41 protein-coding genes (2 of these 41 cut by a window edge) are annotated in these 57,671 nt (G+C 38.9%); 16 read left to right on the top strand and 25 right to left on the bottom strand.

Going from position 1 to position 57,671, the window contains the following annotated elements:
* The 7 genes from MTBBW1_RS21980 to MTBBW1_RS21950 form a co-directional block, all read left to right on the top strand.
* Positions 1-1,338, top strand: partial view of a carbamoyltransferase family protein gene (locus MTBBW1_RS21980; protein WP_080807251.1) — the 3' portion only. 729 nt of this gene lie to the left of the window's left edge; only the last 1,338 of its 2,067 coding nucleotides appear in the window; its start codon lies off the left edge, out of view; it ends in the stop codon at positions 1,336-1,338.
* A 68-nt stretch (positions 1,339-1,406) separates the two neighbouring features.
* A complete protein-coding gene (locus MTBBW1_RS21975) occupies positions 1,407-2,468 on the top strand; it encodes a radical SAM protein (RefSeq protein ID WP_186441637.1) in 1,062 nt (353 codons plus the stop codon).
* Positions 2,455-3,588 (top strand): SGNH/GDSL hydrolase family protein, encoded by a 1,134-nt coding sequence (locus MTBBW1_RS21970; RefSeq protein ID WP_080807247.1) that lies wholly within the window; start codon positions 2,455-2,457, stop codon positions 3,586-3,588. The genes MTBBW1_RS21975 and MTBBW1_RS21970 overlap by 14 nt, the downstream gene beginning before the upstream one ends.
* 16 nt (positions 3,589-3,604) lie before the next feature.
* Entirely contained in the window at positions 3,605-4,318 is a 714-nt protein-coding gene (locus tag MTBBW1_RS21965) for a methyltransferase domain-containing protein (protein ID WP_186441636.1), read from the top strand.
* Positions 4,319-4,505: 187 nt separating this feature from the next.
* Positions 4,506-5,003 carry an IPTL-CTERM sorting domain-containing protein gene (locus tag MTBBW1_RS21960; protein ID WP_080807241.1) on the top strand — a complete coding sequence of 166 codons (498 nt, stop codon included), beginning with the start codon at positions 4,506-4,508 and terminating at the stop codon, positions 5,001-5,003.
* A 123-nt stretch (positions 5,004-5,126) separates the two neighbouring features.
* Complete coding sequence (locus tag MTBBW1_RS21955; RefSeq protein WP_080807236.1) at positions 5,127-5,666, top strand: archaeosortase/exosortase family protein; 540 nt, start codon at positions 5,127-5,129, stop codon at positions 5,664-5,666.
* Positions 5,638-6,246 (top strand): exosortase H-associated membrane protein, encoded by a 609-nt coding sequence (locus MTBBW1_RS21950; protein ID WP_080807234.1) that lies wholly within the window; start codon positions 5,638-5,640, stop codon positions 6,244-6,246. The genes MTBBW1_RS21955 and MTBBW1_RS21950 overlap by 29 nt, the downstream gene beginning before the upstream one ends.
* Positions 6,247-6,268: 22 nt before the next feature.
* Here MTBBW1_RS21950 and MTBBW1_RS21945 read toward each other — a convergent pair whose 3' ends face one another.
* The 7 genes from MTBBW1_RS21945 to MTBBW1_RS21915 form a co-directional block, all read right to left on the bottom strand.
* Positions 6,269-7,531, bottom strand: a complete 1,263-nt coding sequence (locus MTBBW1_RS21945; RefSeq protein WP_080807231.1) for a hypothetical protein — start codon at positions 7,529-7,531, stop codon at positions 6,269-6,271.
* 251 nt (positions 7,532-7,782) lie between these two features.
* Entirely contained in the window at positions 7,783-9,876 is a 2,094-nt protein-coding gene (locus MTBBW1_RS21940; RefSeq protein WP_080807227.1) for a PKD domain-containing protein, read from the bottom strand.
* Positions 9,877-10,436: 560 nt separating this feature from the next.
* Complete coding sequence (locus MTBBW1_RS21935; protein ID WP_139786863.1) at positions 10,437-11,945, bottom strand: hypothetical protein; 1,509 nt, start codon at positions 11,943-11,945, stop codon at positions 10,437-10,439.
* A 325-nt stretch (positions 11,946-12,270) separates the two neighbouring features.
* On the bottom strand, positions 12,271-12,750 hold the full coding sequence (locus MTBBW1_RS21930) for a hypothetical protein (RefSeq protein ID WP_080807222.1): 480 nt from the start codon (positions 12,748-12,750) through the stop codon (positions 12,271-12,273).
* A 158-nt stretch (positions 12,751-12,908) separates the two neighbouring features.
* A complete protein-coding gene (locus MTBBW1_RS21925; RefSeq protein WP_186441635.1) occupies positions 12,909-13,691 on the bottom strand; it encodes a peptidylprolyl isomerase in 783 nt (260 codons plus the stop codon).
* Positions 13,692-13,774: 83 nt separating this feature from the next.
* A complete protein-coding gene (locus MTBBW1_RS21920) occupies positions 13,775-15,538 on the bottom strand; it encodes a glycosyltransferase family 2 protein (protein ID WP_080807216.1) in 1,764 nt (587 codons plus the stop codon).
* The gene (locus MTBBW1_RS21915; RefSeq protein WP_080807213.1) at positions 15,535-16,959 is read right to left on the bottom strand and encodes a glycosyltransferase family 2 protein; all 1,425 of its coding nucleotides are present in this window, start codon (positions 16,957-16,959) and stop codon (positions 15,535-15,537) included. The genes MTBBW1_RS21920 and MTBBW1_RS21915 overlap by 4 nt, the downstream gene beginning before the upstream one ends.
* Positions 16,960-17,295: 336 nt before the next feature.
* Here MTBBW1_RS21915 and MTBBW1_RS21910 point away from each other — a divergent pair, with 336 nt between their 5' ends.
* The 3 genes from MTBBW1_RS21910 to MTBBW1_RS21900 all read left to right on the top strand — a co-directional run bounded on the left by MTBBW1_RS21910 (position 17,296) and on the right by MTBBW1_RS21900 (position 19,522).
* Positions 17,296-18,747, top strand: a complete 1,452-nt coding sequence (locus tag MTBBW1_RS21910; RefSeq protein ID WP_080807211.1) for a protoporphyrinogen/coproporphyrinogen oxidase — start codon at positions 17,296-17,298, stop codon at positions 18,745-18,747.
* A gap of 141 nt (positions 18,748-18,888) precedes the next feature.
* Positions 18,889-19,125 (top strand): type II toxin-antitoxin system Phd/YefM family antitoxin, encoded by a 237-nt coding sequence (locus tag MTBBW1_RS21905; protein WP_080807206.1) that lies wholly within the window; start codon positions 18,889-18,891, stop codon positions 19,123-19,125.
* The gene (locus MTBBW1_RS21900; protein ID WP_080807204.1) at positions 19,109-19,522 is read left to right on the top strand and encodes a type II toxin-antitoxin system VapC family toxin; all 414 of its coding nucleotides are present in this window, start codon (positions 19,109-19,111) and stop codon (positions 19,520-19,522) included. Before MTBBW1_RS21905 ends, MTBBW1_RS21900 begins: the two co-directional genes overlap by 17 nt.
* 247 nt (positions 19,523-19,769) lie before the next feature.
* Here MTBBW1_RS21900 and MTBBW1_RS21895 read toward each other — a convergent pair whose 3' ends face one another.
* The 18 genes from MTBBW1_RS21895 to MTBBW1_RS21810 all read right to left on the bottom strand — a co-directional run bounded on the left by MTBBW1_RS21895 (position 19,770) and on the right by MTBBW1_RS21810 (position 49,495).
* The gene (locus MTBBW1_RS21895; protein WP_080807201.1) at positions 19,770-21,344 is read right to left on the bottom strand and encodes a GMC oxidoreductase; all 1,575 of its coding nucleotides are present in this window, start codon (positions 21,342-21,344) and stop codon (positions 19,770-19,772) included.
* Positions 21,341-22,138 carry a cytochrome c3 family protein gene (locus MTBBW1_RS21890; protein WP_186441634.1) on the bottom strand — a complete coding sequence of 266 codons (798 nt, stop codon included), beginning with the start codon at positions 22,136-22,138 and terminating at the stop codon, positions 21,341-21,343. Before MTBBW1_RS21890 ends, MTBBW1_RS21895 begins: the two co-directional genes overlap by 4 nt.
* 264 nt (positions 22,139-22,402) lie before the next feature.
* Entirely contained in the window at positions 22,403-22,873 is a 471-nt protein-coding gene (locus MTBBW1_RS21885; protein WP_080807196.1) for a hypothetical protein, read from the bottom strand.
* Positions 22,851-23,699, bottom strand: coding sequence for a hypothetical protein (locus MTBBW1_RS21880; RefSeq protein WP_139786862.1), 849 nt, complete (start codon positions 23,697-23,699; stop codon positions 22,851-22,853). The genes MTBBW1_RS21885 and MTBBW1_RS21880 overlap by 23 nt, the downstream gene beginning before the upstream one ends.
* A gap of 58 nt (positions 23,700-23,757) precedes the next feature.
* Positions 23,758-25,212, bottom strand: coding sequence for an MBOAT family O-acyltransferase (locus MTBBW1_RS21875; RefSeq protein WP_080807191.1), 1,455 nt, complete (start codon positions 25,210-25,212; stop codon positions 23,758-23,760).
* 33 nt (positions 25,213-25,245) lie between these two features.
* Positions 25,246-26,268: a glycosyltransferase family 2 protein gene (locus MTBBW1_RS21870; RefSeq protein WP_080807188.1), complete on the bottom strand. Its 1,023-nt coding sequence runs from the start codon at positions 26,266-26,268 to the stop codon at positions 25,246-25,248.
* A 90-nt stretch (positions 26,269-26,358) separates the two neighbouring features.
* Positions 26,359-27,528 carry a glycosyltransferase family 2 protein gene (locus MTBBW1_RS21865; RefSeq protein WP_080807186.1) on the bottom strand — a complete coding sequence of 390 codons (1,170 nt, stop codon included), beginning with the start codon at positions 27,526-27,528 and terminating at the stop codon, positions 26,359-26,361.
* 15 nt (positions 27,529-27,543) lie between these two features.
* On the bottom strand, positions 27,544-30,996 hold the full coding sequence (locus MTBBW1_RS21860) for a glycosyltransferase (protein WP_080807182.1): 3,453 nt from the start codon (positions 30,994-30,996) through the stop codon (positions 27,544-27,546).
* A gap of 29 nt (positions 30,997-31,025) precedes the next feature.
* Complete coding sequence (locus MTBBW1_RS21855; RefSeq protein ID WP_186441633.1) at positions 31,026-32,762, bottom strand: sulfotransferase; 1,737 nt, start codon at positions 32,760-32,762, stop codon at positions 31,026-31,028.
* A gap of 221 nt (positions 32,763-32,983) precedes the next feature.
* Complete coding sequence (locus MTBBW1_RS21850; protein ID WP_080807176.1) at positions 32,984-33,235, bottom strand: hypothetical protein; 252 nt, start codon at positions 33,233-33,235, stop codon at positions 32,984-32,986.
* A complete protein-coding gene (locus MTBBW1_RS21845; RefSeq protein WP_139786861.1) occupies positions 33,220-34,605 on the bottom strand; it encodes an arylsulfotransferase family protein in 1,386 nt (461 codons plus the stop codon). Before MTBBW1_RS21845 ends, MTBBW1_RS21850 begins: the two co-directional genes overlap by 16 nt.
* A gap of 412 nt (positions 34,606-35,017) precedes the next feature.
* Positions 35,018-39,808, bottom strand: coding sequence for a methyltransferase domain-containing protein (locus MTBBW1_RS21840; protein WP_080807165.1), 4,791 nt, complete (start codon positions 39,806-39,808; stop codon positions 35,018-35,020).
* Positions 39,809-40,218: 410 nt separating this feature from the next.
* A complete protein-coding gene (locus MTBBW1_RS21835; protein ID WP_186441632.1) occupies positions 40,219-43,572 on the bottom strand; it encodes a glycosyltransferase in 3,354 nt (1,117 codons plus the stop codon).
* Positions 43,472-44,992 (bottom strand): glycosyltransferase, encoded by a 1,521-nt coding sequence (locus MTBBW1_RS21830; RefSeq protein WP_080807158.1) that lies wholly within the window; start codon positions 44,990-44,992, stop codon positions 43,472-43,474. The genes MTBBW1_RS21835 and MTBBW1_RS21830 overlap by 101 nt, the downstream gene beginning before the upstream one ends.
* 156 nt (positions 44,993-45,148) lie before the next feature.
* Positions 45,149-46,198, bottom strand: coding sequence for a GNAT family N-acetyltransferase (locus MTBBW1_RS21825; protein WP_080807155.1), 1,050 nt, complete (start codon positions 46,196-46,198; stop codon positions 45,149-45,151).
* A 145-nt stretch (positions 46,199-46,343) separates the two neighbouring features.
* The gene (locus MTBBW1_RS21820) at positions 46,344-47,369 is read right to left on the bottom strand and encodes a glycosyltransferase (RefSeq protein WP_080807151.1); all 1,026 of its coding nucleotides are present in this window, start codon (positions 47,367-47,369) and stop codon (positions 46,344-46,346) included.
* A 32-nt stretch (positions 47,370-47,401) separates the two neighbouring features.
* Positions 47,402-48,664, bottom strand: a complete 1,263-nt coding sequence (locus tag MTBBW1_RS21815) for an ABC transporter ATP-binding protein (RefSeq protein WP_080807148.1) — start codon at positions 48,662-48,664, stop codon at positions 47,402-47,404.
* A complete protein-coding gene (locus MTBBW1_RS21810) occupies positions 48,665-49,495 on the bottom strand; it encodes an ABC transporter permease (protein ID WP_080807146.1) in 831 nt (276 codons plus the stop codon). It lies immediately after the preceding gene.
* 618 nt (positions 49,496-50,113) lie between these two features.
* Between MTBBW1_RS21810 and MTBBW1_RS21805 the strand changes: the two genes are divergently transcribed.
* The 6 genes from MTBBW1_RS21805 to MTBBW1_RS21780 all read left to right on the top strand — a co-directional run.
* Complete coding sequence (locus MTBBW1_RS21805; protein WP_222424142.1) at positions 50,114-51,352, top strand: glycosyltransferase family 2 protein; 1,239 nt, start codon at positions 50,114-50,116, stop codon at positions 51,350-51,352.
* A 3-nt stretch (positions 51,353-51,355) separates the two neighbouring features.
* Complete coding sequence (locus MTBBW1_RS21800; RefSeq protein ID WP_080807142.1) at positions 51,356-52,132, top strand: class I SAM-dependent methyltransferase; 777 nt, start codon at positions 51,356-51,358, stop codon at positions 52,130-52,132.
* Positions 52,101-53,348, top strand: coding sequence for an acyltransferase family protein (locus MTBBW1_RS21795; RefSeq protein ID WP_080807140.1), 1,248 nt, complete (start codon positions 52,101-52,103; stop codon positions 53,346-53,348). The genes MTBBW1_RS21800 and MTBBW1_RS21795 overlap by 32 nt, the downstream gene beginning before the upstream one ends.
* Positions 53,349-53,881: 533 nt before the next feature.
* The gene (locus MTBBW1_RS21790) at positions 53,882-54,598 is read left to right on the top strand and encodes a hypothetical protein (protein ID WP_080807138.1); all 717 of its coding nucleotides are present in this window, start codon (positions 53,882-53,884) and stop codon (positions 54,596-54,598) included.
* 18 nt (positions 54,599-54,616) lie between these two features.
* Entirely contained in the window at positions 54,617-55,201 is a 585-nt protein-coding gene (locus MTBBW1_RS21785; protein ID WP_080807136.1) for a GNAT family N-acetyltransferase, read from the top strand.
* 5 nt (positions 55,202-55,206) lie between these two features.
* Positions 55,207-57,671 carry the 5' portion of a glycosyltransferase gene (locus MTBBW1_RS21780; RefSeq protein ID WP_139786860.1) on the top strand. It continues 820 nt past the right edge of the window, so 2,465 of the gene's 3,285 nt are visible here — the first part of the coding sequence; its start codon is at positions 55,207-55,209; the stop codon falls past the right edge of the window.

The raw sequence follows: 57,671 nt of genomic DNA, 5'->3' as shown, positions 1-57,671 counted from the left end.
ATAAGGCCTGACGGCTCAATTTTTATGAATATGGATTATTTCAAATATGCTGCTGGCCTTAAAATGTACAACGCAGCAAAATGGCAAATACTTCTTGGTATCCCTGAACGTCCCCCTGAAACGAAAATTTCCCAAAGCTACATGAATCTTGCACTTGCCCTACAGGAGATTACTGAAGAGATTGTTCTTAAAATGGCAAAAACAGCAAAAGATATTACAGAGTCATCTAATCTTGTTATGGCAGGAGGCGTAGCTCTTAATTGTGTAGCCAATGGAAAACTTTTAAAATCCAGAATTTTTGACTCAATATGGATACAACCTGCTGCCGGAGATGCAGGAGGTGCAATAGGTGCCGCCCTTGCAGCACATCACATATATTACAGTGACACAACAAATATTAATGAATCATCTTCCACAGCAAAAAACCCTGAAAAAAACAGATTATATTCTGGGTGTTCACTTGATGTACTAAACCGTCATGGCCGGGGTCCGGCCACCCCCGATCATGAAAATAATGTATCTATTTCCACGGAAAACACTAACAGTTCGTGTGATAACTCTGAAAAACATACCATCCATAAAGCAGATGACATGCAAGGAGCCTACCTTGGGCCTTCATATACAACCCGTGATGCGGAAAAGCTGAAATACAGATATCAGGCAAAATATGAAGTCTTTCCTGATACAAAAACCCTCTGCCGCACAACAGCAAAGCTTATTTCTGAAAACTTTGTTGTAGGATGGTTCCAGGGAAAAATGGAGTGGGGGCCGCGCGCCCTTGGCAACAGAAGTATAGTTGCAGATCCAAGAGACCCTGAAACACAGAAAAAACTCAACCTTAAAATAAAGTACAGGGAAGGATTCAGACCATTTGCACCTTCTGTTATGGCTGAACATGCTAAAGAATATTTTGATATTGACGCACCATCTCCTTATATGCTTATGGTTGCTCCGGTCAAATACTCAATACGCACTCCTGAACCAGAAGGTTATTCAGGATATGAATTATATAAAAGGCTCTATCATGTCAGATCAACTATTCCTGCTGTTACCCATGTTGACTACTCTGCACGCATACAGACTGTTCACAAAGAAACAAACCCCAGATACTGGCAGTTGATATCTGAATTCAAAAAAATTACAGGAATAGGACTTCTTGTCAACACAAGTTTCAATGTACGGGGAGAACCTATTGTCTGTACTCCTGAGGATGCATACCGATGCTTCATGCGAACTGAAATGGATGTTCTTGTCATTGAAAATCTTATCTTTTTTAAAAAAGATCAACCGAAATTCAGGGATGTGGAAAACTGGCAGGAGAAATTTGAACTGGACTAAAAAACACACTTTTTATGGGGGCAAAAAATCAAATAAAAATATGCCTACAGGGCAAACTGAAAGCTTTTATGATTAAAACAAACCTTGAATATATCACAGATACAAACTCCAATTTCGAGTATCTAAAAATACGTCCAGCCGGAGCAAGCTATGCGTCCGACATTGCACGCCCACTGAAACACCCTCTCTGTTTAAATCAGTTTAATTTTTCAGAAATAAATTCATTTCTACTTGATTTAACAACGACTTGCAATGCAAAATGTAAATTTTGCTACAGCTCTCCCTATGGAAGAGTTTCAAAATTCAATAACACTGATCTGCTTGCCATAGATGAAATTCTCCATGAACTTGCAAAACACTCTCTCCTTAAAAGAATTCAGATTGGTTGTGATTTTGAACCTCTTATAAGCAAAGACTTTCATATTATTGGAAAAATGTTTCAGCAAAAATTTGTAGATGCTCCGCTCATCATTGTAACCAATGGAGTCAATCTTGATAAAATAAACATCAAAGATTATGCAAAGGCAGGTGGCTCCAAATTTATTTTGTATGTTTCCATGCATGCTAAAAATTCTGATATATATAAAAGCCTTGTTAAGGGAGCAGATTTTGATCTGATAATAAATAGTGTAAAAAAAATTAGAACCGACTTTCCTGAAATCACCATTCAGTTTGATTGTGTTCTAACCCATCAAAACAGTTCAGATTTAACAGCATACATTCAATGGGCATTTTGTGATTTAGGTGTGGATTTAATTGAGTTCAGAAAAGTAGTTATTCCCGACAGCAATCCAGCTTTGCAAAAAGAAATCGGCTTGCCTTACCATGTTTTCTTAAATCTTTATGAGTCTTTGAAACAAAATAATTTGTATGAAGTTGGTGAGCTTAACAATTCTATTGTACCTGAAAGTTTCTGGGTAAAAAACAGAATCAATATCAGAACAAAGCTTCTTAGGGAAAAAATCTGGCAATTAAAAAAAAACGAGGAGAAATTTTCAAATAAGTTTCTGGAAGCAGAGAAAAAAAATTCTGAACTGCAAAACTCCACATGCTGGCGTATAACAAAGCCAATACGCTTTGTGGGAGAGAAGATAAAAAAACTCAGGAACATATCAAATGTCCATAAATAGAAAGAAACACACACTCTATACCTTTTCAATAATAGTAACGATATTTATAATCATACTTGCAGGTGAAATCCTGGCCAGAATATTTGTGCAGGAATATACCATACCTTACCCGCCTGAAATTAAAACAATCGACCCCTATTCTTCAAATCCTTTCATTTTCTGGTCACGCCAGTTTCTACACAGCCACATTCCACACGCACAATATTATCAGGCAAGATCATACTATAAGGTAAAATATAATATTAACTCTTCAGGATTCAGAGGATATGATATTTCTACTAAGAAAAAAGGATGGAAACGAATTGCCATTATAGGAGATTCCATAGTTGAAGGCCATGGATGCGAAATTGAAGATACTTTTACATATTCTCTCAATGAAAAAGCATATAAATACAGCTGGGAAGTAATAAATTTTGGAGTTCAAGGTGCCTCTCCTCTATATTATGCTTTAAATCTTCAAAGATATCTTTCTGCAAATCCGGATGCTGTCATGATTGTATTGTTTGAAAATGATATCCACGATGACAGAATTCAGGAAAAAAACTATTTCAAGCAGCCATTTCTGGATAACCCTGACGCTTTGTTTCCAGGAGACAAAAATCCAGAATTACAAATAGTTAACAGATCAAAAATGTATATCTTGATGCGCAGAGGATTTCACAATATATTCAAAAATCATATAGAACAAATTATATTGGAGAATAATACCTTCAATATATTGAACAATGAACAGGAAGAGTTAAACAGGCTCTCTCCATGGTTAGTTGCACCTTCCATGTTCGATCAACAATGGCAAATGAGCTCTCTTTATCTTGACATTATTGTTGAAGCTCTGAAAAAAAAAGAAATACCTCTATATGTGGTATTTCTGGCATTGGGAGCACTCTCTCCAGAAAAGGACAGTGCATACAAAAAACATGTCATGGATTTCAACCAGAAAGTGGAAAGCTGGTCTCACAACAATCAAACAACTTTTATTTCACTTGTCCCATTGGCAAAAAAACTATTTGTACACTATTCCCCAACAGATATAATGATTGTAAATGATGGACATCCAACGCCCAAAACCCACCAGATTATATCTGAATATCTATGGTCATCATTTCTGGCCGATAAATAAATGCACAGGAAAGCTTATGAAGGATTTCATCAATAAAATAGTTGAGAAAATACAACCAAAAGCGCTGGAAAACGCTATCAAAAACAGAATTCACAAACAAGAAGATTATCAGGTTATTTCAAAATCTGATAATCTTCTGCTTGAGAATTTTATCAAAAAATGCAGATTGATTAATACTCCCATGGTTTTGGAGCTTGGAACAAAACGTTCTGTTGCAGGCAGATCAACAAGGCACGATGAATGGATTCCCCACGCCGCCGAGTATATTGGCACAGATATCGAACCAGGAGCGGATGTTGATATTGTTGCAGATGTACATCGCTTAAGCGATTTCACAGGAACTGAAAAATTTGACGTGATCATTTCCTGCTCAACATTTGAGCACTTTAAATATCCTCATCTTGCAGCCCATGAAGTTATGAAAGCTCTGCGTATAAATGGATTGCTTTTTATACAAACACATCAGACTTATCCCGTTCATGCTTACCCTAACGATTACTTTCGTTTTTCAAAGGAAGCTCTTGAAGGGTTGTTTGGTTCCAGAATGGGTTTTAACGTCATAGCTACAGACTATGAATTTCCGGCACAAATATACTCAGATAGGGTTACTTCCCTTTCTCATGACCCTGCATTCCTTAACTCCAGATTATATGGAGAGAAGGTGAGTACAACACCAGAAAATTATATTTATGAGCTCGACTCTTATTATAATGTCAAAAATATTGATTGACACAAGAATTACCAATATGTTAGAGATCAAAAATATTGTTTATTATGGATAGCTGTATAATAACATAAGTTACCATATTAATAACCTAATGACCATATATCAAGTTTTAAGTAGTCAATAGGTTATTGTTTAAATTAATTGAAAAAAGAATAAACCTAATTACACAAGAAATATGGAGGATTTTTTTATGAAGATGAAGGCAAACTCAATTATGTGTGCATTTTTTGCCGTGTTATTTTGTGCTGTAACAGCTAACGCTGATCCTGTTATCACAAGCTTTTCTGTTTCAGATAGCAGCATTACAAGTGGAGATTCAGTAACCCTTTCATGGGTCGTCACTGGTGCTGACGAGATTACAATTGACAATGGTATTGGAACCGTCGATTCTATTGGTTCCGTAACTATCACACCTTCTCAAACAACAACATATCAAATGACAGCCACATGTACTACCTGCACGGGAATAACCATTTACTCCGGAGGAACACCAACCACTGGAGTTTCTAAGACAGACACTGTGGCAGTAACTGTCCAGGCAGCAGCAGCAGATGTGGTTACTCCTACTCCTGTAACTGTGGTTACAACTGTTTCTGCGCCAACAATGAACGAATGGGGAATGATAATTCTTGTATCTTTCATTGGCCTTGTATCTATTTACAGAATTAGGCGTATGAACCAATCATAGTTTTTTTATACTTCTGCTGTTACCTGATAATATTAAAACTTCCAACATTTTTTATCAGGGAACAGCAGATTTCATAATCAATGCAGAATAAAATAGATCTTCAAAATACAACTTAAGCCTATTATGTCAACCAACAACAAGCCCCCCATTCTCAAAACAAAAGAAATCTCTCTTTTAAAATTTATCATATCATACATTACACTTATGGCTATCTTTTTACTTTTGATTGGGCTTGATTCTATCAAAAGCATGATAGATATAAATGGTATATATACAGAAATGGTAGTAAAGTTAAGTGTTGTGTTAATAAATTGTGTAGGTGAAGTTAAGGCCGTTTCAGGCTCAATAATCCAGCTTGAAAACATTGCTCTGGATATTCAATTCGGCTGCAATGGCCTTGAAGCATTCATGATATACATTGCTGCAGTGCTCTCTTTTCCATCAACCATGATAAATAAATCAATTGGCATTATTGCGGGGTTTATAATTCTTCAGGTCATAAACATTGTGAGGATTGCAGGGCTTGGCCTTGTGGCAATATATGGCAGGGAATACTTTCATTACTTTCATGTCTATGTTGCGCAGGGAATGATGATTGTTGTTTCATTCATTATTTTTCTCATATGGTTACAATATGTTTCAAACAAAAAAAATTTTGTTTAGCCTCCTTATCTTCGCTACTGCATATATTATATCTCTTATTATCTGGATTCAAATTAAACCTTATTACGGCAATGTAATGACCCGTTCTGGGTCAGAGTGTGCTGCTCTGTTTTCAAGCTTCAGACTGGACAATTTTGTACATGACAATGAAATCGCAAAAATAAACTTTTCTCGTCTCATATATTCACATAAGGGTCTTGGCGATCTGGTAATTGACCTTCAAATAAACGTATCTAACTACTCATTTAACATTCCCCTTACCATTGCCCTTATCTTATCACTTTTACCTATTGTTAAATGGTGGAATCCACGAACCATAATTGAAGTTGTAATCATTCTTCTGGTTATTCATTTCTGCTATGTTTTTTTCTATACCAGCTTGCAGCTTTTTTATTACAGCCATCCTGGTGTCAGACAAGATTCATTTTTAACCACATTGAATCAATATTTTCTGGAATTCATGTGGATGTTCATCGACAACATGGTTGTCAGATTTGAGCCATTTTTGGTGGCACTCTATATTTTCTTTAGAAATCAAGCCACAAAAAAGATCACAAGTAAAAAGATACCTCAACGATAATTCTGTTTTGCTTTTTTTGGTATCACTCATTATTGTGTATGAATTCACAGATCTTTTCCACTATCAACTTATAACCTTGTTCATTTAAATGACAGCAGGTATCACTGTACAGCAGTTCTTCATTTTCATTAAAAATATAGGTCAAATCCTTAAAATTAACGCCATTCTCTATTAACTGTTTTCCTCTTTCACGCAATTTAGGGTAACCATTCAAGACCCCATTCCTGTAGGGATGCCCTGGATCAAAGGCAATCTTCCTTTCTTTTGAAGTAAATTTTTTGGAGTCAGGATCATACTGGTTGGGTTGGATAAAGTGGAAGTATTTGATGCGGTAAGAATCGCATAAATATTTCATGGATATGGAAGAACGCATCCAGACATCTGCCAGATCATCGTACATCCCCTCCTTTGAATCAAACCGATATTCAGGTCCCTTCACAGCGAACCCCAAATTTTTGGAACCAATTGCTTCCTTTAAATGATCCTGCGTCATGGCAAGCCTTAAATTTATAGAATTATCTATAATTCGCCAGATTAATGTTAATGTTGGACTTCTGTAGAGTTTATATTCTTTTACGCTACGGGAAACCACACGCCTTACTGATGTCAAAAAATAGATTTTACTTGTTATTTTGGTTATAACAGGATCGTTGATATCCCTTGCCCTGTACAACCAGTTTCTGGGATAAAATGGAGATACCTTGTTTTTTATATTTTCAACAAAAGGAAGTGCAACTTCATTGAACCCATCAATATTTATAACTATATCAAAATGAGCTCCCATTAAAATTAAATAGTTTAAAACCATTAATTGTTGAGGTTGCTTATACCCCCCAATAGCAAAGTTTACAATATTGACTTTTTTATTAGCAAATTTAAAACATTTCTTCAAATCCTCTATACCTAAAAAATAGGTGCCTTTGGCAAACGATCCTCCAAAAACCGCAATGTTTATCTGATCATTTTTTTTATTTAAATCTTGTTTTTTTTGATATGACGGGAACCCCTGGTTTGTAATACCTTGATTTCTTTCAGGATCCCTGAAATAACCAAAATATGGATGGATAACCTCAACCTGATTACCAACCCAAACATCTCCTGCTGAATCAGATTTGTTGGTGAATTCAACGTTTTCTACTTCCAATATCTGAGTTATTAATTTTTTGACTTGTTTTTTAGAATATAATTCTTGAAAAACAACATAATATGAAACCATACCCAAAATTTCAATTACAAGGTAGGCAAAAAAAACTAAAATAAGAATAAAGGATATTTTTTTCGTCATGGAATATGATAGAAATGAAGAATTAATGTCACCATCCAGATAAACTCAAAACGAGTTTACATTTTTTGATATTTTTGAACCATGATTAAAGGATTATCAAGATGAAACATCAGGCAAATCCCTTAATCATGAAAATCATGGTTCAAAAAAAGTGTCAACAAATAAATGAAAGATACCGAATTAATTTAAAATAATCATATTTGACCCATAACCTATAACTCCAAGGGTCATTAAACCTTTAGGCAGATTTTTTATTCTGATAATATCTCAGATTCATCCAGATTTAATTTCCATACCAGATCTCCTTCATTGAGATCTTGAAACTTTGAGCTTGAAATATACTCAAAATAGGTCGTCAATTTATAAAGGAAGTTATCGTAAGAAAAATAAATCATAGGAATAAGAAAATCATAGTTAGGCCTCATTGATATTGAAATCTGCGACTCAGTGCTGTTAAGAAATTCCTCGCCTGCAGTTTCATAGCCATTGGTAAAGCCATCTGTAAAACCGTCTTCATAACATGTTGAAAAAACAGAAATCCCACAAGAGAGGGGATCGTTTTTACATGATTCTTTTGCCTGTTCTATTGCCAGATTCAAATCTGCTTGAGTAACACCAATAGAAACTTTTTTTGAAAATGTTGGCTGAGTCTCTTCCTGCCCTGTTACTGACAGATTTAAAATCACTGTATATTCACCAGCAGAAGTATAGATGTGGGAAGTGGAATTCGTATCTCCTGAAAAAATTTCACCATCCCCGAAATCCCACTCATACAAATCTATGGTCACATTATCTGGGTTATTTATTGAGGCGGAAAAGACCACAGGCTCTCCAGAAAAACCATTAGCCGGAATTATCCCATTTATAGACACAGCCGATGGTTCTCGGTCATCTATAACAGTTACTAATTGTTGAGACGATATAGGAGTTGATGCTTCATCAGAAAAATAAACTGTCAAAGAAACCGGATATTCTCCTGAAGAACTATAACTGTGTGAAGCAGAGGCAATTGTGGTTTGCTCTTCTTCGCTTCCATCACCAAAATTCCACTTATATGAAGAGATCTCAACATTATCAGGATTATTTAGTGAGGCTGAAAACACCACTGGTACCCCTACGGAAGCAGATATTGGTGTTATTCCATTTATTGATACAACAGATGGTTCGTCAACACCCTCTACAGTTACCCATTGTTGAAAAGATACAGGAGTTAAAGCTTCATCAGAAAAAGAAACAGTCAAAGAAACCAGGTATTGCCCTGAAAAATTATAACTATATGAAGCAGAGGCAACTGTAGTTTGCTTTTCTTCAGTTTCATCACCAAAAGTCCACTTATATGAAGAGATCTCAACATTATCAGGATTATTTAGTGAGGCTGAAAACGCCACTGGTACCCCTACGGAAGCAGATATTGGTGTTATTCCATTTATTGATACAGCAACTGGTTCGTCATCAGCATCTGTTATAGTAATCCATTGTTGAGACGAGACCGGTGCCTCCCCAGCTACCGAGAGTGTCAAGACAACAAGATATTGTCCAGCAAAAGTGTAATTATGTGTTGTTGATGACACATAGATTGGTTCAACTGCACTTCCGTCTCCAAAATTCCATGTATATAGTATAGTTGCGTTATCAGGGTTATTTACCTGTGCTGAAAATTGGATCTTCTCTCCTGTTTCTCCAGACACAGGGGATATGGAAGTAATTGAAAGTGTCTCATCTGATGGGTCATTAGGCTCTGTTGTTCCGTTACATGATGGAACCTGAGTTGACGGTGGATCACCACTTGGCCCCCACATATTTTTTTCTGTCACACAGTCATACCATTGCTTATATTTTTCCAAATTAAGATTGAAGTACCCGTTATTAACCTCAATTGCTTTAGAACATCCAACTGGGCAGTTCTGAAACTTGAATAGAACCCACACGCCCTGACTAGAAGATAAATTTGTTGCAGCAATAGTTATTCTCTCAAAACCATCCTTAAAAGAATAACTAGAATTCCCGTTATATACAGCAGAAGTCCCTACAGCAGGATCAGATTGCCATTCAATTGTATAGCCAGCTTCACAATAAACAGCATTATCAAGTGTCAATGTAACAACAAGCTCTTGTGCGCCTGGGGGGAAATACACTTTAAAAGCAGAGTTACAAGAAATTGTATACGATCCCGTTATAGGATTTACATCACCATATTGACTTAACACTGAAGGATCAAAAAAATCATCATAACTGATATTCAATAGCTGATAAAGAGAATAAAAATTTACTGCTGCAGTAACTGGCCGAACAAAAAGCATAAATATCATTAGAATAATTATTGAAATCTTATTTAGTAATTTCATATATTTTTCCCAAAATCTTGTTAAAACGACTGTTAATTATTTCTTTGAAACGGATAAAAAGATTAACAAAAAAGAGATATCAGAAGTCATAAGTGCAGACACTGGGCTCACACCATTCAAAAAAAGGAGGGGAAAAAAGCGGACTTTTAGACACCCCAAGCTTGATTCAATTTCCGGACATTTTTTTAGGGGGCATTCCCTCGTAAGGTTAGGCACGAGAGGCATACCACTACAGTGGCCAAAGTTAGAAGCACCCACCAAAAAAAAGAAACATCAACAAAAAAACAAAGCATCAGCCAGTGTTAAAAAATTGATTTATAACAAGTAAAATAGTATGAGGCCAGCACCAGCACTTGGGAACTTACATGCAATAATTGCTTACCCTTTAACTCCCCCCATATATGTCTGGAGAAAATAAGCATAGGGAAAAGTTATTTCGACATCGTCCTTAATATAAAAAAGGAGAACCACATGCTATAATTCCATAAAAAAGCATATGATTCTCCCGTTTCAACACAAAAAACTAAGAAGTATTAGAACAACTCAAATCCTTCAAAGGATTACTGACGTACAGTATAAGTACCAAGAGCACCTGTCTGATTAGCATCTTCACCTGGATCAAGAACATTGTCTCCATCAAGATCTTCACTATAAGTTACAACTGACTCTGGAGATGCTGCATATTTCCACATCATATCATTGGAACGATCAAGAACAATAGTTGAATGAATAGATGGTGCTCCAGCATAGGAAACAACATGTGTGTAAGGAGCCAAGTCATCATTAGCTCCAGCAACTACAGGATAGCTCAAGCCGGATTCAATAAATTGAACAAAACTTGGTGCATTAGGAGCAAGGCCCAAACCACTGCGACCAGTTGCTGACAGACCAGTTCCACCACCAGGAATCAATACATTAATCCAACCTTCAACATAACCTGCTGCCATTGCGTCTGCAATCAAAGGAGATACCATCTGCATGGAAACTTCTGGCAGACAATCACGTCTTGTATTTCCAGAAAGGATATCAAGAATCAAGGTCTCTTCCATATCATAGGCTCTATAGGTAAGTCCACAAATGCCACCTGAAAGTCCAGGATAAGCAGAACGGCCTGTTGCAGCTTCATAGCGGGTAGGAAGAGTATTAATGATTATTATATCATTATCTCCATCTGCAGAAAAATCAAACGGAAAAGAGTAACTTGTTTTTGCCAGTGCAGCCTCTATTTCAGGAATACTGTTAAAAGAGGAATTATGCAAATAGAGGGGAGCTCCAGTTCTAAAACCAGTCAATGGCCTAATATCAAAATTTTTCAAAGCTATCATATTGATAGAGGCTTTCTGTCCATAAGAAGTATTCTCAAGAACTATAGTTCCAGTAAGAACATTAGGCACATCTACAGGTGTCCCCAAAAGGTTATAATCACAATCAATCAATCTGTTAATTGGCACAGATGGAGCCAACCCATCAATCTGATTATACAAATGGGAAGCCATTGCAAGAGTGTCTTTGCTAAGAGGTGGCGTCGCAGGAAAAGCAGTAAGACCTATAACCTCAAAATGACCGAACTCATTCAAATCACCACCAGTCAAACAATCTGAGTAAAATTCTCTATGCAGAGGGACTTCGTTGCCCCAAACACCATCAAATGGATTGCATGCTGATGTGCCATCCCAATCAAATTGCTCACTAGACATAACACTATCATCATCACTGAAAATTTCTACATTACCAGAGGCATTAATTCTAACTATACCCTCCCATGCATCTGTCGGAGTAAGATAAATGTTAAAATCGAACACATCACAGCTATAAGTAGCAGATTTAAAAAGAACACGAGCTACAACAGCTACATTGGTAGAAGAGTTAATTACTTTAATTTTAGTCTCATAGTTAGAAAGACTCTGATAAATCTGCCCAAGAAGAACATCTCCATAGCCATTCTGACCAACAGTAACTCTTCCGCTGTCATCCCTTGCAATTGGATTTAACGCGAAAGCGCTTCCAACACTCAATACTGAAGCAACAAACAGCACAACAAAAACCTTCAATACAGTTTTACTCATCATTTTTCCTCCAAAAAAAATCAAAATTTAGCCTACTTAAAATATACTTCAAAACATACTTTGAATCCAATTTCTCTATTTTACCCACCACCTCCTCTAAAAAAAATTCATTTTTGTTTTAGCCCAAATAAACCTTTACCTTTTAAACTCATAGAAAGAACATGTATCAACCAAGCAATGCCTTGTCAACAAAATTATTGTCCAAGAACATCCAAATTAATAGCTGAATACAATTTTATAAAACAAAAACAATCTCTCACTAACTACAAATCAAGCACAACAAATAATCATAATTAACGTTTCTTATAATCAAACATAACGGTAAGTTTCAGTATATATTAAGCATTGGATTTCTAAAAACATGACACCACTTTCCATGTAGAAGAATCCAGCGCTCATTTATAATCTGATAGTTTATATCGGAATGATCATCATCTGAAAAGAAAATTTTAACTCTTATATCCGCAATATCAAACAACTCTTCAACATTCAACAAAAGCACTTCATTCAATTTTCGTGCCTTTTGATGAATATTCAAGTATTTTTCCATAGAAAACTGATATTTTGTATGAGGCGCCTCAAAAGCATATGTTTTTTCAAACTGAAGCTGGCCTTTAAAGTTCCAGTATTCCATAATATTTTTCAATAAAGCGTCGGGCACATTGTCAACCGTACTTGTGAAATCAATTTGAAAGTCAGAATAACTGGAATTTCTGTTTGCAGTATCTGCTCTCAACTGCTGCTGTGGAGAAATAAGAGATAGCAGAACAACAGCAAACAGCCACAAATTCATTAATTTATTAAACATTGCCTTCCACCGCCTTAATCATTTGAAGCCTTTTATTTTTTAAACCCATACTATTTATTCTTCAGCAATCAATTTTCAGAATACAAATAAAAAATATGTACATCCACTTTTTAAAACAGCATTTAAACACAGAAGAGGCTAAAATCAACCACTACTGTTCACATTCCCTCATCTTTTACCTGATACTTGGCTTTCAGACGTTCAAATTCAGAATTAACCTGAGCAAACATTTTTTTTCTTGTCAAGGTTGAACGTATTGAGTCTTTTACATCTTCATATACTTTTTTTTCTGGCGGCTTCATCTCAAGCACTTTTAGAAGAACCCAATTCCCATTATATTGAAATGGCTGTGAAACATCTCCTGGCAGAAGGTTTTCAACATTTGCCGCAAATTCACGGGGCATCTTGTTTTCAGCCATCCACTCAAGTTCCCCTTTGTTCGGAGTGGTTTCCTTATCAATGCTCTCTTCTTCCACAGCGAGTTCAAAGGTTCTTTTATTTTGAGTAACATCAGAAAAAATTTTATCACAGACAACCTTATTTGACACCATAAGCAGTTGAAGTCTGTATTTCTGGGGTTCAGTAAAAAGCTCCGGATTTGCAATATAATAAGATTGCAAAACATCTTCAGAAATTTCAATTTGAGAGTCAAGCTTCTTTTTGTAAAGCAAAGCCAGATATTTTTCCGTCATCCTCTGAACTTTTTTATCAAGCAGCAAATCATCAGACGTACTTTGATACTCAAGCTTAAAAAGCCTGTCCATAAGGATAACTCTCAACTTTTCCTCTTTTGTTGTATCAAAACTTGCTGAAAGCATCTCGTTCTCTGCATCAAGATCTTTTTGTGTTACAGAAAAACCGTCTCCTGAAAAAAATATCTTTTCTGACTCTTCTGCATAACAGAAGAGAGAAAAGCATTCAAAAGATAAAATGCCTATCATCAAAATCTTAAAAAACAATACATGCAGCTTGCTATACCTCATTGTTCCATTGTCCTTATTACCACAAAAAGCTATTATGTGTATTATTTTGAAACAGAATAATCAAGTCCCATATCCTCAAGTTTCAAAGTCAAATTTTTATTATAATATAGATCACCATTTGTCAACCTTGCCTGCCATTTCCTCAGAAAATGAACAACATCCTCTTGTGGCCATGATGATGCAGGCACAATTGATTCACAAGGATCTAAAAAATCTGCAAACGGAGTAAAAACAGTACGATAACCTTGTTTTTCTGCCCTTAAAGAGAAATCAATAACCGCATGTGGCCCAATATAACCACGAGCAAACCCTCCAAGAGAATCCCATACATCCCTTCTTACAGCAAAACACCACGGATGAGGGGCACTGACATTTCTCACGACTGCCGTGGCTGCAATGTATCCTGGCACTGAAGCATCTGCCCCTTCATAAGTAAACAAGGGAACACCATCTGATTTTTGAACCATGCCGGCATGTACTATACGTTTTTTTGCATCAACTATCTTTCCGGTCACTATCCCAACGCCTTCCACCTGAAGCCAGGAGGCCATCTCCTTATATGCTGCCATTGCATCTGATGCTGTAAGACCTTGTCCAACAAACAACAGAAAAGGTCGTTTTTTGGAAGAAGCAGAAAACTCTTTATTTACTCTTGTCACATATTGATCCAAAGGGAAATCATTTTCAATATAATGAACTGAAATATCATCTGATGACGGGCCATCCAGTTGAACCCGGTAGTGCCCACGCCATAAAGTTGATATCTCCTGCACTGTTCCATTAAGATTTCTTCTTTTTAAAGCATGCTCCAGAGCTTTTACACCGGCTTTGTAGGCGTAATCTTTCACATTATGATTTAACGCAACTGATTGCTCGCTCTGACGCCAGTGGTAGAGAACCCTTGAAATATGGTGTACGTTTTTTGTCTTCTCCATAACCCGCAAAACAAGATCATAATCCTGGGAACCTTCAAACTCTTCATGGACACCTCCGACCATATCAACCAGAGATTTTTTGTAAACCATAAGGTGACAAATATAGTTCATGGAAAAAAGAAGCTCTGGAGACCACCCTGGCTTGAAAAGATGCATAAACCTAAGTCCCCTGGTGGAAAGCATATCTCGATCAGAGTAAATCACATCCAGAGAATAGTTATGATTCAGTGCATCTGCAACATAATAAAAAGCCGCAGGCGAGATCCTGTCATCATGGTCAAGAAATGCTAAGTACTCTCCGGATGCCATACCAATTGCATTATTTGTGGCATGGCATATTCCATGATTTTCCGGCAAAAACGATACCTTGATCCGGGGATCAAAAGCAGCAGTTTCCCTCAGCAATTCAAGTGTTTCTGAAGAGGTGCTGCCATCGTCAGCAATACACATTTCCCAGAATGGATATGCCTGGCTTTGAACCGAACGTATGCACTCTAAGAGCATCTCTGTATCTGTATTATATGTGGGAGTAATAACAGAAATCAAAGGCTTGGCTTTAAACGAAACAGCTCTTTTGCGCATCTCTTTCCAGTCATCACAGGTGATGAAATCATTGTGGAAGATCCATGCCTGATACTCTGCCCATTCACTGCTTGCCCAGAATTTCAGAAGGCGGTCATCCGGCATATCCGGTGGCGACACATCCTCATTATCAACCCTGTTTCCGTCTCTCTCTCTGAAAAGGGAACGTCTCTCTTTAATTTTACCATATGCCCTGTCAAAAACAACATTTCTTCCTTTTTTAAACAAAGAAGAGGATGCAAACATCTTTTTAAAAAATGCTCCATATTTTTCAAGGCTCTCTTTCAACGTGAACCTCCGGCAAAAAGGCGCTTAAAAATTGAATTTTTTAAAAATCCTAACATTTCTAAAAAAGTAGGTGCAGATCTGAGGCAGTAATTCTCATTATTCAAAAACATTATTTTTGAATCAAGCCATGAGAGAAAAAGCACACGTTTATAATCAGACTGTATGACCAGATCATACTTACCCCTTAGACGGTAGTACTGGATCATCCTCAACATCCTGTTCATGGAAATTGCTACCATATTGGCACCTGGAAACTGATACACAGCATCTCCACCAGGGAAAGTGAGAAAGTCAATGGTTATATCCGGCCTCTCCCTTACGGTTTTAACAAGTTTTTCCTGAATTTTTGTGGCATGGAGATTCACATGCCATGAAACAAGAATTTTTTTGATATTCGGATCCATAAACGGAAGTTCAGAGAGTAGCTGCTGATGGTGACTTTTTACCGGAGGCAGGCAGATATCATCTTTTCGCCCCATGCGCCCTTTCCGATAGTCATCCACTGCATCAAGTACAAGGTCTGCAAGTTCACATCTGCCAATCATCTTAAGAAACGTTGCCTTATAAAGCTGTCTTCGGACTGCCCTTGCAACATTTTTTTTATCTTTTGCATATTTTTTTAAAACAGTCAGTGCATTCCGGCAATCGTAGTAAACAACCCATGTAGGCACTTTGACCACAGCAGACATATGCCATATCAATGAACGACATGAGACAAGTACCCTGTAGCCCATTTCAGATATTCTGAGACACCATTCAACATCATCAAAATGAATGAAACAATCCAGCCACAATCCAGCTTTAGCTGCCACATCAGAACGAATCAAAAGAGAAGCTGCTGCAACATAATCTACATCCAGACTGGGATGGTAGTCAGGTATAAAATGGGAAAGGTCGCACTTTGTATCAAGCATCTCCTCAACAGCACGTCCTTTCCATGGATGAATAGTTGTAAGATGAAGATTAAAAACAAGTTCACCTGTATTGCGATTGTAGAATGAGCCTACTTCATTAATTCGCCAGGGATAGTCCTGCTGCATCATGGTTGACCCGGCAACAGCGGCATCAGGCGTTGATTCAAGTAGCTCAACAAGCTCTATAAGAGCATATCTGTTTACTACAACGTCATTATCAAGAAGCCACAAATAGTCAAATGAACCAGCCGGCTGCTCTGATGCCCATTTAAGTCCTGTGTTGAAACCTCCTGTCCCACCAAGGTTCTCTTCATTGCAAAGAAGTGTTACATCTTTATAAAGTGCTTTTATGGATTCAACAGTAGTGTCGGTGCTGGCATTATCAACAACAACAATCTTCATGGAAGCTCTTTGATATTCAATATTCTGAAGGCTTTTCAGAAGGTTGAGCACATATTCTTCCTTGTTCCATGTAACAATAATAATCAGCACCTTGGGCATTGCCATATCATTTCCCTTATCAAATATGGTTTTTTATCAGTTCGTTTTAACACAGCCTGACCTTATTAGTTGAATTCAATTGAAAAATCAAGTAAATTGCTCTTTATTGTTCTAAAAAAATAATTTTGCTATATATTTTACACAACACATATATTAAACAAATGCCGTTTATGGTTTGCATTTTAAAAAAGGCTTGTGTATCATCCTCATCCACAACAATGTACCTCTTCTGAGAATTTTGGCCGAGGTTTTAATGGCCACCCGCTATCATAAAAAAACATGACGGGTGTTTTCACGGTAAAGCAACATATATCTTATAACCAAAAACCATTCGAGTAAATTATGAAAATATTAATCATAGGTGGAGGCCCGTGCGGTCTTGGAGCTGCCTGGAGACTCAACGAGCTTGGCCATGAAAAATGGGAGCTGTACGAACAAAACAGCCATCCTGGTGGTCTTTCCGCATCGTTTAAAGATTCTGAAAACTTCTGGTGGGATATAGGCGGCCATGTATTGTTCAGCCATTACAGATATTTTGATACTGTAATGGACACAGTCATGGACAAAGAAAATGACTGGCTCTACCATGACAGAAGTGCCTGGGTGTGGATGGAAAACCGTTTTGTTCCATATCCAATCCAGAATAACATACACCGCCTCTCAAAGGAGACCTTTAGGTCATGCATTCACGGACTGCTGGATCTGCATGCAGGCAGTAACAAACAAAACTGTACAAGCCATACCAATGGACTAAAACACTTTGGGGACTGGATCAATGCAGGATTTGGAGAGGGTCTGGCACAACACTTTTTAAGACCCTACAATTATAAGGTGTGGGCATGGCCTGTGGAGGAGTTAAGCCATGATTGGGTAGGAGAACGGGTTGCCACAGTTGATCTAAAACGCATCCTGGACAACCACCTGAATGACAAAGATGATATAGGATGGGGACCAAACTCCAGATTCAGATTTCCAAAATACAGGGGCACAGGAGCTGTCTGGGAAAACATTGCAGCGCACCTTCCACAGGAAAAAATGCATTTTAATGCAGAACTAAAATCCATAAATATAAAAAACAAAACAATCACGTTTAAAGATGGAACAAAAAAGGAATATGATCTTCTGATAAGTTCCATACCAATAACTGCACTTTCACAGATGACAACCGATCTTTCCCTGGCAACATGGACAGCTCAGAAAACAGAAAATGCCCTGACACAACAGAATTTGAAACACTCGTCAACCCATGTTGCAGGAATTGCCCTAAAAGGAGAAACACCAGAGCATCTCAGAGATAAATGCTGGATATACTTTCCTGAAAATGACAATCCATTTTATCGTGTTACTGTATTCAGCAACTACTCCCCTTACAATGTGCCTGATATTAAAACATCATGGTCACTTATGTGCGAAGTTAGCGAAAGTCCTGCAAAAAAAGTCAGATCAAATCCCGAAAAAGTCATGGATGAAATCATACAGGGCGCACTAAACACAAAACTTATAAATAGCAGAGACGAGATAGATCACACATGGTATCTCAGAATGGAGCATGGTTATCCCACACCTTCCATTGAAAGGAACAAACTGCTCTTTCCCATGCTGAAAGAGTTTGAAAAAAAAGGGGTCTATTCCAGAGGCAGATTTGGTGCATGGCGGTATGAGGTGGGTAATATGGATCACTCATTCATGCAGGGAGTTGAATGCGCCGGGAAAATCCTGTACCAAGGTGAGGAGCTGACGCTTTGGTATCCTGGAGTTGTCAACAGCCCCCATCCATCAACCTTTTACAATTAAAATGACATCAATAGTCGTAAAATGTCCCTGGAATAAGCACATTCAACTTTTGGGCATCTAACAAAAAAAAGCAAAAAAAATACAAATTGACAAAATGCACATTATAGTACACATTAAAGCACATAAATATGGAGGTGCATTATGAGAACAATAACCTTTACCGAATTTAGTAAAAACGTATCTGAGCTGTTTTCTGACGTTGAACAAGGAGAAGTATTCGTTGTAATTCGACACGGAAAGCCCATTGCAGAAGTATCACCAGTTTCAATAACAAAAAATTTACCAGCCTGGAAAAAACCAGCTTTAAGACTTTCATCTAATGGTGCTGAGCTGTCATCTGCAATTATAGAAGAACGGAACAATGAAAATATTTTTTGATTCATCTGCTTTTGCAAAACGTTATATTGAGGAACCGGGTAGTGATTCAGTTGAATCTATATGTCAAAAGGCGACTGAATTAGCATTATCCGTCATTTGTATTCCTGAAATCATATCAGCCATAAATCGTCGTATTCGGGAAGGGGCAATTTCACAAACTCAATACCGAAAGATTAAAACTTGTCTGGCCACAGAAACAGATGATGTAACAATAATCAATTTATTGCCTGAAGTCATTACGGATGCAATTCTTGTGCTTGAAAATAATTCTGTGAGGGCAATGGATGCTTTGCATGTTGCTTGTGCATTACAATGGAATGCAGATCTTTTCGTTTCATCTGACAATCGACAATTAAACGCAGCCAAAAATGCGAAGTTGTTAACTGAAAAAGTATAAAAATGCCGACAAGAATCGGCATTTTCCGTTTTACAATTTAAAGAGCAAAACACCCGGTTTTCTAAGGTTTGAACCAGCAAAGTGTAAATTACCTGGTAAATATATCTCGTAAGTCATAAGTTCTCTCAAAGAAGACCACAGATAGTATTTTTCAGAGAATTAAAAGTACAATATGTGGTGGTAGATTTTAGAACTTACGCCTCTTGAAAATATATGAAAGATGGCCAAAAATCCAGAAACAAGCTGTTCATCCCATTGAAGCAAGAGCCTTCAAGGCAAGTGCTGCAATGGTAAGGGTTGGATTAAAACATGTGCCGGTTACAAAAGACCCGCCTCCCATGATATAAAGATTTTCATGATCAAACGAACGAAGATTGGCATCAACAACACCTTCCCTGCTGTTTTTCCCCATTCTATAGGTTCCATAGGGGTGATTTCCATTAATGCCTGCTCCGGAAACGCTGATTAAAATATCCGGAGAGGCATTTTTTAGGCGTTTTTCAATATACTCTCTTACACCATATTCATAATCTCCAAGCTTAATATGGTTTACCGGAAGAGCAAGCCCAAAGGCATCAGTATCATCAGGATCAAGGGTGATGGTACTCTCCATTCTGGGAAGGATTTCAAATGGAGCAGTTATGATCATTTTACGCATGTACTCGTCAACCATACCTTTAAGAGTTGTTCCCCAATGCCCCTGGGCAACAAGTTTTTCAATGTAATAGTAAAGACCTCCATGGGTCCAGACATCATTCCAAACTTCAATCAGGAAGGATGACATAAATCTTCGGTGATTTCCATCACTGTACTCTGCACATACAGATGTAATAGGGCGTCCCCTGAATGGATACGTAAACTCGGGGAACTCAAGGTTCCAGACACATGCCCCTGTTGACATGAAATTCTTCCCAACAAGACCACTTGAATTGGCAAGCCCCTGGGGAAATCTGCTGTTTCCAGATAAGAGAAGCAAACGGGTATTTTCAACAGTATTGCCGGCAAGTATAAATTTTTCGGCCTTTACCTCTATTGGGGCACTTCCTTCAGGTAAAACAGTGACAGATTTTACATGATAAGTATTATCATCCATATTAAGCCTTGTCACCATGGCTCTTTTATACAGTGTGCATGATTCTCTTTCAATGGCATCTGTCAAGTGATTCTGATTAGGATTGTATCGGGCTTCAGAAGGGCAGAACGAAACACAGGAGTGTGCTCCAATGCATGGTCCTCTGCCCCTGTATTTTTCCGAGGCAACCGCACATGGAATGGGCATCAAAGGAAATTTTTTCCCAAAGTGACGCATAAATACCCCATCCAGAAAAGATTGCCTGAAGGCATCCATGGGGTAGTCAGATGATCTTTGCCAGTATGAAAATGGATCTGAGCCGGAAACACCAAGCTCATTTTCAGCAAGTGCATACCACGGCTCCAGATCATCATAGGTGATGGGCCAGTCGTCTCCAACACCGTACATTGAACGTAACCTGAAATCAGCTGGCCTGAATCGAAATGATGCACCGCTCCAGACGGCCCCTGCCCCCCCCATACCAAATTTCATGTTATATTTGAATTTATAGTCGCTGTCCTCGGTTTTGATTTCCGTACGCTCATAAGGGTCATCTTTTGAGACTGTTACCCATCTGTTGGTTCCCGGAACATTAATATGACGCTCACTCCAAAGATTTTTACGATCTGGAAAATAGTCGCCTCCTCGCTCGATTATACATACATTCTTGCCAATCCTGGTAAAATAGTCTGCGGCAAGACCTCCGGTAAGGCCGGCTCCGATGATTACAATGTCAAATTCAGGTTTCATTTGTCTTTTACCATCTTTTTGTTTCTTTCAACCATGATTTCAAGTTCAGCCATGGCTTCAAGGGCATATTTTCTGAAGGTACGGGTCGGAGGCATTTCATAAAACTCTATTCCTATTTTCAGGGGAAGATAATTACCGGGTTCAATGGCAAAATCAAAACAGCCCAAACCACCCAGTTCTGCACCATCTTTCAAATGACATGCAAGGCATGTTTTATTGATAATCTCTTCAATTTTCCGGTTTTCTGCCTCAAACTGGCTTTTCTCGGCATGAATGAATTTTTTGACCATTTTCCAGTCAAATACTTTTCTTCCGTCATGCTCCATCCCTCCATGACAATCCACGCAATTCATCTTGTTATCAACACCAGACAGAATATGCTTATGCACGGCAATAATCTCACGGGGTATCCTGTCATTCTCAAGCCCTGCAACATGACATTTCATACATGCATCGTTAAAAACAAAATTCCCTCTATCATTAAATTTTGAATTAAAATAGTCCCTTGTAATATTGTCAGTGGTTATTGTTTTATATATATCTTTAATACCATTTTTTACTTTATAAAAATAGCGGTCTGGAAACTTCTCCGGCACATGACACTCTGAGCAGTGAATCTCATTACCTTTTTTAATAAAATGCATAGAGTTCTGCCTTGCGGCATGAAATGGCTTCATGGCATGGCATGATATACAGAAATCAGAGCCAGAAGTCATTTCTCCCGCACCCACAGCAAACATGCAGAGGGATGCTATCATCAAAATTACATATATTGTTTTTTTTAAAATATTCATATTTCTCATATGTGAACTTGCAGACCTTATATATGACGGCTAACAAAAAGCCTTACAACTTGACACCTTTACAAAAACTGGAATATCATGGCTTTAATGCATCGTTGTGATCCCTCGCTATCATGAGGTTTTATCGGTAACTTACAAGGGTACCTGGTTTTTCATGATACTCCGGCCATGAGGGATCGGCCATAAACGGCAAAATACGCCTGTCAGGATATCCATATGCCGAAAAAGGAGAAAATGAGTGGCGTACAAGGTGCTTTAACAGAGAGTTCCTTGCAGAATCAAATGCATCAAGCTCTTTTTTGTATTATTCTTTGCATAATGGATATATTCAACAATGATATCTTCTCTCTTATTGCTGGAAAGAGATGCAAACCTTTGGTTATTATTGCTTTTATCTCCCCTGGTTGAGCTGAAAATTTTCAAAAAAGGAAAATCCGAAGAGATATTCTTTCTTTCACCATAATAATATGCAAAAAAAGTTTTTTGAATGGTTGCCCACTCACCTTTTCTGGCAAGAATTACATTGGCATCATCAAGTAGATGCTCATCTGAAAACAATGGATATACAGAGCTTGTAAATGCAATTTTATCTTTTACGTCAAGATCATCGGAGTAGATTGATGGTATTTTATAAAAAAGTCTTCCTGCATAGGATACCATTAAAAATGCAGAACTTGATGCAAATGCCAGCACAGAAATTGTTTTAAAAAAGTAACGCCTGTCCATATATCCCCTCTTCATGTCGGATAACATGATTCAAAAGAACTTCTGCAAAGGCTCTTCCGCCTTCACTGTTCAAATGATCTGTATTCAAAAAATAGTCATCCCTCTCCTTGAATAATTCTTCGAAATCATAAACTTTCAAATCATAATAATTCAAAACATCATCAGCAAAAAACCTCCTGTCTCCCTTAACTCTTATGAAATTTTTGCTGAGCGGATATTTAATACCGACAATCTCAATATCATGCATACGACAAAGAGCAATTATTTGATTTAATGAGGTTAGGAGAAGATCAGCCTGCTTCTTATATCTGAACTGAACATTTACCCTTGCAAGAGATCTTCTATCTTTCTCATTCTCCGGAACATCTTTCCATTTTCGGACATTTTTTCTATCAGTAAATAGTGATTCAAACCAAGAATCAAGAATATCCCTGCTTTTAGGGTTCAACAGAACACAATATCTTTTTAAGTTGCACTTGAAAAATTCAAATATATTTGAAAAATCCTGCCGTGATGCAAAAAACAAGGATCTGTCAAGGTTGTTTGATAGATTTCTGTATGGAGATAGCTGATGATCATCAACAGTAAGTATAATTTTTTTAACATGGGAGTGATTTATCAGATATTTGAGTTTCCTGAGCATATCAACATATGAATCACTTCCTGCGGAAAAGTTAAAAATTCCATCATTTTCCATTAAATCAGCAAGCGCCAGTCCATGGGAATCTGACAGAAGATAGGTACGATATGTCAAATCAACGTTTTCGTATGGTCTTAAATAGACCGCATATGTGATGGAGAAAAGAATCATGTTGATCAAAATCAAACAAAATCCAAACCACAGGATATTATAAATGAACTGTTTCATATCATTGTTATTGAATCTAAAATTGAAAATAGATAAATTCAATTGATTCAGAAAAGTTGCCATAAAAATATGTAATCAATATCAATACAATATAAGAAACCCACCTTCCTGTTCTGGGCAACACCCTCTCCATACCTGAAAGAGCGTGCTGGTGTTCTCTACCACACCATTCCACAATGATAAAGGCAATGATTAAAAAAATGGTGGTTTGCACCTCTTCATCACCACGAAACCCGGGAGCTGAAATCAGAGATAATGTAAAAATATTACGTATATAAATAAAAGCATCGCCAATGGTTTCTGCCCTGAAGAATACCCATGATATTACAATCAACAGAAAGGTTCGCAAAATCCTGAACAATTCACTGAAAGATGGCAAAACCCTTCCACTTGCTACAATGTCTAGATTATTTCTATTTTTGTCCAGCACAAGCAAGGGCAAAAAACTGATGGCATTGAAAAGCCCCCAGGCAATAAATGTCCAGTTTGCACCGTGCCAGAACCCACTTACTGTAAAGATCAAAAATAGATTTCTGATCTTTTTTAAAATTGTGCAGTGGCTTCCGCCAAGTGGAATGTAAAGATAATCCCTGAACCATGTTGACAAAGATATGTGCCAACGCCTCCAGAACTCTGCCATGTCCCTTGAAAAATATGGATATGCAAAATTTCTTTTCAGCTTAAATCCAAAAAGTGACGATGTTCCAATTGCAATATCTGAATAGCCTGAAAAATCTCCATAAATTTGGAATGTGAAAAAAAAAGCGCCCAGCAAGAGTGTACTTCCGGAATAGTCATGATAATTATTAAAAATAATATTGGCATAGCGGGCACAGTTATCAGCAATTACTATTTTTTTAAAAAGTCCCCACAAAATCTGACGCATTCCATTCACAGCGGCTGCATAGTCAAAAACTCTTTTTTTATAGAATTGAGGCAGAAGATTTGTGGCTCGCTCAATCGGTCCTGCAACAAGCTGGGGGAAAAAACTTACAAATGCACAAAATGCAATAAAATCTTTTGTTGGCTCAATTTTTTTTCTGTAAACATCTATGGAGTAACTTAAAGTTTGAAAAGTGTAAAAGCTTATACCAACAGGCAATATTATATTAAGAGTATTTTTTGACAGTGAAACACCAAAAAAAGCAAAAGCTGCTATAAAATTGTCAATAAAAAAATTGTAGTATTTAAAAAACCCTAAAAATCCAAGATTTACTATGATGCTTACCCAAAGTAAAAGCTTACGTCTTGCCCTGTTATTTGCCCTTGATAATCCCAGACCCACAGCATAGTCAACAACGGAGCTGAACATAATCAGGGTTAGAAAACGCCAGTCCCACCATCCATAAAAAAGATAGCTTGCAACAACAAGGAGAAGATTCTGGATTTTGAGATTGCGCTGGGTTACGAACCAGTAAAGAAAAAAAACAACAGGTAAAAATATGGCAAAATCAATTGAATTAAAAAGCATTCGGCAGGACCACCTTATTCATTGTCAACTGTCTTACGCAGCATTTTTTCCAACAGATTCACTTATTGCAGCTCTTGCGTAATGTGCGTCAAGAACAAAACGATAGACTTTATGAGTAAGGGAGAGTTTAAAGCATCTATTTATGATATTATATTTATTTATGATACTGCACTTGTTTATGATAGCCCCTTTATCAATGATATAGCATTTATCCATGAGATTTATAATGAATTTCAAAAAAAATGCCACAGGGTAACGCCTTGCATTTGCAAGCAACTCCTGTCTGTTTCCAAGAAGCCATTCAAGCTCAGGATGTTTTTTAATGAAAATGGTTGAAGCATATCCAACATTTTTTTGACGCTGACAAAATGACAACACATCAACTGGATGATAATGCCTGGCAACAGCTTCAGGATTATAGAAAAGCAGCATTCCAGACTTTTCAAGCCTGAATCCAAATTCTATATCCTCCCAGCCATATACATGGAAGTCTTCGTCAAAAAAATAGTCAAGTTGTTTCAGGGCTTCTGCCGGCACCAGAAGATTTGATGTGTAATAAAAATTAAATGGTAGGGACGAGTTCCCCTGAATCAGGGAGTACCCGAACTGATCACCGAATTCTCCTATATACTCCATGAAAGGGGTAACCCTGAAGCTACAGGGCCAGGTGGTATATCCTATAACACAGCTTTTATCAGGATTTTCAAGGGAGGCATGGAATTTCAGGTGGGATTCAAGAAAATCAGAATCAGGCACAATATCATCCCCTATAAAAAGCAGAAGAGGCATTACAGCATGTTGAATTGCAAGATTTCTTGCAGCAGCCTGTTTTTTGTTTTCCTGAAAAAAATACCTTATCCGGAGACTGGAACTCTTCTCAAAATCGGCCACCATAGAAAATGTATCGTCTTTTGAACCATCATCAACAACAATTACTTCAAAACAGCTATGCTCAAGGCTCTGGTTTTCAAGGGCTTTCAAGACTTTTTTAAGAAGTTTTGATCTGTTATACGTAGGAATGATTATGCTTACGGAATCTTTAAAGCATCGTTGCATGCATTTTTACCTTACTGAAAAACACAATTTACCGTGGAAATAGATACAAATTTCCATATTCGGGGGTGGCTGAATGCCGGCCATGACCGTTTAATTTAAATTCACAGGTGTCTGAACATCCTGCAAAATAAGAGATTTCATATCCAGATCACTGACTTTTCTTCTTCGCTGAACCCTGTGACGCTGGATAATGGTTCCTGGAAGATGGGTCAGGTTCCATAAAAGAGCACTGAAGAATCCTGTTGAAATACCAGCACGAAAAAGGCTTATATAAGTCCTGAAAAAGATGGGCATCACTTTCAGCAAAGTTGACATCTCATAATTTTTAAGAAGGCTTCTCAATGCATGTCTCAATCCAAGGCGATTTCTGAATCTCATGCTGCCGATTTTCATGGAAGTGCCACCAAATGCATGGTACACAGTTGAATCAGAAACATATTTAACACTATATCCCCTTAAATGAAACCGCCACCCCAGATCCACATCTTCATGGTACATAAAAAAAGATGGATCAAAGCCACCCACATCATAAAATGCTGAACGCCTTACAAGACAGGCTGCGGCTGTTGGAAAAAAAACATCTTTTACGATTCTTCCTACAGGAACATTACGAGCTTCTGCAAAAATATCATGATCATAACCATGCCCCAGAAAGTTCATCCCGCCTCCTGTGGCATTTATCAACTCAGGCCGATCCATAAAAAGAAGACGTGAACATGCTGAAGCACAATTTTCATCACTTTCCATGACATTTACAAGATTTAAAAGCCAGTCCGGCTCAACCCTTGTGTCTGTATTGATAAGGGCAAAGTATGACGCAGATTTAAAGAAGGAGCCCTTTCTATGCCGTAAACAATAAGGAAACACCTTCCTCACTGCACTGAAAACATCCCACCTGAGAGCATTCAGGAGAAAATTATTCGGATCATTTCTGAAACATTTACCTTGATGATCATCTTCACGCAGGAACTCTGCATACCGGATTCCTCTAAGATTGGCCCTGCCAAATCCTTCATTTACGGAATTTTCAATAATTATTACATCAGGATAATGAGTTTTTATCCAGTTTACGCTGTCATCTGTGGAGGCATTGTCAACCACAATTACATGAAATGAAGGATAGCAGGTTTTAAAAAGGGAACCAAGGCAATCCGGCAGATAGGGCATACCATTATAGTTTACAACAACAACGTCAATCAGAGGGATATTAACAGAAAGAGGCCCTGTAACGTCACCCTGGAAAAGTCCATCATATGTCATGATTCAAGCCTGTCCTTACTCAAGAGTCCAATCCTCCTTACGTGTGGTGAGATTGGGATTGTAAAAAGGATCAGAATCAAGTACTTCTCCCCACTTTTCCCTTATTTTCATTGTAGCTTCATCATCCCTGACATACCCTCTGCTAAAGGATTCATAGTGATAAAGCTGTGCAAAAGGGGTATATATGATCTGATAGCCTTTGCGGCGCAATCTCATGCACAGGTCAAGATCATTGTAGCTCACCTGAAAATCCTTTTCATCAAATCCCCCAATCTCCTCAAATAGAGAACGTCTTATCATCATGCATGCACCAGTGACTCCAGATACATTTCTGACAAAAAAAGGCCAGCCATAATAATATCGGGTATCTTCTCTTTGTACATGTTTAAACGCATGGCCTGCAAGTCCTGCAATACCAAGGACTATACCGGCATGTTGAATGGTATCATTGACATAATAAAGCAGTGCTCCAACAGCGCCTACCTCTTTTCTGCAGGTATGTTCTATCATGGCTTCAAGCCAGTTTTCGGAGATAACTTCAACATCTGAATTCAAAAACAGCAGAACTTCCCCCTCTGCATGTGACACTGCTCTGTTATTCAGGGCTGAATAGTTAAACGGGGTATCATCGTCAATTACCTTAACAAAGGGTATTTCCTTTAATCTATCAATAAGTTCATGGGTGCAAGGCTTTACGCTTCCGTTATTTATGCAGATTATCTCGTAATCAGGATAGATTGTTTTATCAAGAATACTTTTCACAGCAGTCTCAAGAAGCTCAGAGCAATCCCTGAAAGGGATAATAATGGAAACCATAGTTCCAGGCTTGACCGGAAAGCCAACATGAAAGGAGTTCTCTGTAAGACCACTTTTTATTGTGCTTCTGTTTCCCCTTCTTTCAAGGGCAGCTTCAACAGCTTTTATGGCAGAACTTTTCCAATAAAAAGCTCCACTTGACAAGTCACATAATTCACAATCCCTTCGATGGTAGAGCACCTCTGGAATATGAACAATTCTATCTGTTATTTCAGAAAGTCTCAGGGTTAAATCATATTCAAAAGCTTGAAAACAAAACCCTAAAGCCTGATGCAAGCCGGACAGGTCAGTGAAGACTCCTGTTTTTTTAAAAAGGGATTTCCGAAAAAAAGTTAATCCGCCAGGATAATAAGGAAAGCCCACTAAAAGATCAGGTGACCACTGTGGCTTGAACATAGGAGCAAACCTTAATCCTGTCTGGTTTATCCTGTCTTCATCACTGTACATGATATCTGCATCGGCATTATGAATAAGGTTTTTGGTGCATTTTTGCAGAGCATCAGAAGAGAGAGTATCAAAAGGATGAAGAAACATAAAAAATAGACTGCATGATCTCTCCAATGCAAGGTTCAGTTGGGTTGCAACGTCGCTATTGTCGTTACATTCCACAAAAATGACCTTATCACTTTGATAATGTTCATCAATTCTGTCAAAGATTTCCCTCATTTTTTGCTCTATCTCTTTGCCGGAAGAGCCGACAACAGGAACTAATATCTCCCAATTATTGATTGACTGGGCAAACACAGATGCAAATGACTCCTGAAGCATGGCAATTTTCAAAGTGCCCCCTTCTTTGGTCTTACTCTCTTCCTGCAGGGATAGAGCATCCTGCAATAAAATTTCTTTCTGCATGGATATAACCGGAATAATAATGGTGACTACTGCATCCATGCTGCCTGAAGCATCAGAAGAATCCGGCTCTTCATCATGGTTCTCGTTTTTTTTTATCCATTCATGATATGCATCAACAGCATTATGATTAAAATATGGAGAAGGTCGGGTCCATAACCCCACAGGAGAGCCTTCTGCACCGTTTTTCAATGAAAGTTTTGCATAAAAGGTACGGTCTTTGGAGTCAGCCACAGGTTCAAAGCAAAATGAGACAAAGGCATTATCAAGCAGCATTGGAGCCGCCACAGTTGAACTTCGCAAAGGGAGTGTACCATTTTTATCTGAACAAAGCTCATCTGAATAGAGTTCCAGCACAAGAAGACCTGGATTGATACACTCAAAGGAAGTCATAAAAAGTTGAACAGAGGCAAGGTCATCTATATCAACATTGAGAACAAATAAAACATCCCTTCCTGAATGAAGAGGCTCAGCATAAGTCATGCCGTGGGCAAATCTCTCCCGATGAATATCCAGTTCAGTCAGATTTTCCTGGAGCTCATTAACTGAAAAGAGCATTACAACAGGGTATTTCCCCTCATCTGAAAGCATCTTTCTACAAGCTTTAGTCTTTTTGGCACAATTGTCGATTTCTCCTGAAGAGCGGGCTTGTTCATTATAAGAGCGTAAATGTTTGTTTTTCAAAAACAAGGACCTGGACATGCTGCGAAAACCCATTGCCAATTTAATGTAGGCAGATGCCATCCTGTGGCTCTTTGCTTTGGAAAATGTCGCAAGCTGCTCCTGCATCTCGTCCACAAGTTTTTTGAGATGGGCATTTTCTTCCCCAAGAGTTGTGGCAAGTGCCTTTCCTTTATTTACAACATCCGATAGAGAAGCCGCCAGTTTGACATATCTTGACAGTGTCATGGACTGATGCTTTATTCTCTCATTCAGGGAACGAAAATATTTTTTCTCAACAGTTTTATCAAAGGTTTTATCAGTGGTTTGATCAATAGTTTTATCAGCAGAACTGTGAACAAAGACCTCTTGATGACACAAAGCAGGTGCTTTTAAAGGAAAGTATTGCTGAATTTGATCAATATAAAGTTGTTCAGGTGATATCCCGCACTCAGGGTCATGAACCCAGAAACCCTCAACATAGGATATCTTTTCCCCAAGGGTAATACTTCTGGCATAATCAAGGCAGAGGCACTGTGTTTTGTAATCCAGCATTTCAAGCTGACTGGCATAGCACTCAATGGCATGCTCCTTGATTTCCATGACAGATGAGATATCCACAAGAGCATTTACCTCACCCTGACGGTTGATTTCGTAAAACCACAGTTTATAGTAAAAATCAGTGTGTTCCCTGCATGATAAGTTGAAGGATTTATAATCCATAAATTGGAGGATTTTATGGGTAGTTGCCCTGTGATCCGGATGAATCTCCTGAAATGAAGGTAAAAAGACAACTGATGGATTCAGCTCATCAAAAATCGTTTCCAGCATGGAGTGTGGCAATTGTTCATATGTAAGTTCCCTGTCCCGTAAGCCCAGATAGAATATCCTGGAAATACCAAGCACCTCTGCTGCCCGTCTGGTCTCCAGTTTTCTGATATCAGGGTTACCCCCCATATCACCATTGGTCATGAAAACCACATGAACAGCTATCCCTTTACCGGTTGCAAGGGCAATCATGCCCCCCATTCCCAGGGTTTCATCATCAGGATGTGGGGCAAAAACAAGATAAGGGCCTTCCGGCATATTTGACAGGTTATAGGGAATCAGTTCATCTTCAGTGATCATTCCGTTTTTTTTCAAAATTACACCTTAATTAAAAAAGCTGTTCATCAGTTCAAAGCCATTGCTTTCAATTGGTCGTGCAATTGACGAACCTCAAAAGAAACAGAAGAATCATCAAGTCTCCCATAATTAATTGCCGTTTTCACGCTATCTTCAAAGGAGCTAAGCTTTTCCTTGTCAATTTTAAGCGCTTTGCTCAAAAATTCCAGACTCTCTGAAGGATTTTCACAAAAGGCGTCATAATCAAAGAAAAACACATCTTCTCCATGCCGGGTGACAAGATATCCATATACAGATAGCCAGTATCGCAGCCAGTATGAAATATTTTCAGTCTCTTCCCTGTTTTCCGGAAGAGTACCAGAAGAGAAGCAAAATGGCTTCATATTCAAACCAAACTCATGGTGACCAAGCCAGTTCATGTACTGCAAGGCAAATTTGTCCTTTGCATGAAGTTCTACAAAATGGCTGTGCTGCCGAAGCAAAGACGCTGCATGATCAAGTGGGTTTCTGAAAGGCACCACAATCAGACCAGCCGGAAATGCTTTTTTAAGCATTTTGATTCTCAGAAGATTATTGTTGTTTTTTGCAAGATAACGGAAAGAAGATGGTTTATCTAACAGTTGCCAACTTTTTATAATATTATGAACAAATTTTCGATATTTTACTATACACTCGGAATCTTCATTATGGATACCAAGAGAATCTGCTGATATATATCCATCGCTTGACACAGTTTTCCAGAAAACCTCTTCAAATGCCTCGGGGCTGTCGTAATTGACCAGAAGACGGTCTTTATGTGCCCTTTCTTTTAAATCACCTTTTACTGCATGACCCTTTGAGATCTTTCTCCATAGAAAAGGAGCTGTAACAAAAGGCATATCCCGATAGGTCAATGTGGCAAAATCTCCTGTTGAATATAGAGCCTCAAGAAGAATAGTAGTGCCGGAACGTGCAAGGCCGGTCACAAAAACAGGAGAGTCACCTGAAGATACAACAACAGGAAAGTCACTTGAAGATGCAACAGCGGGAAAGTCACTTGAAGATGCAACAGCGGGAAAGTCGCTTGAAGATGCAACAGCGGGAAAGTCGCTTGAAGATGCAACAGCGGGAAAGTCGCTTGAAGATGCAACAGCGGGAGAGTCACTTGAAGATGCAACAGCAGGAGAGTCACTTGAAGATGCAACAGCAGGAGAGTCACTTGAAGATGCAACAGCGGGAAAGTCGCTTGAAGATGCAAAAACAGAAGAGCCATTAGAGGCAGCATGGCAATCAAACGATGTTGAAGGTTCAGCTTTGTCTTTAAATCCTGAAACAAGACAGTCAATGTCAAATGCCACTTCCCTTATGGCACTGCTGTTCAAGGCTATATAATGGAACCATTTTGAAAAAAAAGAGTAGCTTTCTCCCTTTTTTGCAAAATTTTCAGAAGACAAGCCAAGTCTGCCGGATGAAGTATTATTCTCCTGTGCTGGCTGATTTTTCCTCCTGTATGACAAACGTCCTCTTGCAACTGCATAAATTATCCCGAAAGCAAAGGCATATATCTGTGTTGACCAAAGAGCTATACTCTTTATTGCAATGGAAAGTTCTCCATTAACAAAAGGAAATAATGAGTGCCCATTAATAAACGTAAAGATCAAGGTATAGACAACTGCAAATGAAAACAGAATCAGAATCAGAAAAAGCATCAGAAAAAGGCTGGATGTAAAAATACTCCCTGCATATCTTGGCAACACCTTCTCTTTCCAGTGATCTGAAATTTTTGAAGATGAAAGTACATGCATCACCTTTGATGTATCATAAGCGAGGCGCCTGAGTTGCTTCATGAAGGGTAAAACAAAAAAAGTTCTACACAGACAATTACACCTGGTGCAATGGTCAGAAGATGGATAAAAAAAGAGTCATTATCAGAAATCAGGGTACTCATCCATGTGTTCCTTTTTAACTGTTGTTTTTATCAACGTCGATAGGCTTTAAGGCAGGTGAGAAGATTCAAGGTTCCCTTTTAACTGTTTTTTTGATCAGCCTTTTGATCGGATTCAGCATTTCTGAATTTTTTAATAAACCTTTTAATCGGATACCAGAATAGGGCAAAAATCGCCAGAAAGATTGAAAAAATTACACCGAGAACAGCCCCCAATGCCCCAAGCCCAAGCCCTGGCCCCACATAGGCATAAGCATTGGCAACTGTAATTACAACAAGAGTAAACATAGAAAAAGCTGAACAGATTAAAATTGAAACTATTTTGTGTTGCATTTTTCCCATCCTTTAACATCCCATTCAGTAAAAAAGTCAAGTGGCAGGAATCTGGCTTCAGAAACAGGCAATTGTTCATTATTGCTGCTGTATGCATTAACAAATTCAAATGTCACTTCACCTTTGTGATTCACTTCAAACACCCTCCCCTGCTCGGTTGACGTAATTATATATCCTCCATCAGGCAGACGCTGGTGCTTTCCCCTGATCCATGTATAAAAACCGTACTTCTCTCCATCCACAACTTTTTTTGATTCAAAAGTCACGGGGTTCAAATCAACAATACTTGAGAAACCTCTATGCATGTTGTTATTAAATATTGATATTGTTCCCTGATCGTTAAAGTCAGGATCATGCTGACGCCTTGTAAGGCCCTGACGCCACCATTTAATCCTGTATGTGTCAGGATCAAGAACAAAAATAAGGTTTGGAGAGCGAAGGCTGACAAGAAGGTCTCCTGCATTAAACTGGGGATAATACTCCTTCAATTTTTCAGGAAGCGGTTCAATATCATTGATATGCCACATATCTCCCGGGAGATCAAAAAGCCATGTTGATTTCTCATGTGTATCTGCCTGCATAATACCCAGTATATCCACATCAGGATTTGCTTCATATACCTGATAGAGGTTAAACTGTCTCAGGACATTGCCTGTATCAGACTCAATCTGCACAAGATGCTGGCCATAGGGGTTATCTGAATTCTCCTTTCCCCATGACCATAGAGTACCCTGATCGTCAAGGGATATTGAGTGGTGATAGCCACCTTTGATTCTCCAGATAACATTACCGCATGGATCGTATTTTGTCATGGATGTTCCAGCGTCATACGCTGTGATAATAGAGGCGTCCCTGTCAATTTCAAATCCATGTGGATAAACATTGCTGTCCGGCTGGTGACTCCATTCAACACCTTCCTGGGTTGTATGCCATATATGTTTTACCTCTCCATCCGGGCCAAAAAGAATGGCTCCATGCAGCCCAGCCTTAAAATCAAAAACACCATAAAGAACCCTGTATCCAGGTTGTGCATCTGGGGAAAAATATACAAGGGGTTTTTTACGCTTATCACTGAGGCCAATCCCTGTCAGTTCATGGTAATGGCGGGATTTAAACAGCTTGGTATTATGAACAATCTGCCTTGTGGGCTTGAAATCAAAATCATTCATAAGCTTTTCAACCACAGTTGTTGATTCTGCGGAATCACCGGTTATAAAATTTTCAACAGCCGAAATTACAGGATATGGCCATATTCTGGCTGAATAAACATATACTCCCAGAGTAAAAGCTGCACAAAAAACAAGCCATGAAAAGCTCAAAATTATTACTATATTGCGAATATTCATTTTTAATATAAAGTGTGACTCCAAAGGCCATCTTTTCCGGTAATTTGGTTACTCAAAAACGACATCTTGTTGATTTTTTTGGCATTTATTGCATTTGTCTGAATCAGGATAACCAGGATTTTCAGGATACTCAAGATTTGTATCCTGTAAATCCTGGTTTTCCTGGACATCCTGATTCAGACAGCATTGACAAGGCTCATAAGGTCATAGGTATAAGTATTCCAGATAATTAAATTGAAAATGGCAAAGTCTAACTACCTGTTATCTGAATATATTTTTTGACCCAAAAATAAAATACTTTTCTGGAAAGCTATATATCATTTTTGAGCGGTTATCAAACAGGCATGGTTATCAAACAGGTACGGTTATCAAACAGGTACGGTTATCAAACAGGTACGATTATCAAACAGGTACGGTTATCAAACAGGCATGGTTATCAGACAGAAATAGGTCTGTAAATACCCCACACCTCAAGGGGTCTGAGCATTTTTTTTCCAACACAACTCTCATCACATTCAATGAGAAAATCAAGGTATTTTCGGGCATCTTCAGAAGCAGGTTCAAGGCTTTTGCCGATCACCTCATGAAGACACACAAACCTCATAAATGCACCATGCAGGTACTCATAATCAGGAGTAAATCTTGATTTCAAAAGAGATAGTATCTCCTCTTGCCTTACTCCTTCCATACCCTCTTCCTCTTCATCAGGCTTAACCTTGTGACCTGAAATAAACTCGTCAGGACACACAGCAAGAAGAGAATTAACAAATTTCTCGTTTTCTTCCCATAAAAGACGTCTGTTTTCTCCAACAACTTCAACAAGATGAAAAAAGCCCTGGCTTGTCAATCCAGATGCAATCTGATCATACAGAATCTCAAGGTTGATAACATGATGCAGCACAGCATGGGCGTAAATCATATCATATGAGGATTTTTCTATTGTCAGAAAATTCAGGTCTCCGCTTTTAAATACAATATTTAAATTTTCTTCAACTGCAACCTTACGTGCTTTTTCAAACAATGCCTCATTAATATCCACACATGTTATCTCATATTCCTTAGAAAACTGCCTTGCAAGCATCAACTCCTGACCGCAGTAACCGCTTCCAAGGCTCAATATCCTTATAGGTCTTTCTTGAGGAACAATCTTTTCAAGATATCCTGTAACATCTGCATACTCTCCTGCATTTTGCTGAATATGGCTTCCAACCCTTTGCCAGTAATACTCCCATGCAGAATGGGCATGTCTGCCACCTTCTGTTAAACGTTCTGTCACCTCGATTTCTGAATAATGGGCTTTTTCCTCCTCAATGAGCCTCTCATACTCATACCCTTTTGTGTAGTCCATTTCTACGGGCTCCCTGTACTCACTACCTATGGATGAAACAGTAGGTGATGAGGCACGGGGGGACAGCACGGAGGCCAAAGAAAGAGAAGTGGATGCAACAGTAGGTGATGAGGCACCGGAAGGGGTGATTGGCGAGTAATCAGAAGAGCTTTCTGGTGAGACTCCGGAAGGGGTGATTTGCGAAGAAGCGGATGGATTGGTTGAAGCCTCATGAATATTGTCATAAAGATTGGCATAATGCTTTCCGATTTTCATCCAGTCCATCTGCTGGACAAAAAGACGACCTGCTTCACCTGTCTTAAATCTTTTTTCAGAATTTTGAATAAGTTCAACCAGAGCATCCACAAAAAGAGTCATATCAGGTTCAATAATAATCTCTTTGCCTGGAGTCACGCAAATTCCTTCAGCACCTTTAGGTGTTGCCACAACAGGCAGACCTGCTGCAAAGTATTCAAGAATTTTCATGCGTGTTCCACCGCCATCCTGAAGGGGTACCACAGCTATATCTGCTGCAAGTAAATAAGGAGCCACATGCTCCACAACACCTGTATAGATCAAATCAGGATGATTGCTCTTGTCAGGAGGGTATTTGCCAACAGCAAGGCATTTAGGTGCATACCCTCTTCGGTTAAGTTCAGGCAAAATCTGACTTCCAATTAATTGTGCTGCTTCACTGTTGGGGCCATAGCAGAAAATTCCATGAAAAATCAGAACAACATCATCCTGAAAAATTCCAAAACGATTTCTTATACTATCTCTGGAAAGCCCGCTTTTCCATGAAGCCTTGTTAAAATTTTCAATATCAACACCATGTGGAATCATGGTGATTTTATCCTTTGATACACCTGCTTTTACAAGGTCATGGGTATCATTGTGGGAGACAGTCACAACATGATCAACCATGTTACAGAGCCTTACCTCATATGCTTTAATCCACTCCTTCACAGCATCAGAGGTGCGGTGATTGTCGAAAATTCTCTGAAATTCAACATTATGTTCCACAATAGAGCGTTTGCCGCCAAAAATTTTATGTGCCCATGAACAGGCATCCATGAAAAACGGAAATTCAGCCTGATAAACTTCAATACTCTTCTGCAAGGCCACATAGAGTACCCTGAGTTTAAAATTATCATCAAACAGAGGAAAAAACAGAAATGCTTCGTCATCCGGAATACCAACGGCTTTAATCTTTTTTCTCATCATCTCTTCAGTGGGATAAAAAAGTGTCCTGAAAAGCCTGGGGTAAAGCTCCTCGTGGAACTCTCCATTACTGAAAACATAAAATTTTTCCCTGTCAAGGGTAACAAGATAAACTTCATCATACTCAAAAGATAGTGCCCTTGCGGTATGGTATATTTTTGCAGCAGCTCCATGCTCAACAGGAAAGAGATCTTCCCTTGTTATAATTGCAAGGTTTTTCTTTCCACGCCTTGATATCAAAGGCATAAGCATGCGTTTAACCAACGCTCTATATAAAAGCCTGCTGCCTCTGGAAATTTTATCAAGTATCTGACTTGATGTCAGGCTTTCCTGTGCAGATAAGAGATTTTCGGTTCCAGGCGAGTTACTTTCAGATTGGGAGGGAGTATTTTCAGATACGGGTAAAGAGCTTTCAATTGTCGATGAGGAATTTTCACATACGGACAAGGAGCTTTCAAATTCATGTGGAACAGTTGCAGATCTGGGTGTATCTTGTTCTGATGCAGCATCTTTTTTTGATACAATTTCTTTTTCCAGGACAACTTCAAGGTTGCCGCAGGTAAAATCATTTTCTGGACCATATTTGAGAGTCAACTGCCTTTGAACTTCAGGGTCAATCTCCATACCATCAGCCTTTTCAAAGGCAACAACCTTAAAATCCGAATTATTAAATAGCTTTGCATAATCAGAATACATGTAACGATTGATATGATCATTATCGTATATCTGGTAAATAAAATCATCTACTGCATCTTGATCCCATTTTTTCCTCAGTTTAATTGACATCTCTTCCCTGTCCATAAGAAGATGCTCATAGTTTTCCAGAATAGGCAAAGTACTTTCAAGCTCGGAAAAACGATAATAGACACCCTCCCTTTCAAACCAGAGATGATGCCCGACACCACATGACCATATAGGCCCGTAGTAGCTGTAAATAATACCTCCAGGCTTTAAAAGCCGGTGCATCTCCCTGAGTGCCTGATCAAGCTCTCTGACATGCTCAAAAGCAGCAATGGCAATTATGAGATCAAAAGATTCATCCTCAAGGGGAACAGAACGGATATCTCCCCAGGAAAGAATAATATTGTCGGCAACCTTTACAGTTTTATGCTCCTTATCATGCCAGTACCAGTTATTGACCCCAAGGCCAAGGCTCATTCCCTTTTCACTCAGTTTTCTCATTACAACTGCATCATCTGCCCCGATTTCCAGAACGGTTTTCCCGCTTACATCTGCATATTCAAGAAAACGGTCTATGGCACGCTGCTGATAGTCAAAGGGTTCCTGTTCGTTTTTCAAAAGATCAGGTAAAGGCTGTACAGGCAATGAATCAGAAAGTTGGAACAGGTTCAGTTTCAAGTTTTTCCCTGCTGCCTTGAACAAACATGTTTCAATGAAACCCCCACCTTCTTTTCCTTCCACTGAAAAGTCACTTTCGGTCATGGAATCGGTCATTGAACCTGGAAATAGACCATTTAGCATACTGTTTTTTTCACTTTTAACAGGATTTCTGCAAAAATTGACAAGGGGCTTTACTGTTTCAAAAATATTAAATTTTTCCTGAACAAGGGCAATGGCATTTTTCCTCTTCAGCAAGATATCTTCTTGACCTGAAAGAATCCTTTTCAGAACTTCCTCAAAAGCAGAAGGGTCACTGCTGTCCAGAACCCAGCCTGCGTCATATTTACGTACAAGATCAGACACTTCAAGAAAGTCATTGCATATAACAGGAAGGCCGCACCGCAAGTACTCTATAAGCCTGAATGAAAAGCTAAGTTCCCGCTCACAGTTTCTTGAACCAAGTTCAATTCCAACATCAGCCTCAAGAAAGACTTTCTCCATCTCTTCATAAGGAAGAAGATCAAGCTGTATTAATACATCATCATATTCATTGCCGTTAAAAAGGCGTATTTTTTCAGAATCTGCATTGGCGGCAAGGGGATAATTTCCTGTAATAAGCTTAAGCTCTCCATTTTTATCCCTGTTCAAGATATCAAGCATCTGGGATATCCACTCCTGTGGAGATCTCCAGGGCCACACCACCCCTCCATAAATAAATTTTATTATGTCAGGCTTGCTGATATGTCTGTTTATTGTGTCATCAGAAGCACTTATATGTCTATTATCCGGTCTGACAGGCAGATCAGGCAGAGTTGATATGGGCACAATATCAATGGGAAAATGGCTGCCTTGAACTCCGCTCAAAAACAACCATGCTGTATGAAATGCTTTTTGACGCCAGGTGCAGCACATAAAATAGTCACCCCTGCCAAGGGCATTGAGATAATCCACAGGGTCAAAACTCATGCCGCCGTTTTCCTGAAATGAAGCTTCCAGCATCCATGGAGCAAGAAGATCCATGACAATGGGAACATTAACATTCAACGGAATAAGGTGTATATATGCCCAATATCCAACAATCAGAACATCAGGGTTGTGTGTTTCAATAATCCCATGCAAACTGTTTTTGTCGGAAAATGGTGCAAGGGTAACCTCCACTCTCGGGGTATGGGGGTGTACCGTATCCAGCGGAGTGGAATAGATCACATCAAAATTGTTATCTGCAAGAGCCACTGCAAGGCTCCATGCTCTTACGCCATTACCGGATACTGTATAACCCGGCACAGGATAGAGTCCATGGGTTATAATCATCACTCTGGATTTTTCATGTTCCGACATTTAATACCTCAACATTAGATACTCAAAAATTAGATGCCCAAAATCGACATCTTATTTCTTTCTCATAAGTTATTGCATTTGTCTGAATCAGGATAACCAGGATGGATAAGATGTTCAGGATAAATATCCTGCCTTATCCTGTTAATCAAGTGTATCCTTATTCAGACAGATAATCAGGAAGAAATGAGGCATGCTTCATTTCCCAGTTTACACTTTCCGGAGAGAAAACTCTGTGTGGCGGGAATCTCTCACAAAAAAGTGTAAAGTATTTTTGGGTTCAAATGAAGGATGCCAGAAATGACTGTCAAAAATAGAGAGGTTAAGTCAACATCATTGACCCTGCAACCTTTCCATTTGAATTTAAATTTTTGGTGATGTCCCAAATCCGTTGATCTGATAAGGAAACGACTCTATTGATAAGTATTTCCAGAGAGTGGTCCACAGATTTGGGACACTACCGAATTTTTTAGATCCTCATCCAGAAAATTCTTCAGTTTTTCTTTAATGACATCTATTCCATACCGACTGTAAATATACTTTCTGGAGTTGCCTGAAATGGCCTCCCAGACTTTTTTATCACTATATAGTTGACAAATTTTTTCGGCAAATACTTCAGGGTCATCTGCCACCATGACATTTTCCTGATCTTTAAGCCCCATGCCTTCTGCACCAATCGTTGTGGAGACCACCGGCAGCCCAAGGGACATTGCCTGTCCTATTTTTCCTTTCATGCCTGCACCATAACGAAGATAGGATACCATTACCCTTCTTTTGACAAGCTCCGGTTCCACATCTTCCACCCACCCAACAGCTTTAATGCTTTCCGATGCAAGGGCCTTCATGGCATCTTTCATATAGCTTCCAACAAGATAAAGGCAAATGTCAGGAATCTTTTTCTGAACAAGGGGAAGTACATTTTCAACAAAATAAAATACCGCATCCTCATTGGGCGGATGGTTGTAATTGCCTATGAAAACAAGTCCATCTGTATCTTCCCAGGAGATATCAAAGGGGAGTTTTCTGTGAATATTGGGCAGAACAAAGCAGTCAAGTGATGGAATTTCTTTAAGAAGATGCTTTTTATCATCTTCGGTTACCGTAAAGACAACATCAGACATGACAGCATTAGCAAGCTCTTTCTGACGCGTTTTTACAGCCCTCCTACGCATATTGTCATCTAACTCAATCTCTGCCTGTCGAAATTCCCTTACATAATGAATATCCACAGTATCATAATAGATCCTTGCATTGGGGTTAAGAAGTTTTACAATATTCATATAGCGATGACCTATATCAACACGGGAGAGCATTATAATATCGTACTGGCGACCGGCAAGGGCATCTGCAATTCCATAGTCTCCGCAAAAGACCTCTATTCCCATGAACTCAAGTGCCCGCCTGTATTTTGGTGTACAATCCAGATTATCAGGAAAAAAAGTTACCCTGATTCCCAGCTCAACAAGCATTTTAAGTATCTCAAACATGCGGAGAGAACCTGAATCCTCATCAAAAGTTGGCAAAGTCAAATCAATGACAAGGGCTGTTGTCTGCCTGTCGGGGTTCAGAAGTACAGATATATCATCATATGCAGCTGGTTTGTAAAAAAGCTCCTTTCTCCAGCGTTTCAAAAAAGAGATCCGATCATGATCTATAACCCACTCATAAGGCTCATCAAATCTATCCTCTTTATCTCCATCCTGATCATCAAAGTGCTCCCTGATCTCTTGATGCGGCTCTTCATACTGATCTGCATCGACTACTTCAACTGATAATTTCTCATCTGATGATGAAAGTGTAAGCATATCAACAATATCTTCTGGAATCTCATCCTTAAACCTGTCACCGGCAAAAGATATTCTCGGGTCAAACCTTACTTTGTAATCTCTTTTTTTCAACTGCCATATCAGTTCAGTCATCTGGTACGGAGCAGTATAATATCCATCAAAAGAGTTCCCATCAAAAGAGTTCCCATCAAGAGAGTTCCCATCAAGAGAGTTTCCGTCAAGAGAGTTTCCATCAAGAGAATTTCCATCAAGAGAATTTCCGTAAAAAGAGGTGTTATAAAAAAACTCTGTCAGCACTCTATTACGTATAATAAAAAAGGGCGAATCAGTTGCATCAACATTTCTTGCACAGGAATTTAAAGGATGAGTCACAGACATACCAACAGGAAAGGTATGGATATGGCCTTCACGGGTAATCTGCCCGAACGAATGGGATACTTTCTTTTCATGATTTTCAACAACAGGAAGAAGAATACCTGTTTCAGGGTAATGTCTGAACATGGTCTCTGCATTTTTAATAAGATCCTTGCCAGGCCTCATTCCGGATTGAAAGAACCAAATAAACCCATCAGGGGAGACAATATTCTCCCTGGCCTGCTGCAATGCCCAAGGCAAAACCTTACACTCCTGAATCACTGATTTTGGCATCACATGGTATTCAATGGAGTTGAGTTCACAATAAGTTTCAATTGCAGGGTCATGAACTCCATAAACAGAAACTGAAACAGAGCGACCGACTTGTTCAGCCATCTGAAAAAACAGAAGCAGTGCAGCAGGTAAAAAACCAGAGTGATCAATCTTATTGTTATATATCCACAGAGCATGATCTACTCTCTTATGTTGTTTATCGGTTTTTTTATCCATGAATTGTTTAAGGGGAATCCCGGAAAGAAGACGCCTCATCCAGGGGTACAGTGCAGCCTGTGTATCCAAAAATGAAAGCGGAAATCTCTCATGCTGCTCATCATTAATAAGCAGTTTGCTACCGGAAATCATCCTGGCATCTGTCATAAGTTTGCTGTCTGCCGGATGACACCAGACTGCAATGTGCTGATCCTCGGTTGCATTTGGCGAATCAATTTCAATACGATATACATTGCCCCTTGAATCACCAATCGGCGGAAAACTAATGGGATAGTACTGGTTATCAAGAACATCAATGGCATTGAATTCACAACTGAACACAGGTGCAAGCCTGTGTCTGTCATGGTTCTCATCCTCCTTAAAAATGAACACTCGAAGATCGCATGTATTAACACGCACATATGTTGCAAGCATGATCTTAATGCAGAAAAAATCGTTATGGGCACAGCAGATACTGAAACAGAGCCTTTTGTTATCTTTAATGGCAACCGGGTGTGGCCCAGGGGCTGCCACACGTACCATAAGTTCAGGATTTTCCATGTCTCCTGCAAATGCATCAAAAACAGGGGTATAATCAAGTATCTCCTGCACGCGATCTTTTTCAATGGGCTTTTTATTCTTTGGAAGCAGAAGCCCTGTATCACCTGTAATGGAATCAATTGGCGCTTCAGCAATCAAGTCCCGAATTTGTCGGTTCTTTTTGAGAATTGTGGTTACCTGGGGAATTGGGATACCCCGCCATATCTTGCCAACACGGGAAGAGTGAAGCTGATTAAGAAGGGATTCTATCTTTTCGTCAAGTTTGGCCATCTGTTTTTCAAGAAGGTGCCAGCGCTCAAAAAAAGCCTCAACCTCTTCGGTGACATGAACTTCATGGGATTTTATCCACTTTACAAGCCTGTTATAGTTGTCCTGAATAATGTCATTGGTAAGAGGGCCGATATCACCTGCATGAACCTTGAACAGAGAACGGATGTCCTGACTTCCAAGTCCGAGGGTCAACTGCTTGCTCTGTTCATGGATGGTCTTGTTCAAAAGCAGTTGTTTCTCTTTCTGAGCCTTCAAAGCTCTTTTTAATGCAGCAACCTTTTTTTTCATAACCGCTATGGAGATCATCCATCTCTTTCTGCAACAGAAGAGCCTTATCAGCAAGCTGACGATTTTGTTCATCAAGAAAAGATTTCTGCTCATTAAAATGATTTTTTAGGTTTTCAATTTCACTTTGAAAACCGCTTTGAATACTCTGTATTCGCTCTGATTCTTGATGCAACTGCTGGTGAAGAGCTGTGTTTTGAGCATGACAATGCTCTATCTTTTTTTCCATCTCCTTGATACGGGAACGCCTGTCCTGACTTAAAAGCCAGTAATCAGCCATAAATGCTGTCTTTTCACTGTCTGAAAAAGCAAGAAAATTCTTGGCAAACATCTGTGCATATGCGTCACGCCAGTTTTCTGTTTTGCTGGAGAGTGTAATCTGCTGTGCCTGCCCCCACACCGAATATTCGGATGTGATTCGGTTCAGGTGATAAAATCTTGTTTTCCTGGATAGCCTGAAAAGCAGATCCCAATCCTCAAATAGATTAAAAGAGGGGTCAAAGCCACCCACATCAACAAAAAGCATGCGGTCAATCAGAAGGGTATTTAAAGGAATATAGTTTTCAAATGCAAGCCTGTCTGCATCAAATGGTTCGTTAAACTCTCCAATTATCCTGAATTGCTCGGGTTCATCGTTTTCACCAAGAAGATCTTTTTGCACAAGGCGACTTCCGGAGTACGCAACCTTTGCATCAAAACGTAGCATGGCAAGCTCAAGACGCCTTATATGATCTGGAAAAAAAATATCATCATCATCCAGAAAACAGATTGCATCTCCACTTGCTGCGGCCACACCGGCATTACCGGCTTCAGATCGCCCCAGGGATTTCTCATGCACAACTGTTATAATACGAATATCTGAAGCAGAATCTATATCGGAACCTGAATTTGTTGCGGAACCTAAATCTGCCTCAAAACCTGAATTTGTTTGGGAAACGGCATCTGTCTCAAAACCCGCATCTGTCTTGGAACCTAAATCTGCCTCGGAACCTAAATCTGTCTCGGAACCTAAATCTGCCTCGGAACCTAAGTCTGTCTCGGAACCTAAGTCTGTCTCGGAACCTAAATCTGCCTCGGAACCTAAGTCTGTCTCGGAACCTAAATCTGTCTCGGAACCTAAATCTGTCTCGGAACCTAAATCTGTCTCGGAACCTAAGTTTGCCTCGGAATAGTTATCAGTTCCGGAAAAAAAATCAAGAAGAGAATCAATTGGATCACCGCCGTCGTTGACAATAATGACTTCATCTGGTTTTCTCTGCTGCTTTGCAACACTTTCAAGGCAACGTGCAAGAAGCCTGGGTCTGTTTTTTGTCCTTATTATTACAGAGCAAGATAGCCTGTCAGCTTTCTTAATATCAGCTTTCTTAATATCAGTTTTCTTATTTTCAGACTCTTTAGTCATCTCTTTTTCAGCAGATTGTTCCATGTAAATTTCTTTCATAAAAAAATATTTTCAAAGCAGATCACCACCACTTTTTCAAAACAGACCACCATCACTTTTTCAAAACAGATCACCATCACTTTTTCAAAACAGACCACCATCACTTTTTCAAAACAGACCACCATCACTTTTTTAAAACAGATCACCATCACTTTTTCAAAACAGATCACCATCCCCCATGGTATAGAAAATGTTTTCAGATGCCCACCCATAATCAAGTGATTCATCAAAAATCCGGATGGTAGGAATTATTCCTGTAGGTTCATCACGGTTATCAAACCCTGCTTTTCTGAATATTGCCGCAAGAAAATGATCTGAAGGAAGCCAGGTTTCAATGGTATCAAACCCCCTTTGATAAAGCATTGCCATCAAATGAGAAGTAAAATCCACTACGAGTTTTTCTTTTTCCGGAAAAAGCATATCCACAATAACAGCCTTTTTATCCTTAAAGCTTAATACCATTATACCCTGACATTTTTTAAGGGGAGGATATGATATACCCCAAATCTCATAGCTTTTAAAAGGATGGTCAAAAAAACGCCACTTCATAAATGCCGAATCTCTTGTAACAGCAAGCGGATAGTCTTTTGAACTACTGTTCCAGAGGCTGTCAAACAAGCCTGAATCACTCTGGAAATCATCATATTCTATACGAACAATTTTTCCCTGCAAAAGATCTCCGATGCCTGAAAAAAAACGCCTTTGTCTGGTCTTATGCTCCATAATGTTTTTTACAGAACCACAAAAAAATGCTGCCCCATTACCAATAGAAGCATATTCAAGATATTTAACACCAATATCAAAATGGTATTTTCCAGGAAAGCCATACATGACAAAGGTGTCTGACCTGTTGCCAAAAAAATCAAAATATGCATTGGCTGTATGAATAAAAAGACCGCTTCCCCTGTAGTCAGGATGGGACATAATATCTGATAGATGAATCATCACAATTTTTCTGTCTGAAAAGTTGGAGTGGAACGGAATGCCTCCATATAGAACCACAGGCATCCCTTTTGAATTTTCACAGATCAGAATGGCTGTTTCATAGGGATTATCAATATACTTCCATCGCCAGAGCTTAGATGAAATCTCATTATTAAATGCTGCCTGCCATAGCTGACGCACATTTTCCTCATCCTTGAATGCATCATAGGGTCTGATTACGAGGTTCTCGTTTTTAAAAGTTATGTTTTTTTCCATTTCCATATTTTATGAGCACCTTTCAATGGAGAGCGAAATCTTGAGAAATACTCCCCGGGAACAAGATTATTCCAGACTTCTTCAGGCAGTATGACAGGTAGATCTTTCTGGTTTAGCAACGGCAACTGAACAAAAGGGATAAAAAAAGGATTCACTCCGATTTCAAAAAAAAAGGAACATCTATATTTTCAGGGCTATAAAGGCTCTGTTCAGTTTTTTTATCAAATTCACAAATGATTATATCAGGTTCAAAAGGGTGATAGTGATCAATTTCTTGAAGATCGGAACATTCCGGCTCATACCTGCCTCTGCTTTTAAGGTCAAACAACATGGATGGATAGTGTTTTTTCTTAAAGGCTCCATGAGAGTTTTCAATCATACTCAATTTTTCCATGCCTGGTTCAAGGGAGTTTTTATTACAGTTAGGAGCAGGGGACTGGTTATAGTAATGGATCATCTCTGAGTCGGGAATACATACTGGCAAGGTTCCAGATTTTAAGGCACTCACTGAAAGGTCAGCATCTTCATAGTACATGAAAAAAGCGGGGTCAAAAATCCATTTTTTTTCAGGGTCATCATGTCGGGTAACTGCCCAATTGCGATTGATGAGCATACATGCACCTGACAAAAATGGCTCAGCAAAGGGCTTTGCAGAACTCCAGAACCTTTCATGGCGTATCTGCCAGTAAAAGCCAAGATGTTGTGCATCCAGTTCACACATGGATTGACTCATCAAAGCATAGTCCATCCATGAAGATGCTCCAAGACCAGGAGGCAGCCTGAAACGCTTCCCGTCATCCCAGTAGAACCTTGGTCCTGCCAGAACAGCTCCTGAAGATTTTGCGCCTGACAGAAGTTTTTCAACAGCCCCCAAAGGAACCCTCATATCAGGATTGAGAAGCAGTATCCATTCGGTATCAACAAGGTTTGCTGCAAGGTTTACCCCTGCACCAAATCCAATGTTTTTGCCAGGTGACAAAACATGTACCCTATGATACTCACGTTCAATATCCTGATCAGCAACTAAAAAATCGGAACAGGGGCCATCAAAAGAGTAATCACCGCTGTTATCAACGATAAAAATCTGTGTGATAATTGAAGAGGCAAAAAGATCCAAAATCAGATTATTCACAAGAGCGGATGTGTAGTAATTTACTATAATTGCAGCAATACTCATAAGTTAAATCACACTTGCAACATGATTAAAATTCACAGAATATCCCATTTATGATCAAGTTTAAGCAAACCAAGTTCATTCTGGGAGTTATTTTCCGGCAAAATACGTATTACAGCAGATTCAGCCTTGTCAAAAAGAAGCATTCCAAGGTTATCTGAAACAAGAACTTCAACTGCAAACTCCCCATGATAGAAAGGAATAGCAGGATATGTAATCCTCATTTTCAGGCATCCCCTGCCCTTCAAGGGCTTGTCAATAGATGTATTTATTTTTGCTGCATGGCACATCAGTTGATCACTTCGTTTTATAACAGCAGCCACAAGGTATTCAACATCTTCATGGGCTTTGCATTCAATATCCACAACAAGGTTGTCACCTGTGGTAAGAGTGATTTCATCACCACATCCATTTAAAAGAATAGAAGTTACATTAACCGGAGTGGAAAGATTGCCGTTATCATCAAGTTCTCTATCTTTATTAGTGCAGCGATCATCAATATTTTCCTCTCCTCCACTGGCCACACCATTCCCTGAATCCGACCTCACAGTGCCAGTTGATGGAGATGTATCCTTTTTCCGACGACAGAAGTTCTCATAACTTGCGGTTACTTCCTCTGCCCTGCCCATTTCAACAAGCCTGCCATTGTCAATCCAGATTGCGTTGTCACAAAGCATGTTGACAAGGTAAAGAGAGTGGCTGCAAAAAAGGATTATCTTTCCTCTGTTTTTTATTTCCACCATTTTATCAACACATTTTTTCTGAAAATGCTGATCCCCCACACTCAAAGCTTCATCAATTATAAGAATATCAGGGTCAACAACAGTGGCAATGGAAAAAGCAAGGCGCACAACCATTCCGGATGAGTAGGTCTTGATAGGTCGGTCAATAAAATCCCTTAATTCCGAAAAATTGATAATTTCATCTTCCCACTGTTCAATCTCTTTTTTTTCAAGTCCCATAAGAGACGCATTCATCCAGATATTTTGTCTGCCTGTAAACTCGTAATGAAAGCCTGACCCAAGTTCAAGAAGAGCTGAAATTCTTCCTGACACCTTAATTTCTCCGTCACTTTGCTGCAATGTGCCGGCAAGAATCTTAAGAAGTGTACTTTTACCTGCACCATTGTCTCCCACAATACCCATTGTCTCACCCATCTCTATTGAAAAAGAGATATCCTGAAGGCTGTGAAAAGCCTGGTGATATTGCTTTCTTAAAATAGCTTCTTTGAGGCGATCCAGGGGTTTATTATAAAGTCTATATGACTTTGAAATATTTTTGACAACAAGTGACGACATCTATAGAACATCCCCAAAGGCATTCCTTGATTTCATGAAAAACCAGGCTCCGGCAAGATAGACAACAATTGATATCGCACCCATCTGAATGAGTAACAGAAAATCAAGGGTATGTTTCAAAAGAATATCCCTGACAATATCCACAAACCCGAACATTGGATTAACATAAAGCATGAATCTTAGGTTTTCCGGTACCATTGAACCGGGATATATCACAGGAGTTGCAAAAAACCATAGCATCATTATTATGGTAAGTAGCTCTCCTGTATCACGCATAAAAACACACAACGCAGCAAGTCCATATGAAAAACCCAACGCAAAGAGAAACTCCATCAGAAGCACAACCGGCAGAAGAGACCAGACAGGATGAAAAGAACCAATCAAAAGCAGATAGAACAGAAAAATCAAAAGCCCTATACCCTGAAGAATAAATGCTGAAATTACTGTGCTTAAAGGTAAAAGCTCCACAGGAAAAACAACCTTGGTAATAAGACCGGCCTGCTGAACAATAATGCCAACAGATTTACCCACACTGTCTGCAAACATTATCCAGGGGAAAAACCCCGCAAGGAAAAAAATAACAAACCTGTCTGTCCCTGTCTCTTCAACTGTAACACCCACCCGCAACACCATTGAAAAAACAAAGTAATAGGAAAGAATCGTTGCAAACGGATGAATAATCGTCCAGAGACTTCCAGCCATTGACCCTGCAAAGCGCCCTCTAATGTCTCTTGATACAAACTCTTTCAAAAGATAGCTCTGTCTGAAAGAGGAATAAAATGGCTGAAATACCTTGAACAATGACAATGGCCTCGTTTTAGTTTTCTGCATTTCTGTCTGTTTTTTTACCTGGTGTGTTCTTTAGTTTTCTGCATCTCTGTCTGTTTTTGAGCTGGTGCGTTCTTTAGTTTTCTGCATCTCTGTCTGTTTTTTAGCTGGTGCGTTCTTTAGTTTTCTGCATCTCTGTCTGTTTTTTAGCTGGTGCGTTCTTTAGTTTTCTGCATTTCTGCCTGTTTTTTAGCTGGTGCGTTCTTTAGTTTTCTGCATTTCTGCCTGTTTTTTTTACCTGGTGTGTTCTTTTCCCACCGGACTGATGTTAAAAATGGGGTTAGATAACACATTTAAAAGAATAATTCACCCCTTTTGTTTTTTATGCTATGAGTGAAAAACCTTTACTCCCCATCAATAAGGTGATAATTTTATGGCTTTATTTTTTACCGTGAAAATGACTGTCATTTTTATATTTGGGGGTGATTGATACGTAATCAATCATGCCTGTTTACCGTGGAAATAGATACAAATTTCCATATTCGGGGGTGGCTGAATGCCGGCCATGACCATTTACCATAAAAACATTCCTTAATTTTTATAATCCGGCGGTCGAGGAATTATCCGGCCATGTCCGTTTACACACTCAAATCAGACTATAAATCAGATTATTAGCTATTTATGACATCATCAATTTCAAAACTCTCTCTCTCTTCAACAATACCTTTACCTGAAAAATCCACTCTCATGCCCTGCATGAATGACCCAGAGCCTGAAGTTTCAATTGTAATGCCCTGCCTGAACGAGGCAGAATCACTTGAGGCGTGCATCAAAGAGGCTATCGCAGCCATAAAATTGAGTGGAACCACAGGAGAGGTTGTAATTGCAGACAATGGCAGCACAGACGAATCCGTCAAAATTGCTCTTTCTGCAGGAGCAAGGGTTGTTCATGTTGAACAAAAAGGATACGGCAATGCCCTTCAGGGTGGTATAAACGAAGCAAGAGGGACATTTGTACTTATGGGAGATGCTGATGGCAGTTATGATTTCCGTGAGCTTCCGGAATTTCTGAAACTGCTTCGTGATGGCTGTGACCTTGTCATGGGATGTCGTCTCCCTAAAGGTGGCGGAACCATAGAAAAGGGAGCTATGCCCTGGAAACACAGATGGATAGGCAACCCTGTACTTTCGGGACTTGGCAAACTCTTTTTTGCATCTCCTGTTGTGGATTTTCACTGCGGTCTGAGGGCATTCAGAAGAGAAGCCATTCTAAATCTTGATCTTAAGACACCAGGGATGGAGTACGCTTCGGAAATGGTCATAAAGGCACAGCTCCAATTCCTGAAAATCGGCCAGATACCCATTACCCTTAGATGTGATAAACGAACCTCTCCTCCACACCTTAGATCATTTCGGGATGGATGGCGCCACCTCAGATTCATGCTCCTTTATACACCCAAATGGCTCTTTGTTTTTCCGGGGCTGATTCTTTTTTTAACCGGTCTTGCAGGTTCCCTTATACTGCTGCCAAAACCACTTACCATCTCCGGTGTCACACTTGATCTTAATACCCTTCTTGTATCAAGCACTGCCATGCTTGTGGGTTTCCAGCTCTGTTTCTTCGGGATTTTTACCAAAGCATATGGCGTAAGCATTGGTCTTTTGCCTGGCAAAGACTACTGGCTTAAACTTATAAACGGGAAATCCGTTGAAATCGGTATAATTGCGGGATTTATTATCATTCTCACAGGAGCTGCCATTCTTGGATATGCACTTATTGGATGGAAAAATGCAGGTTTTGGTGAGCTTTCATATCAGGAGAGCTTAAGACAGGTTATTCCGGCTGTCACCTGCCTTGGCCTTGGCATCCAGACAGTGGTATCAGGGTTTGCTCTTGCCATTCTGGGTTTAAAAAAATAAATTATGGGATCAGATCAATTCTATAATACAACAGATTACAGTATATCAGGTGCTAACAAAAACCCCGATATTGAAATACCCGATGCGGAAAGCTACAATGCCGTTGATTATTTTTCACTTTCCCATCCATTGCGAGGTTTTACATCAAGAATCGTACTTCAATCCCGCCAAAACATGTTCAAAATGTTCATGAAAACAATGAAACCATCCCCCCTTGATCTTGTTGTTGATGTGGGAATAACACCTGATACCACCCTTAAAGATTCAAATTTTTTTGAAAAGCTCTATCCATATCCTGAAAGACTTGTGACAACAAGCATTGAGAATGCCTCAAACATAACAAAAATCTTTCCAATGATAAGGTTTGTTAGGACACCAGGAGATGCTCTGCCATTCAGGGACAATGCCTTTGATTTCCTTTTCTGCTCCGCAGTCCTGGAACATGTGGGAGACGATGTTTGCCAGAAAAAATTTATCAAAGAAATTCTCAGAATATCAAAACAATTTTTCATTACAACGCCCAACCGAATGTTTCCTGTTGAATTTCACACATTTCTCCCTTTAATACACTGGCTCCCAAGAAGATATCACCAAACAATTTTAAGTCGAACAGGCAACTCATTCTGGTCAGAAACAGAAAATCTCAATCTGATTACACCACAAAAGCTTAGAACCTTATTTCCTGACAACAGTGATCTTCATATAAATTACCATTTTTTGATGGGCATCCCATCAAATATTATCGCCTATGGCCGCTCCCCTGAAAACCAATTATCTTAAAACCACTGACCCTGCCTTATCCTCAAAGCCGGTTATTGAAGGTATCGTCTTTTTACGGGCAATTATGTCCATATTTGTAGTGATATGGCATGTAATTTTGTGGAATATCCAGAGTGGAACCCTTCCACCTTCTGATATTTTCATTAAAGAGAGATGCTCTGATCCAAGCTATACCTTTCTGGATTTCATAAGCTTTCAAGTGCTTTTAACGGCTGTTCCTGTCTTTATACTTATGTCGAACTATCTTTTTGCAAATAACTTTATTAATGAGAATAGCAAAGACTTGAATCAGGATTCTGACTCTTTTTTTCACCTGAAAAAACGCATCAGAAGACATTTTCTTTTATTTACTTTCTGGTTTTCTGTATTCACTGTCTATATGGGGCATTTCATGGGATTTTCCCATGTTATGAAGATGCCGGCAACAGTTTATAATGCAATTATTCTGATTGTGTCCGCAGGTGGCAGTCCATATTATTTTTTTTTATCCCTCTCCATAACTCAAATAATTACATACTGCGCTAGAAATCTGTCCATTAAATGGCTTATTATCATGTTTGCAATATCAACATTGATAATCGCTGTACTGCCGTTTCTGGCTATTTCGTATAAGCTCCCCTCATTAACAGCCTACTGGAATCCTCTTAATTTTTTACCATATTCCTTTGTGTCTCTTTTAATCACAAAATTTTTGCCCCGTCCCGATAAAAAAAGACATTTTCCTATTACTGACATACCCATTACAAACAATCCATTCAAACATAAAACAAGTGGCAAAACAGTAAAAGAATACAAAATTCTTTTTGAACACATAACGAACAGCATACTTTTACTGACTGTAATATGTTGTTTGTTTTCCATGATGGAATGGAGATACTTTACATCAGACATTATTTTCATACACCAGGGTTATGGGATTCCGGCATATGCGAGAGTATCCCTTATTTTTTCATCAACAGCGATCATGTTAACGGCCATATTCCTTCCCGTAAAATTTGATACCCTTACTGGAAGCATCATCCGTTTTATGGCAAAGCATTCCCTTGGGCTTTACTGCATACATTTCTATCTAATCATGCCTGCCAACTGCTTGGTTGCACAACATATTAAATCGTTTTTTTTCCTGCTGTGTGCAACTTCATTTTTGACAGCTACTGCAGGCTATATAACATTAAGAATATTAAGGATATTCATACGAAATGATCTTTTAAGATAATAATACAAAAAATATAGATATCGGCATGTTTCGGTTTCCGGTTTACACTTTCATGAAGCAGATCACCATTTTTAGGGCAGATCGACCAAAAAATGTAAAATAGCATACAAAACATGCCAAAATACACCCACCTTTTTTTATTGATATAAAAAATACTATCTGATATGAAGATGAACTTAGTGCCCTTCGGGCGGGCTTTTCCATAACCAAACTGCTTTTGCAGGATAAAAATGGAAATTCCTATACTACTATACTACCAAGTTACAATCAAAACAACTTTCACATTTTTTTTGGTTGGTGGGGTCATCATCTTGGGTCTTGAAGGCTTAGTTAAAACAAATTTCACACCCTGCACTCAACAAAATTATCATTATTACGACTTAAGAAAACGTAGCGCCCTTCAGGAGGGCCTTCCCATAAACTATTGCTTTTGCACGAGATATAATGGAAATCTCTAATAATATGAACTTACTTTGGACGAAAGCTTTTGAAAAAAATGCTGTCCTCCGAAAACTGATTTGCGAGGTTACTACATGTCAAAAAAAAGATTTGCAACCTGCCTTATCACAGGAAAGCTTGCACTTGGTACTGTGGTGTATCAACCAACAACATACGCTTCGAGCTTGGACACTTTAAAAAATGACTCTGTAAGTAACCAATATGTTACATCCTCTCCATGCCTTTCCAACCTGTTTACAACTAATCTTAATTTACACGAACTGCCAGGAGAAGCCATTGAAGTAAATAACTGTTCGGAAGATGATGCAGGGGCTTATGGTCCAAGCGCAACAAACAGTGCCATTATAAATATGCCAGGAACAAATTGCACTTTTGGAACTCCTGACAGTCTATCAGTGATAGTCACAGGCGTAAAACCTGCGGATCATGTTTTCCTATGTATTTCCGATAGCAATAATGACCCAGCAGCCTTGTCGGAAACAAACGGACAGCTAGGTCTTGGAATTGAAAACTTTGAAATAGTAGCATATTACAAAATGAGCCAGGCAACAATTCCATATAGTGGTTCTGCGTCAATTCCGCCAATTAGTGTTAACTCATCTCAAACTCAAAACCCAATAAAAATAGAATTTGCATTGTCTGACCTTAATTCATTTATTGGTGATCAGTTTTATCTGCAATTAATTACTTTTCCGGATGGTCAGATTGGTCAATGGGAATACTGCAGATCGTCTGAAGTGGATACCATTTCAATTGAAGAAAAAAACTGCTGTAGCGGCCCGTATTGCTGATGATGGCAAGGAAACAAAATGATCTTAAATGGCAAATACCTTTCCATCAGGCAACTCAAACCAGAGGATGCTTATATAATAATGGAATGGTATGAGAACACATCATTCAGTTTTTACAAGCCATTTCTTAAGAGTCTTTTTCCAGATATAAAGGCATTATCGGATTACATTAATGCCCACCTCCAAGTAAATCCACCCATACAGATTGAATATCTTATTCTTGACAGAAAAAAGGAAAAACCCACAGGAATAGTTAGCATTCAAGATATTGATTATATAAATAAAAAAGCAGAACTTGCTCTATGGATAAACAAGAAACCTGCTGGCCGCCAGGGTATTGAAGCACTATGGTGTGCTGTAACGCACGCTTTTAATGATCTTGGCCTGGAAAAGTTGATTTTTTATGTTGCCAGGAACAACCATGATTTTTTAAAAAAACTGGAAAATCATCAATGGACTCCCGAAGCAATACTTAAAAAAGAGTTACTTTTGTCTGACTCAAGCCGCCTTGACATTTATCGTTATGCCATCTTCCCTGAAGATATTGACCTTCCGTTCTGGCAATCAATCAAAAAAGCACTAAACTACACAGAAAGCTGTTGAAACTTATGGCAAATAAAAATCATTTGCTCCATGAGAAGAGAATACCAAGGATTCTGCTTTTCTCTCCGCATTTTGATGATGAAATAACAGGTGCCGGTGGTTTTCTGGCATTAGCAGCCAGCAACTCATGGAACATTAAAATTATTTACGTCACAAAAAAAGAGCAATCCTACAACATAAACGATTTAACCAACAGACGTCTTATAGAAGCACAAAATGCTCTGTCTGAACTCGGCCTAAACAAAAACGCAATAGATATCTGGAATTACTCATACGGTTCAATACCTCTAAGCGGACAAATACTTGAAGAGTACAAATCTATTTTTAACGAGTTCTCCCCTGATATTCTACTTTTGCCCTCCCCCACTGACCCCAACGACGACCATAGAAATGTAACTCGTGGATGTATTAAGGCACTTGAAGGAAATATCGAAAAAGAGATCGAGCTTCGTTTTTATGAATGCATTGTGCCTTCACAGATTAACTATGTTGAAAATATCTCCGAAGTCTTTCACAAAAAACAGAAAGCTGTTCTATGCCATCAATCCCAATTAGGGCGAAGTTACCATGCAAGAACCATTGAATCTCTTGCTGCTTTAAGGGGAAGCTGTGCAGGATGCTCCTATGGAGAAGGCTATTTACTATTCCCATGGTCAGGTAGCCAGGAAAACTTTTTTGAACAACGCCCTCTTGTATCTGTCATATTGAGATCTTCACGGTCATTCTTTTTAAAGCGTGCTCTCTCAACTGTGTTAGACCAGACATATGACCAAGTTGAGGTTATTGTTGTCTGGTTTGGAGAAGAATCTCCTGTACTTCCTTCTGAAATGAACCTTCTGGACTTAAAGATCATTAATGGGCAAAATGGTTACAGAGGCAAAAATCTCAATACAGGCATAAAAAACAGCAGAGGAGACTATATTTCATTTCTTGATGAGGATGATCTGTGGGAACCCGACCATATTGAACAACTTATGTCAACACTCCATGCTGAACGAAATAAGGATATTGCATATAGCGGATGCAGAGTTGTTCAATATAGATTAAAAGGCGATAAGCTAAACCGTTCACATGAGGAATCCTGCTTTGAGGAGCATTATAAACCAGGGCGCCTTCTCCTTGAAAACTACATACCATTAAACAGCCTGATGATCCGCTCCCAGGTCTTCAGAACACATTATTTTGCTGAAGACATTGACTCATACGAAGACTGGCTTTTTTTGGCTGAAGCGGAACTTTCGGGCTTTAACTTCATCTTTACAGAATCGGTGACTGCCGAATATTGTACATTTAACGATACATTAGCATCTCTTCATGAAAAAAAAGGATACACCAAAAATACTTCGGAAATACAGAAAAGAATCCTGTCAATGATGAAGCCAGAAAACCTGGCATTTCTGAAAGATCTATTTTCCAGCTACAATGAAGAGAACAGTTGCAGGCAAGAAAACCTAAACAACAAACTCACTGAATCAAACAGAGCATTAAATGAAAAAAACAGTGAAATTGCTGAACACAAAAATCTGTTGAAACGTGCTGAACAAGACAAATTGCAACTTTCAAAATCAATGGCTGACTTTGAAAGAATGAAAATCAGATTATCGGATATTGCACAAAAAACTGCTATTGTAGCTGAATCACCAGATGAAATAATATCTGGCTTAGTAATTAAAGCCATGGGATTACATCCAAAATTTTCAATAATAATGGCAGTTCATAACCCACCTTTAGAAGCATTTCATTCAGCACTTACATCAATAAAGAATCAGGTTTACCCTAACTGGGAACTGTGCATTGTTGATGATGCATCATCATCAACGAAAATCTCCGACACCATCCACACTTTTTGTGCAGATACACAAACAGGAAAACAGGTTTACTTCAAACGCCTGAATACCCACAGTGGTATTTCACAGGCATTCAATCTTGCAGCAACTATGGGTTCCGGAGAATATTATGTCCTCATGGATCACGATGACTGGCTGCACCCTGAAGCCTTGCTGGAAGCTGCATTGGCAAGGAATCAGAAACCCTACAAATTCCTCTATACGGATTCCCAGACAATTGATCTAAAAGGTACCCCTCGAATTAATCATCATAAGCCAGACTGGTCACCCGAAACACTTTATTACTGGAACTATATCAACCACCTTGCTGTTATTGACCGAAAGCTTTGGGAGACTATCGGCGGATTCCGCCCAGAAATGGATGGAACCCAAGATTGGGATCTCTATCTGCGTCTTACTTCAATCCTGGAAGATAACGATGTGGTTCATATCAAACGTCCTTTATACGGATGGAGAAGTTCTCAAAATTCCCTTGCATATCGGGTCGATGCCAAACCATGGGTAAAAGAAAAATGGTTCCAACTGCTCAACAAGTTTCATTCCGACCTTATATGTAAAAAAAACGCAGCCAATGAAAGGCAAAAATCCCCATTAAATATTGAGTTCAACCCAAAAGGTCCGGG

This window comes from Desulfamplus magnetovallimortis, assembly GCF_900170035.1.
In the GTDB taxonomy this organism is placed as follows: Bacteria; Desulfobacterota; Desulfobacteria; order Desulfobacterales; family Desulfobacteraceae; genus Desulfamplus; species Desulfamplus magnetovallimortis.
This window is presented reverse-complemented; position numbering and strand designations above follow the sequence as displayed.

Coding starts and splice junctions, on each gene's coding strand:
- MTBBW1_RS21955 (WP_080807236.1), top strand. CDS start 5,127: ATGTCAACCAACAACAAGCCCCCCATTCTCAAAACAAAAGAAATCTCT.
- MTBBW1_RS21835 (WP_186441632.1), bottom strand. CDS start 43,572: ATGATCTCCATAGCGGTTATGAAAAAAAAGGTTGCTGCATTAAAAAGA.
- MTBBW1_RS21965 (WP_186441636.1), top strand. CDS start 3,605: ATGAAGGATTTCATCAATAAAATAGTTGAGAAAATACAACCAAAAGCG.
- MTBBW1_RS21790 (WP_080807138.1), top strand. CDS start 53,882: ATGTCAAAAAAAAGATTTGCAACCTGCCTTATCACAGGAAAGCTTGCA.
- MTBBW1_RS21785 (WP_080807136.1), top strand. CDS start 54,617: ATGATCTTAAATGGCAAATACCTTTCCATCAGGCAACTCAAACCAGAG.
- MTBBW1_RS21840 (WP_080807165.1), bottom strand. CDS start 39,808: ATGTCGGAACATGAAAAATCCAGAGTGATGATTATAACCCATGGACTC.
- MTBBW1_RS21900 (WP_080807204.1), top strand. CDS start 19,109: ATGAAAATATTTTTTGATTCATCTGCTTTTGCAAAACGTTATATTGAG.
- MTBBW1_RS21800 (WP_080807142.1), top strand. CDS start 51,356: ATGGGATCAGATCAATTCTATAATACAACAGATTACAGTATATCAGGT.
- MTBBW1_RS21795 (WP_080807140.1), top strand. CDS start 52,101: ATGGCCGCTCCCCTGAAAACCAATTATCTTAAAACCACTGACCCTGCC.
- MTBBW1_RS21870 (WP_080807188.1), bottom strand. CDS start 26,268: ATGCAACGATGCTTTAAAGATTCCGTAAGCATAATCATTCCTACGTAT.
- MTBBW1_RS21885 (WP_080807196.1), bottom strand. CDS start 22,873: ATGGACAGGCGTTACTTTTTTAAAACAATTTCTGTGCTGGCATTTGCA.
- MTBBW1_RS21805 (WP_222424142.1), top strand. CDS start 50,114: ATGACATCATCAATTTCAAAACTCTCTCTCTCTTCAACAATACCTTTA.
- MTBBW1_RS21970 (WP_080807247.1), top strand. CDS start 2,455: ATGTCCATAAATAGAAAGAAACACACACTCTATACCTTTTCAATAATA.
- MTBBW1_RS21820 (WP_080807151.1), bottom strand. CDS start 47,369: ATGAGTATTGCTGCAATTATAGTAAATTACTACACATCCGCTCTTGTG.
- MTBBW1_RS21855 (WP_186441633.1), bottom strand. CDS start 32,762: ATGCATGTACTTTCATCTTCAAAAATTTCAGATCACTGGAAAGAGAAG.
- MTBBW1_RS21950 (WP_080807234.1), top strand. CDS start 5,638: ATGTTTCAAACAAAAAAAATTTTGTTTAGCCTCCTTATCTTCGCTACT.
- MTBBW1_RS21905 (WP_080807206.1), top strand. CDS start 18,889: ATGAGAACAATAACCTTTACCGAATTTAGTAAAAACGTATCTGAGCTG.
- MTBBW1_RS21875 (WP_080807191.1), bottom strand. CDS start 25,212: ATGCTTTTTAATTCAATTGATTTTGCCATATTTTTACCTGTTGTTTTT.
- MTBBW1_RS21975 (WP_186441637.1), top strand. CDS start 1,407: ATGATTAAAACAAACCTTGAATATATCACAGATACAAACTCCAATTTC.
- MTBBW1_RS21810 (WP_080807146.1), bottom strand. CDS start 49,495: ATGCAGAAAACTAAAACGAGGCCATTGTCATTGTTCAAGGTATTTCAG.
- MTBBW1_RS21915 (WP_080807213.1), bottom strand. CDS start 16,959: ATGGCAATGCCCAAGGTGCTGATTATTATTGTTACATGGAACAAGGAA.
- MTBBW1_RS21925 (WP_186441635.1), bottom strand. CDS start 13,691: ATGATAGGCATTTTATCTTTTGAATGCTTTTCTCTCTTCTGTTATGCA.
- MTBBW1_RS21945 (WP_080807231.1), bottom strand. CDS start 7,531: ATGACGAAAAAAATATCCTTTATTCTTATTTTAGTTTTTTTTGCCTAC.
- MTBBW1_RS21850 (WP_080807176.1), bottom strand. CDS start 33,235: ATGCAACACAAAATAGTTTCAATTTTAATCTGTTCAGCTTTTTCTATG.
- MTBBW1_RS21890 (WP_186441634.1), bottom strand. CDS start 22,138: ATGAATATTTTAAAAAAAACAATATATGTAATTTTGATGATAGCATCC.
- MTBBW1_RS21895 (WP_080807201.1), bottom strand. CDS start 21,344: ATGAAACCTGAATTTGACATTGTAATCATCGGAGCCGGCCTTACCGGA.
- MTBBW1_RS21960 (WP_080807241.1), top strand. CDS start 4,506: ATGAAGATGAAGGCAAACTCAATTATGTGTGCATTTTTTGCCGTGTTA.
- MTBBW1_RS21830 (WP_080807158.1), bottom strand. CDS start 44,992: ATGAAAGAAATTTACATGGAACAATCTGCTGAAAAAGAGATGACTAAA.
- MTBBW1_RS21815 (WP_080807148.1), bottom strand. CDS start 48,664: ATGTCGTCACTTGTTGTCAAAAATATTTCAAAGTCATATAGACTTTAT.
- MTBBW1_RS21935 (WP_139786863.1), bottom strand. CDS start 11,945: ATGATGAGTAAAACTGTATTGAAGGTTTTTGTTGTGCTGTTTGTTGCT.
- MTBBW1_RS21940 (WP_080807227.1), bottom strand. CDS start 9,876: ATGAAATTACTAAATAAGATTTCAATAATTATTCTAATGATATTTATG.
- MTBBW1_RS21910 (WP_080807211.1), top strand. CDS start 17,296: ATGAAAATATTAATCATAGGTGGAGGCCCGTGCGGTCTTGGAGCTGCC.
- MTBBW1_RS21825 (WP_080807155.1), bottom strand. CDS start 46,198: ATGGAAATGGAAAAAAACATAACTTTTAAAAACGAGAACCTCGTAATC.
- MTBBW1_RS21865 (WP_080807186.1), bottom strand. CDS start 27,528: ATGACATATGATGGACTTTTCCAGGGTGACGTTACAGGGCCTCTTTCT.
- MTBBW1_RS21930 (WP_080807222.1), bottom strand. CDS start 12,750: ATGTTTAATAAATTAATGAATTTGTGGCTGTTTGCTGTTGTTCTGCTA.